This is a genomic window from Pseudomonas sp. JC1203 (genome assembly GCF_056175065.1).
Genome location: NZ_JBWCAM010000013.1, coordinates 1 through 56965 on the forward strand (window position 1 = coordinate 1; position 56965 = coordinate 56965).

Genomic DNA, 56965 nt, shown 5'->3' on the forward strand with positions numbered 1-56965 from the left:
CCTGCGGTAACCGTGGACGCAGCCTGCGGCAGCTGCTACGGGATTGCTTTTGTAGCAGCGGCCGCAGGCCGCGTCACGGGCTACGGGTTCCACGACCCACCCAACGCCGCCTGCAGCTGCACGCTGGTCACCAGCTGCGTCGCCACCAGGCTCAACAGCGTCTGCCGCTCGCTCAGGCTGGTGGCCTGGGTGGTGGCCACGTCCAGGTAGTCGATCACCCCCGCCTCATACTGGTCGCGGCTCACCGACGCCGACTCTTCCGCCGACTGCGCCGAGGCGCGGCGTGCCACCAGTTCCGGTTCCAGGGTACGCAGCTCCACCAGGTAGTCCTCCACCTCGCCCAGACCGGTCAGCACTGTCTGCCGGTAAGTCGCCACCTTGGCGTCGTAGGCAAACTTCGCCTGCTCCACCGCAGCCTTGGTGGCGCCGAAGTCGAGGAGAGTACCGGTCAGGCTCGGGCCAATGGACCAGAAGCGGTTAGGCACCGAGAACAGGTTGCTGATGGTCGAACTCTGGTAGCCACCGCTGGCGCTCAGGGTCAGGTCCGGGTAGTAGGCGGCGGTCGCCACACCCACTGCAGCGTTGGCCGCAGCCATATCGCGTTCGGCTGCGGCGATGTCCGGGCGGCGCTCCAACAGGCGGCTGGGCACACCCATCGGCACGTTGGGCACGTGGTACTGCCAGCCCGAATCCACCGCCAGGGCGAAGTCGGCCGGCGCCTTGCCGATCAGCAACGCAATGGCGTGCTCGTACTGGGCGCGCTGCCACTGCAGGTCAAGCATCGACGCCTGGGCGCTTTGCAGTTGGGTCTTGCCGGTGGCCAGGTCGGCGCGCGAGGAGATCTGCTCGTCGTACTTGTTCTGGATCACCTGCAAATAGCGCTGGTAGCCCTTGATGGTCTCGCCGTACAGGGCGATGCGCTGGTCGAGGATGCGCAGCTGAAAGTAGTCCTGGGCCAGGGTCGACTGGGCGCTGAGGGTGGCGTTGGCCAGGTCCGCGGCGCTGGCCTGGGCGCTGGCGCGGTCCTCTTCGACGGTGCGGCGCAGCTTGCCCCAGATGTCCGCTTCCCAGCTCAGGCTGAGGCTGGCGCTGTGTTCCTTGCTGACCCCGCCGGCGCTGCTGGTGCTGCTGCTCGACGACGAGCCGCTGCCGGTCTCGCTGCGGGTGCTGGACGCCGTGCCGCTGAGGGTGGGGAACAGGTCGGCGCGCGACTCGCGCACCAGCGCCAGGGCCTGGCGGTACTGGGCGGCGTAAAGCGCCACGTTCTGGTTATTGACCTGTACCTGGGCCACCAGCGCATTCAGCTGCGGGTCCTGGTACAGCTCCCACCACGGGCCCTTGGGCAGTTCGTCCTGGGGGCTCGCCGCTTTCCAGCCCTGGGCCTCCTTGAAGGTGGTGGAAATGGGCGCGGTGGGCTTCTTGTAGTCCGGGCCGACCATGCAGCCGCCCAGCAGGGTGCTGGCCAGCAGCACGGCAACGCAGAGACGGGAAGGCAGTGGAGCGTTCATTCATTAACCCTTGTCAGTCAGCCGGGCACGTGGGTGCGGCGGATACGCGTGTGCCAGAAGTGCCGGGTGGCGCGGCTGGCACGGTCGAGGTAGAGGTACACCACCGGGGTGGTGAACAGCGTCAGCAATTGGCTCAGCGCCAGCCCGCCGGCAATGGCCACGCCCAGTGGCTTGCGCAGGTCGGCGTCGCCGCCGCTGCCCAGGGCCAGTGGCAACGCGCCGAAGAAGGCCGCCAGGGTGGTCATCATGATCGGCCGGAAACGCATGCGGCAGGCTTCGATGATCGCCTGTTCGGGCGGCAACTTGCGCTCGCGCTCGGCCACCAGGGCGAAGTCGATCATCATGATGGCGTTTTTCTTGACGATGCCGATCAGCAGCAGGATGCCGATCAGCGCGATCACCGTCAGCTGCATGTTCACCGCCTTCAGCAGCAACAGCGCCCCTACCCCCGCCGACGGCAACGTCGACAGAATGGTCATCGGGTGGATGTAGCTTTCGTACAACACGCCCAGCACGATGTACACCGCCAGCAAGGCCGCCGCGATCAGCCATGGCATGCTCGCCGCCAGCGCCGCGTAGGCCTGGGCGGTGCCGGCAAAACCGGACTGGATATCGCGGGGCAGGCCGACCTTGTCGACGGCGGCGTTGATGGCCGCGGTGGCCTGTTCCAGCGACACGCCGTCCTGCAGGTTGAAGGCAATGGTGCTGGTGGCCGACTGGCCCTGGTGCGCCACCGCCAGCGGCGCGTTGTCGGGGCTGAAGCTGGCGAACGCGGTCAGCGGCACCTGCTGGTTGTCACTGTTGATCACGTACATGCGCTCAAGCATGGTCGAGTCGCTGGTGTACACCGGGTCCAGGCCCATCACCACGTGGTACTGGTTGAGGGTCTTGTATAGGGTGGCCACCTGGCGCTGGCTGTACGAGTTGTTCAGCAGGTTGTCGATGTCACTGACGCTGACGCCCAGGCGGCTGGCCGCCGCACGGTCGATGTGCAGCTTGAGCTCCTGGCCGCCGGTCTGGCTGTCGGAGTCGATGCCGGTCAGCTGGGGCAAGGCGCGCAACGCCGCCTCCACCTTGGGCTCCCACACCCGCAGCAGGTCGAGGTCGTCGGCCTGCAGGCTGAACTGGTAGGTGGCGTTGGCGCTGCGGCCACCTACGCGGATGTCCTCGGCAGGCATCAGGAACAGCTGGATGCCAGCGACCTTGTTGTTGGCCTTGGTCAACCGGTTGGCGATGGCCGCGGCGCTGCTGGTGCGCTGTTTGTAGTCCTTGAGGCGGATGAAGAAGTCACCGGTGTTGCGCGAGCCGGCGCGGCCGCTGCCGGTGGACGACATCACCGCCTCCACGTCGGGGTCGGCCGCCAGGTCATGGGCAATCTGCATCAGGTGCGGCTTGAGCGCCTGGAACGAGATGTTCTGGTCGGCGCGCACGGCGCCCATCAGCACCCCGGTGTCCTGGGCCGGGAAGAAGCCCTTCTGCACCGTGGCGTACAGGTACACGTTGAGGCCCACGGTCAGCAGCAGGCTGAACATGGTCAGCAGGCGGTGGCGCATCACCCAGGCCAGGGCCGCGATGTAGGCGCCCTGCAGGCGAGCCAGCGCACCTTCGATCCACTGGTAGATGCGCGGCTCCCTGGCGTCGTGCGGCGGCTGGCGCAGCAGCATCACGCACAGCACCGGGGTCAGGCTCAGCGACACCAGCATCGACAGGCCCAGGGCAACGCTGAGGGTAACGGCAAACTCGCGGAACAGCCGGCCGACGATGCTGCCCATCAGCAGAATGGGAATGAACACGGCAATCAACGACAGGGTCATGGACAGCACCGTGAAGCCCACCTCGCGGGTGCCCATCAGCGCCGCCCGCAGTGGGCGCATGCCCATCTCCTGGTAGCGGGCGATGTTTTCCAGCACCACGATGGCGTCGTCCACCACGAAACCGGTGCAGATGATCAGCGCCATCAGCGACAGGTTGTCGAGGCTGTAGCCCAGCAGGTACATGATCGAACAGGTGCCGATCAGCGACACCGGCAGCACTACCGCCGGAATCAGCGTGGCGCGCAGGTTGCGCAGGAACACGAAGACCACGGCGATCACCAGCAAGGTAGCGATCAACAGGGTTTCCTCAGTGTCGTGCAGCGAGGCGCTGACCGTGGGGCCACGGTCGATCACCGGGATCAACTGCACGTCACCGGGAATTTCCCGTTGCAGCTCGGGCAGCAGCGCCTTGATGCTGTCGATGGTCTGCAGCATGTTGGCGCCCGCCTGGCGGGTCACGCCCAGGGTCACCGACGGCTGGCCGTTGTAGTAACCGCCGACGAAGACGTCTTCCACCGAGTCATAGACGTTGGCCACGTCGCTCAGGCGCACGGCCGTGCCGTTCTGGTAGGTGATCACCAGTTGCTGGTAATCCACCGCCTTCTCTATCTGGTCGTTGCCGTCGATCACCCAGCTTTGGCCGTCGCCCTGGAGGATGCCCTTGGGCTTGGCCTTGGTGGCGTTGTCGATGGCTTCGCGCACCGTTTCCAGGGAAATGCCGGCGTTGGCCAGCAGGTTGGGCTGGATGTCGATACGCACCGCCGGCAATGCGCCGCCGCGCACCGACACCTCGCCCACGCCGTTCACCTGGGCGATTTTCTGCTGCAGCTTGCTGTAGGCCAGGTCGTAGAGCTCGCCGGGGCTGCGGGTGGACGACGTCAGCGCCAGCATCAGCACCGGCGCCTCCGAGGGGTTCGCCTTGCGGTAGGTGGGCAGCGACGGCATGGAGCTGGGCAGCAGGCTGCGCGAGGCGTTGATGGCGGCCTGCACGTCGCGGGCCGCGCCGTTGATGTCGCGGTCCAGCTCGAACTGCAGAATCAGCGTGGTCGAGCCCTGGCTGCTGGTGGACGTCATCTCGGTGATGCCGGCGATCTGCCCCAGGCTGCGCTCCAGCGGCGTGGCCACCGTGGCGGCCATGGTCTCGGGGCTGGCGCCGGCCAGCGAGGCGCTGACCATGATGGTGGGGAAGTCCACCTGCGGCAGCGGCGCCACCGGCAGCAGCTTGTAGCCCAGGATGCCGGCCAGGGTGATGCTCAGGCTCAGCAGCAAGGTGGCTACCGGTTTGCGGATGAACAGCCGCGACAGGTTCATGCCTGCGCCCTGCCACGGTTGATGCGGGCCTTGGCGCGTTCGCTGAGGCGGTCAAACATCAGGTAGATCACCGGCGTGGTGAACAGCGTCAGCACCTGGCTCAGCAGCAGGCCGCCGACAATCACCAGGCCCAGCGGCCGGCGCAGCTCGGCGCCGGCACCGGTGGCCAGCATCAGCGGCAAGGCGCCGAACAGCGCCGCCAGGGTGGTCATCAGGATGGGCCGCAAGCGCAGCAGCGCCGCCCGGTGAATGGCGTCGCGCGCGTTCAGGCGCTGGTGCTGGCGGCCCTCCAGGGCGAAGTCGATCATCATGATGGCGTTCTTCTTGACGATACCGATCAGCAAAATCACCCCGATCAGGGCGATCAGGCTGAACTCGGTGCCGGTCAGCAGCAGCGCCAGCAAGGCGCCGATGGCCGCCGAGGGCAGCGTCGAGAGAATGGTCACCGGGTGGATGAAGCTCTCGTAAAGCATGCCCAGCACGATGTACATGGTGACCAGCGCCGCCAGGATCAGCCACAGCGTATTGCCGGTGGCGGTCTGGAACGCGTCGGCGGCCCCCTGGTAACGCAGGGTGATGCTGCTGGGCGCGTTGAGTTCGGTCATCACTTCACTGATGGCCTGCTGCGCCTGCTCCAGCGAATAACCGTCGGCCAGGTTGAACGACAGGGTCACGGCCGGGAACTGGTCCAGGCGGCTCAACGACAGCGAGCCGGTGCGCTGGCCGACCTTGGCGATATCGGTCAGGCGCACCATCTGCGCGGCAGTCGTGGTGGTGGACGAACTGGTGGTCGAGGCACTGCTGCCGGTGGTGGTACCGGTGGTCGTGGTGGTGGTGCTGCTGTTGCTGCCGGTGGTGCTGGTAGTGGCAGCGGCCAGGTAGATGTTGTCGAACGCCGCCAGGTTCTGCTGGAACTTGCCGGGCACCTGCAGCACCACACGGTACTGGTTGGACTGGGTGAAGATGGTCGAGATCAAGCGCTGGCCGAAGGCGTTGTACAGCGCCGTGTCGACGTCGGAGGCGGTGATGCCGTAGCGCATGGCGGCGGCACGGTCCAGTTCCACGTAGGCCACCAGGCCCTGGTCCTGCAGGTTGTCGATGACGTCGCGCATTTCCTTGCGGTGCTGCAGCTTCTCCATCAGCTTGGGGATCAGCGCCGAGAGGTTGGCGCTTTCCGAGTCATCCAGGGTGAACTGGTACTGGCTGGGGGTCAGCTGGTCGTCGACGGTGAGGTCCTGGGACGACACCAGGTTCAACTGCAGGCCGGCCACGCTTTTCGCCGACTGCTCCAGGCGGGTGATGACCTGGGTGGCGGTGTCGTCACGGTCTTCGAAAGGCTTGAGTTCAATTTGCAGGCGGCCGTTGTTCAGCGAGCCGTTGTTGCCGTCGACGCCGATGGTGGACGACACCGATTCCACCGCCGGGTCCTGGCGCACCACCTCGACCATGGCCTGTTGCCGCTTGGCCATCTCGCCGAACGATACGTCCTGCGAGGCGCGGGTGAAGCCCTGGATCAGGCCGGTGTCCTGGGTGGGGAAGAAGCCCTTGGGCACCACCAGGTAGAGGAAACCGGTGAGAGCCACGGTGCCCACTGCCACCAGCAGCGTCAGGCGCTGGTGGTCCAGCACCCACACCAGGCCGCGGTCGTAGGCACTCAGCACTTTGTGGTACTGGCGGTCGCCCCATTTCGCGAAGCGGCTCTGGCCACCTTCGGGCACGTGACGCAGCAGGTGCGCGCACAGCATGGGCGTGAGGGTCAGGGAAATGACCATCGACACCAGGATCGCCACCGCCAGGGTAATGGCGAATTCGCGGAACAGGCGCCCTACCACGTCGCCCATGAACAGCAGCGGGATCAGCACGGCGATCAGCGAGAAGGTCAGCGAGATAATCGTGAAGCCGATTTCCTGCGAGCCTTTCAGGGCCGCGGCCATGGGTTCCTCGCCCTCCTCCAGGTGCCGGGAGATGTTCTCCACCACCACGATGGCGTCGTCGATGACGAAGCCGGTGGCGATGGTCAGGGCCATGAGCGTCAGGTTGTTCACGCTGAAGCCGGCCAGGTACATCACGCCGAAGGTGCCGATCAGCGACAGCGGCACGGCCAGGCTGGGGATCAGGGTGGCGGTGAAGTTGCCGAGGAAGGCGAAGGTCACCAGCACCACCAGGCCGATGGACAGCAGCAGCTCGATCTGCACGTCCTTGATGGAGGCGCGGATGGTCTGGGTGCGGTCACTGATGACGGTAAGCTTGACCGAGTCAGGCAGCGCCGACTGCAAGGTGGGCAGCTTCTGCTTGATGCTGTCCACCACCTCGATGACGTTGGCGCCGGGCTGGCGCTGTACGTTGATGACAATGGCCGGCTGGCCGTTGGCGCTGGCGGCCAGGTACTGGTCCTGGGGCGCCTCGGCGGTGGTGGCGACGTCTTTCAGGCGCAGGGCCGCGCCGTTTTCGTAGGCCAGCATCAGCTCGCCGTATTCCACGGCGTCACGCAGCTGGTCGTTGGCGTCGATGGTGATGGAATGCGAAGGGCCGTCGAAACCGCCCTTGGAGCCGTTGACGTTGGCGGCGTTGACCTTGTCGTACACGTCTTCCAGGGTGAGGCCGTGGGCCGCCAGGCTGGTGGGGTTGACCTCGATCTTCACTGCTGGCTGCTGGCCGCCCGCCAGGCTGACCATGCCCACGCCGGAAATTTGCGAGAGCTTGAGCGCCACGCGGGTGTTGATCAAGTCCTGCACACGGGTCAGCGGCAGGCTGTCCGAGGTGGCGGACAGGGTCAGCACCGCGGTGTCCGCCGGGTTGACCTTTTTATAGGTCGGCGGGTTCGGCAGGTCGCTGGGCAGCAGGCTGTCGGCGGCGTTGATGGCGGCCTGCACTTCCTGCTCGGCCACGTCCAGGGACAGGTCCAGCGAGAACTTCAGGGTAATCACCGAAGCGCCGGCAGAGCTGGTGGAATACATTTGCGACAGGCCCGACATCTGCCCCAGCTGGCGTTCCAGCGGCGCGGTGACCGCCGAGGCCAGCACGTTGGAGCTGGCACCGGGGTACAGGGTGCTGACCTGGATGGTGGGGTAATCCACCTCCGGCAAGGCCGAGGTGGACAGCAGCCGATAGGCGAAGATGCCCGCCAGCATCACCGCCAGCATCAGCAGCACGGTGGCGACCGGCCGCTGGATAAACAGTCTGGACGGGTTCATTGGGCTTTGGCGCCCTTGCTCGCTGGCGTGGCGGCCGGCTGGCTGCTGGCGCCGTCGGTGGCGGCCGGTTTCTCTACTTGCACGGTGCTGCCGTCACGCAGGTGGTCGATGCCACGGGTGATTACCTGCTCGCCCTTGGCCACGCCGTCAGTAATGACCGTCTGCTCGCCAAATGCCGGGCCGACCTTGATGGTGCGGCGCTGGGCCTTGCCATCCTTGACCGCGTACAGGAACTCACCATCGCTGCTCAGCTGCACGGCAGCGGACGGCACCACCACGGCGTTGTGCAGGGTGTCGGTGGTCAGCTTCACGTTGACGAACTGGTTGGGGTAGAGCTTCTCGTCCGGGTTGTCGAACAGCGCCTTGAGCTTGATGCTGCCGGTGCCGGTGTCGATCTCGTTGCTGATGAATTTCAGCGTGCCGTTGGCCAGCGGCATGCTGCCCAGCTGGTCCAGGGCCTGCACCTGCAGGACTTCACCCTTGCGCACCTTGGGCAGCAGGGTCGCCAGCTGGGCCTGGGGAATGCTGAAGGTCACGGCGATGGGGTTGGTCTGGGTCACCGTTACAATGCCGGTGGTGCTGCTGGACGCGACGATGTTGCCCGGGTCCACCAGCCGCAGGCCGACGTAGCCGTCGATGGGCGAGACGATTTTGGCGTAGATCAGGTTGAGCTTGGCGGCGTCGATCTGCGCCAGGTCAGCTTTCACCGCCCCCTGGTACTGGCCGACCGTGGCCACCTGGGTGTCCAGGTCCTGCTTGGCGATGGAGTCCTTGGCGAACAGGCGCTGGTAGCGCTCGGCGGTCAGCTGCGCGCTCTTTAGCAGCGCCTGGTTCTGCGCCAGGTCGCCCTGGTACTGGTCCAGGGTGGCCTGGTAGGCACGCGGGTCGATCTGCGCCAGCAGCTGGCCTTTCTTCACGAACTGGCCTTCGGTGAAGTACACCGCCATCAGCTCGCCGTCGACACGGCTGGTGACCGTCACCGAATAGTTGGGGATCACCGTGCCCAGCGCCTGCTGGATCACCGGCACGTCGGCAGTGCCGGCGGTGCCGACCGCGACGCTGACCGTGGCATTGGCGTCCACGCCCGGCCCGCCGTGCCGGCCACCAGGGCCTGCGGCGCGCGCAGCCCCGGCTTCAGGGGTTTCGCTGGACGACGGTGTGTGCCGAACGTAGATAAAGGCCGCACCAATGGCTGCGGCTATCAGGAGCACAAGCACAAGGCGCTTGCGAGAGCGGGCTGCCGGGATCTGGGTCATTGAAAGCTTCTGCGTGGGCAATGGACAAGGGGACAAACGGGCGTCAGGTCTGCTTTGGGCAAATCACTTGGCAGCATAGCCAGTAAATGTGCAGGGAATGTGCAGACACCGCCTGCAGGGCGGGCAGCAGGGTAAGAGCAGTGAGGGGCCGGTAAGTTCATTGAGGCATTTGACCCTGCCCTGCCCCCCATGCCAACCCTGACCGGCGGGCTTTGCCATTTATTTACAAAATGTTGACGAAGAGCCCACGGCCCGCATCGCGACGTTCAGCGGGTTGCACCCTGGACGCCGCCTGCGGCCGCTACATACTGTGGGAGCTGGCTTGCCAGCGCGCTGTTGGGGCCATAAAAGCTCGCTGGCACGCCAGCTCCCACAAGATCGCGATCACACGCGGATCGAGGCTTCCAGGTGCGCCAGGTATGCGTCAAACCGCGCCACCAGATCCAACTGCTCCGGGAACCGCAGCCATTGCAGCTGCAGGCCATCCATCATCGCCAGGCACTCCTGCACCACCCCGGGCAGGTAGACGTCGGCGCGCACCTCGCCCAGTGCCACCAGTTCTTCCAACTGCTCCACCATGCGCGCATGGATGATGCTGTAGCGCCCCTGGAACCAGGCCCAGGCCGGGTGGCCTTCCACCAGGCTCTCGGCGTTGAGCATGCTGAAGGCGCGGATCACCCCAGGCGCCGTGGCGTTGGAGCGGTTGATGGCACTGAGGCTGCCCAACAGCCCGGTCAGCGTCGGCTCGCCGCGCACCTCGTCGGCGATTTTCTGGCTGACCGCATCGCGGCGGTCGAGCACGCCCATCAGCAGCGCGGTCTTGTTGGGAAAGTGGTGCAGCACACCGGCCACGGAAATACCGACGATTTCGGCAATGCGCGCGATCGAGGCGCCGCCGTAGCCTTCCAGCGAGAACATCTGCAGGGCCGCATCCAGCAGCTCTTCGCGGCGCTTCTCGCCCTTGGGCGCGCGGCGCTGGCGCGGCGCAGGTTTGGCAGGTGGGGAATCAGCAGTCATGAACAGCGTCTTTTATTATCCAGGCCCCACCCTAACGTGATCGGCCTGGCCAGGGCAAATCTCAGCCCTTGAGCAGCGGGTACAACGACAGCACCAACATCGCCGCCATGCCCCAGTTGAACAGGCGCAACCAGCGCGGCTGGCTGAGCACCGTGCGCAGGGCGCTGCCGCAACTGACCCACAACGCCACGCTGGGCAGGTTGATAAGCGCGAACAGCGAGGCAATCACGAACACGTTCACCAGGTAACCCTGGGCCGGCGCGTAGGTGGTGATGGCGCCGATAGCCATGATCCAGGCCTTGGGGTTCACCCACTGGAACGCCGCGGCGCCGAGGAAGCTCATGGGTTTGCGCGTGTCTTCGGCCGCTTGCGACGGTGGGCCGGAACGGGCGATTTTCCAGGCCAGGTACAACAGGTAGCTGGCACCCGCCCAGCGCAGCACCGTGTACGCCCACGGCAGCACCTTGAACACCTCCCCCAGGCCCAGGCCAACGGCAATCACCATCACCATGAACCCCAGGCTCACCCCCAGCGCGTGGGGCATGGAGCGGCGGAAACCGAAGTTCACCCCCGAGGCCAACAGCATGGTGTTGTTGGGGCCTGGGGTGATGGACGACACCAGCGCGAACAGGGCAAAGGCGTAGAGCAGGTCGAGGGAGGACAGCATGGAAAGAACTCCGAGGGGCAGGCTGGGAACAGTACGGCATCACCCTGCAGGGAAGCAGATACAGCTAGGGGAAATTGGACCAGTACAATTTCAAAAAACCTAAACAAGCACCGTTACAGATTGCCGTGTGATGGCTCTCCTTAACCATTCACTCAAACCCGATGATGTTTTTCTCAATGGACGCCTGCCCACCCCTACCCCCACCTTGAGCGAAGCTAAAATGGCCAAGGTACCCAATGTGAAGCATCTCGACTGGTATTTGCAGATCAACCTCAAGGCGCGACATTTGCGCCTGCTCGTGGCCATCGACACCTACCGCAATCTCACGCAAGTGGCCGAGGTCACGCATGTAACCGTGCCTGCCGTGTCAAAATCACTGGCGGAACTGGAGCGTGGGCTCGGCCTGGCGTTGTTTTCCCGCACCACTCGGGGCTTGATGCCCACGCCCTACGGTGACTGCCTCATTCGCCATGCGCGCTCACTGCTGGGGATCCTGCACCAGGCCCGCGACGAATTGAAGGCCCTGAGCTCAGGAGCCGAAGGCAAGGTGCGCATCGGCATGCTGCCCGCTTCCGCGTCGGTGCTGGTGCCGCAGGCGTTGAGTTTGCTCAAGCAGCAATCGCCGGGCACCAATGTGACGGTGATCGAAGGCACCACCGAATCGCTGCTGCCCGAGCTGTGGCAGGGCCGCCTCGACCTGGTAGTGGGCCGCTTGCCGCCCCCGGATACGCTTGGCAGCTTCGAGGAACAGGAATTGCTCGAGGAACCGGTGGTGCTGATGACAGGGCGTCACCACCCGCTTGCCCGCAGGAAGACCCTGGAATGGTCGGACCTTTGCGCCTACCCCTGGATCTTGCCGCCACCGGGCTCGATCCTGCGCGACCCGCTGGAGCGGGCGCTCGAAGCGAATGACGTGCCACTGAGCAACAACTATATCGAGACGCTGTCGATTCACGTTGTCCGCGCACACCTTCAAGTGTCGGACTTCATTGCGGTCATGGCCGAATCATTGGCCAATGATGCGGTACAACCTTTCCATAAGCTGCCATTGAGCCTGCCCAGGCTGCTGCGCCCGACCGGCGTGCTGTGGAACCGCAACCGTGGCCTCACACCCAGTGCCGAGCTCATGGTTGCGTGCCTGCAAGGGGCCGCCGAGCAGCTCCTCACAGGCCTTGCCCCCACGCCCTCCCCGCCCAGGGCCAGGCGCACCCGGCCATCAACGGATGCGCGCTGACAGGGTCACTGCAGATCCATCGGCAAAACGCTGTCCGGAATGTTCTGGTAGCAGACGGGGCGCAACCAGCGGCGAATGGACAGCGTGCCGACCGACGTGGCGCCAAAGTTGGTGGACGCCGGGTAAGGACCGCCATGGACCATCGCATCGCACACTTCCACGCCAGTGGGGAAGCCATTGACCAGCACACGCCCGGCCTTGCGTTCAAGGATCGGCAGCAGGTCCTTGGCTATCGCGCAATCGGCCTCATCCATGTGCAGGGTGGCCGTCAGTTGGCCGGTGAGGGACCTGGCGACTTCGCGCATTTCCTCAAGGTTTTCCGCGGTAACGATCATGCCCAGCGGGCCGAAAACCTCTTCGGCGAGCAGGTGGTTGCCCAGCCATTCCCGCGCAGTCACGCAGAACAGGTCTGGCGTGGCGTCACGCTGGTCGCAGGCCGACGCCAGCAGCGAGCGCACACTGGCTTGTGCGGCAATGCGGTCGCGCCCGCCGCGGTAGGCCGCCGCGATGCCGTCGGTGAGCATGGCCTGCGGCGGGGTCTGGGTCAGGGCCGCTCGGGCAGCGTCGGCAAAGTCGACGCCGTCGGCCCCCTGCACCACCACGGCGATGCCAGGGTTGGTGCAGAACTGCCCCGCGCCCATGGTCAGCGAAGCCGCCCACCCTGCCCCTATTTCCCCACTGCGCGCAGCCAGCGCGGCCGGCAGTAAAAACATCGGGTTGACCGACCCCAGCTCGCCGAAGAACGGGATCGGATCGGGGCGCGCCATGCACAGGTCGAACAGCGCACGGCCACCGCCAAGCGAGCCGGTGAAGCCCACGGCACGGATCAACGGGTGCTGCACCAGCGCTTCGCCGACGTCACGCCGCCCACCCTGGACGAGCGAGAACACGCCTGGATGGATGCCACAACGAGTTATCGCGGCGACCACTGCTTGCGCGACGATTTCGCTGGTGCCAGGGTGCGCCGAATGCCCCTTGACCACGACGGGGCAACCCGCAGCCAGCGCTGAAGCGGTGTCGCCCCCGGCCACCGAAAACGCCAGCGGGAAGTTCGAGGCGCCGAAGACCGCGACCGGGCCAATCGGCCGTTGCATCAGGCGCAACCTGGGGCTTGCGGCGGATTGCGGGTGGGTCAGGTCGGTGTCGTTGCGGCGGTCAAGGTAGCCCCCTTGGCGGATATGAGCCGCGAACAGCCGCAGCTGCATCACGGCGCGCCCGCGCTCGCCGATCAGCCGGGCCACCGGCAAGCCGGTTTCCTGGCTGCCGATCTCGGTAATCAGGTCGGCACGCGCCTCGATTTCATCGGCAATAGCCTCCAGGAACACCGCACGCTCTTCGCGAGTGCTGTAGCCGTAGGCGCAGAAAGCCTCTTCGGCAGCACGGCAGGCCTGGTCTACCAGCGCCGGCGTACCTACCGAGAAGGAGTGCGCGGGGCCGTGGGCCGGGGCAGAACTGAACTGCGCTGGCGTTGCAATCTGCGCCCCCGCGATGAAGTGTTGCCCGTGGGGGACGAAAGAAGACACGACGCTCATGGGGCATCCTTTTCAGGTAGGTAAGGGAGCTGGAACGCGCCGAACAGGCGCACCGCGATAGTGTCGGCGCGCCACTTCAGGGTCCATTGAGAAAAGCCACCCCTGGCTTGAGCGAATGGTTAACCCATGGCCGATCCAGCACAGCGCTGCTACGCGGGTGAAAGGTGGCCCAGGCGCGCCGACTGATGCCGGGCCGCCTCTTCCAGGCACTGGATCATCAGCTCGGCACTGGGTGACAGGTCACGGTTGCGGTTCCACAACACGCCCACCGGCCGCACCAGCCGGGGCATTCTCAATGGCAGCACATGCAGGGGCTGCACGGGGTCACTGGCGATCGATACTGCCATGATGGCAATGGAATCAGAGACACGCAGGTGCGCCCGCACAACGTGAATCGACAGCGTCTCGATGTAGTTGCTGCTCAGCGGTACGTCATTGGCTTCCAGCACCCGCTCCAGCGGGTCGCGCAGCAGCGAGCCGGGCGGCGGCAATATCCACGGGTAAGGGCTCAGGTCCGACCATTCCACGGTCTTCTTGCGGGCCAGCGGATGATGCAGGCCGGTCATGAGTACCACCGGCTCTTCCAGCAATTCCTTCTCTTCAAAGCTGCCGAGCGTGCCCGGGGGCGGCATCCGGCCGACCACCAGGTCGAGGCGGCCCTGCCAGAGCTCGGGCAGCAGCGACTCAGTCGTACCCTCGATGATCGTCACATTGGTACTGGACGAGCGTTGCTTGAGGAACTCCAGTGCCTGGGGCAGCAGCACCGAGGCCGAGGCCGGCAGCATGCCGATGCGGATCTTGCCCTCTGCCCCCGAACTCAAGGCCTTGAGCTGGTCGCGGGCGTCATGCAGCACCGTCAACATGGACCGCGCGTGGCGAATCAGGCAGTCGCCATAGGGGGTGGGCATCAAGCCCTGCGCGGTGCGTGAAAACAACGCCAGCCCCAGCCCCCGCTCAAGCTCGGTCAACGACTTAGACACCGCCGGCACGGTCACGTGGGTGACCTCGGCCACCTGGGTCAGGTTGCGGTACGTGTCGATGGCCACCAGCAGGCGCAAATGCCGCGCCTTCAGGTTGACCTGCAGGTACCAGTCGAACTCTGCCATGCGGTGCTCCTCAGTGACTTTACCATTTCGTTAAGCCTAACCCATTTTTACTCAATCGACCGGCACGCCACTCGCGAGCACCATAGGTCCACACGTAGCCGTTTGACAAAAATCACCACTCGGGAAAGATCAATGTCAGTTCACCTAAAGATTGCTATCGCAGACCATCCACACACCGCCGCGCTGCGCAGCGGCGCCATCAAGATCGAAGGCGTGGACGCCGAATTCATCACGGTGAAGCCGCAGATCGCCGCTTTCCGCCGCATGGTCCGCGATGTCGAATTCGATGTCTGTGAAATCGCCCCCACCACCTACATTATCGCTCGCGCCTATGGTGCCCCCTTCGTCGCCCTGCCGATTTTCGTCGTGCGGCGCTTCCACCATTCAGGCCTGCTGGTGCGCCCGGATGCCGGTATCAAGGTACCGAAGGATCTTGAAGGCAAGAAGGTCGGCGTGCGTGCCTACTCGGTGACCACGGGCGTGTGGACCCGCCAGGTGCTGATGGACGAGTTCGGGCTGGATTCGAGCAAGGTCACCTGGGTGGTCGACGACGAAGAGCACGTGACGCAGCTCAAGCTGCCCGCCAACGTCATCCACGCCACCCGCCCACTGGCCGAGATGATGGCTGACGGCGAACTGGCTGCAGGGTTCGGCGGCGCCGCCGGTATCGGCCGCACAGGCAACCCCACCGACGGCTGGAAGGAAGTGGCGGCCGACTACCCCGACCTCTTCCTCAATGCGGCTGAAATCGAAGCCGAATACTACGCACGCACCGGCGTCTACCCCATGCACGGCACCATCGTCGTCAAGGACGCGATTCTTGCCGAGCACCCGTGGGTGGCCAAGGCCATTTACAACGCCTTCGAGCAAGCCAAGCAGGACTACCTGGCCCGCCTGGATAGCGGCGATGCCACCAGCGAGACCGATAAAAAGTATCTCGAACTGCGCCAGGTAGTCGGCCACGACCCGCTGCCCTACGGCATCGAAGCCAACCGCAAGACCATCGAGGCATTGGAGGCCACCGCCTTCGAGCAGGGCCTGACGCCGCGGCGCATGGCCATGGCCGAGCTGTTCGTTGATCCCCAGGCCTGAATATTCCGGAGCAGATGATGATTATTGATTGCCACGGTCATTTCACCACCGTACCCGCTTCGTTCCGCGAATGGCGCGCCAAGCAAATCGAGTTCGCCGACGACCCGCTCAGCGCGCCGCCCCTGGCTAGCGCGCATGTCACCGATGAACAGATCCGCGAGGGTGTCGGCAACGGCCAGTTGCGCCTGCAGCAAGAACGCGGCGGCGACCTCACCCTGTTCTCGCCGATCGCCGGGCTGATGAGCCACCACTTGGGCAACGAGCGCACCAGCCTGGAATGGGCCGAAGTTTCCAACGACCTCGTGCGCCGTGTCTGCGACCTCTACCCCGACAACTTCGTGCCGGTGTGCCAGCTGCCACAGTCGCCGCTGGCGCCGCCGAAGAACTCCATCGCCGAGCTGCGGCGCTGTGTGGAGGAGATGGGCTTCGTGGGCTGCAACCTGAACCCTGACCCCAGCGGCGGCTACTGGACCGGCACGCCGATCACCGACCGCGAGTGGTACCCGCTTTACGAGGCAATGTGCGACCTGGACGTACCGGCCATGGTCCACGTCGCCGCCTCGTGCAACCCCTGCCACCACGGCACGGGTGCGCACTACCTGAATGCCGACACCTCGGTGTTCATGCAACTGCTGCAAAGCGACCTGTTCAAGGACTTCCCCACCCTGCGCCTGGTCATCCCCCATGGCGGCGGCGCCGTGCCCTACCACTGGGGTCGCTACCGCGGCATGTCGCTGGAGATGGCCAAGCGCCCGCTCGAAGGCCTGCTGGATAACGTTTTCTTCGACACCTGCGTCTACCACCACCCAGGCGTCGAGTTGCTGACCAAGGTCGTGCCCACCAGCAATGTGCTGTTCGGCTCGGAAATGGTCGGCGCCGTACGCGGCCGGGACCCGGACACCGATCACTACTTCGACGACACCAAGCGCTACCTGGATGCCTGCACCGCGCTGACCGATGCCGACCGCCACGCCATCTTTGAAGGCAACGTGCGCCGCGTCTACCCGCGTCTCGACAAGCATCTGAAGGCCAAAGGCAAATAAGGCAGGGGCAGAGCATGAACATTATCGACATCCACCCGCACATCATCTCGGACGACGAGAAGCGCTACCCGCCCGCACCGCTGTTCGGCAAGCGTTCGGACTGGTCGCAAGAGCGCCCGAACACCGTCGAGGCACTGGTGCAGGCCATGGACCAAGCCGGCGTCGCCAAGGCCGCCATCGTCCACTCCTCGACCACCTACGGCTTCGACAACAGCTACGTCGTCGACGGCTGCAACCAGTACAAGGATCGGCTCGCCGCCGTTGGCTCGGTGGACATGCTGGCCGACGACGTGCCCGCCGCGATCAAGGCCTGGGTCGACAAGGGCCTCGCCGGCCTGCGCATTTTCACCGGTGGCTCGACCAAGGACTTCGACCCCAGCGAGCTGGATAACCCCAAGTCGTTCAAGGCCTGGGAAATGCTCGCCGAGCTGAACCTGCCGATGTGCATCCAGACCGGCCCCACCGGCTTGCCTTACGTGCGCATGCTGGCCGAGAAATTCCCCGGGGTGAACATCATCCTCGACCACCTCGGCCGCCCCGACGTGCTCGACGGCCCGCCCTACGCCAACGCCGCCAGCCTGTTCGCGCTGGCCGACCTGCCCAACATCTACCTGAAGCTGACGCCGCGCATCTTCGGCGACGTGGAAAAGGACCAGGCCAGTGCCGAGACCTTCTTCCCCCTGGTCGTCAAGGCGTTCGGTGCACAGCGCATGGCCTGGGGCTCCAACTTCCCCACCTCGCCCGGCACCCTCGAAGAAATTTTGGCGACGGCCCGCAAGGGCCTGGCCTGCCTCACCGACGAAGACCGCCACTGGATCTTCGGCAAGACCGCGCAAGCGCTGTACCCGGCATTGCGCTGAGTCCGCCCCCCCTTTCATGAGGAAGTGAACATGAGCAATACACGTCTCAACAGCATTATCCGCGCCTTCGAATCCGGCAACCCGGCCTACATGGCCTTTGCCAAGCTGGACAAGCAGACCGCCATAGAAATGAGCGATTCCCCGTACGACGGCATCGTCTACGAGATGGAACACAACCCGTACGATGTCAGCGCCCTGGGCGACTCATTGCAATACATGCTGAGCCGCAAGCAGATCGCCGAATCGGGCTCGGTGGCGCCACGGGTGACGCCGATCGCGCGCATCCCGGCCAACGGCATCGAGATGAACCAGACCTTCGCCAAGCAGGTGCTGGACCGCGGCTGCTATGGCGTGATCTGGCCGCACGTGGCCACCGTCGAGCAGGCCTACAACGCTGTGGCCTCCTGCCGTTATGCCCGCCCCAAAGGCGCCGCGCTGTACGAGCCCAAGGGCGTACGCGGCGACGGCCCGGCCAACGCCGCGCGCTATTGGGGCCTCAACATGGCCGAGTACTACGACAAGGCCGACGTCTGGCCCCTGGCGCCACGGGGTGAAATCCTGGTGGGCCTGATGTGCGAAAGCACCCAGGCCATCGACAACCTGGATGACATTCTCGCCAACGTACCCGGTATCGGTTTCATCCTGATCGGCGAAGGCGACCTCAGCCAGGAACTGGGCTTCCCACGCCAGTACGAGCACCCGGAAGTGCAGGACGCCATGCGCCGCATCGTCGAGACCTGCCGCAAGCACGACGTCATCGTCGGCAACCCGCATGTGACGGCCAACAACCATCGGCGCCTGCTGGACGAGGGCTACCGCGTGCTGCTGTCGGCGCCCAAACGCTCCTACGGCGTGGTTGGCCAGGCGCGCGAACTGGCGGGGTACTGATAGATGAACGGCGCAGAAAGTCTCGTCGCGACCCTGGTCGACCAGGACGTGGACATATGCTTTGCCAACCCGGGCACCTCGGAGATGCATTTCCTTGCAGCGCTGGGGGGCAACCCGCGGATGCGCAGCGTGCTGTGCCTGTTCGAAGGTGTCGCCACCGGCGCTGCCGATGGCTGGTACCGCATGAAAGACACGCCCGCCTCCACACTCCTGCACCTGGGGCCTGGCCTGGCCAACGGCCTGGCGAACATCCACAACGCCAAGCGCGCCTCGTCGGGCATGGTCAATATCATCGGCGAGCATTCCGCGTCTCATCTCAAGTACGACCCGCCGTTGACCTCCGACATTGAAGGCCTGGCGCGCCCGCTGAGCCACTGGGTACACCGCGTGGGGTCGGCCGACTCCATCGCCTGGGACACCGCCCAGGCGGTGGCCAAGGCCAGCGAGCATCCCGGGCAGATCGCCACCTTGATCCTGCCTGGCGACGCTTCGTGGCAGCAGGCCAGCGCCGCCCCCGTGCTACCGCCGCCCGTGGCAGCCCGGCGCAAGGCACCGAGCGCCGAGCGCGTCGAGCACGTCGCGCGCGTGCTGCGCTCGGGTGAACCGACGCTGATCATCCTCGCCAACAAGGCAACACGTGGCGGCGCGCTGGAGAAGGCCGGGCGTGTAGCCGCGGCCACCGGGGCGCAATTGGGCTCGCAGTTCTTCACCGCGCGTATCGAGCGCGGCGCGGGTTTCGTGCCCATCTCGCGCATTCCCTACGCCGTGCCCCAGGCGATGGCCTTCCTCAGGGACTTCAAGCACATCATCACGGTCGAGACGCGCGAGCCCGTGGCGTTCTTCGCCTACCCGGACAAGCCAAGCCTGCTCAAGGCCGAGGGCACCATGGTGCATGAACTCGTCGAAGCCGACGAGGACAGCGAACTGGCCTTCGACATGTTGCTGCAGGCGCTGGGGGCCAGCAGTGTGGCCGCGATTCTGCAGCCACGTATCCAGACTGCGGTGCCCAGCGGCGCACTCAACCCCACCAGCATTGCCCACGCACTGGCAGCGGCCATGCCCGAGCATTGCATCCTGGTGGACGAGTCGCTGACCACTGGCCGCGAGTCCATCGGGCTGACCATCGGCGCGCAGCCGCACGACCTCATCAACAACATGGGCGGCTCCATCGGCTACGCCACCCCCGTGGCCACCGGCGCGGCATTGGCCTGCCCGGACCGCCGGGTGTTCTGCATGGTCGGCGATGGCAGCGCCATGTACACCATCCAGTCGCTGTGGACCCAGGCGCGCGAAAACCTCAACGTCACCACGATCATCTTCGCCAACAACAGCTACGCCATCCTCAAGGCCGAGTACGCCAACATGGGTGCCGGCACGCCCGGGGAACGCGCGCTATCGATGATCGACATCGACCGCCCCAGCATCGATTGGCAGGCCATGGCGAAAAGCATGGGTGTACCCAGCGTCGCCGTGGACACCGCCGAGGGTTTCTATAAGGCCATGGCCAATTCCGCCCGCGAGCCCGGCCCCTGCCTGATCGAAGTCAAACTCTGAACCCGTCGCACATTCGAAGGAGCTTCCCATGGCGCTGACCCTGCGCACCAACCTGGCTGATTATCCGGTCACCAAGGCGATGAAGGATGGACGGGTGACGTCCGACCTCGTCACGCTCGACTATTGCGGCCCTACCCCTGCACACAACGGCTTCAAGGCCATGGTGCGCGAGAACCAGTTCGATGCCGGTGAACTGGCCATCGTCACCTTCCTGCAGGCCAAGGCCTACGGCAAACCCTACGTCCTGCTGCCTGCGCCGATTTCGGGGCGCTTCCAGCACCACTGTGCCGGCTTCAACCTTGAACTGGGGCACCTTGACCCTAAGGACATCGAAGGCAAGCGCGTGGGCGTGCGCACCTATTCGCAGACTACCGCGCTATGGATACGCGGCGTGTTGCGCCATGAGTACGGCGTCAACCTCGACAAGGTCACCTGGATGACGCTCGGCGACGGCCACCTGGCTGAATACCGTGACCCGGCAAACTGCGTGCGCCTGCCGGCAGGCTCCAATATCCCGCAGATGATGCTCGATGGCGAACTCGACGCGGCGCTGCTCGGCGAAGACATGCCCAAGGATCCGCGGGTACGCACCTTGGTACCCGATGCGCATAACGCCGCCAAGGCCTGGTACGAACGCGAAGGTTTCGTGCCCATCAACCATATGTTCGCCATTCACCAGGACATCTCCAGGCAACACCCCGAAGTGGTGAAGGAAATCTACCGCATGATCGCCGAGAGCCGCGCGCTCACAGAAGGCGGTGTGCCCGCAGTGTTCCCGCCACTGGGGCTTGAAGCCAACCGCAAGGGGCTGAAGACCGCGATCGACTGGGCATTCGACCAGAAGATCATTCCGCGCGCCATGTCGGTTGACGAACTGTTCGACGACGTGACCGGCAACCTGGGCTAAACGCCGCCCAGCGAACCCCCCATCGCTAGACCCCAGCGTAGTGCCGGATGGCTGCGCCCCCTAACGCCTTGGTCAAGGGCACGCGGGGGCGCAGTCATCGGCATGCCTTTTGTTCAGCACCCCAGCCTGGCGCCATGCCAAGGGAAGCAGAAATGACCGTAGTAACTGACCGTGCTGTACACCTCAATCCAAGCCGCGCCTGGCTGGTTGAAAAAGCGATTGAGCGTGGTGAGGGCCAACTGGCCGACTCCGGCGCCCTGGTCGTGACCACGGGCGAGCGCACCGGGCGTTCGCCGCAGGACCGTTTCATCGTCGAGGAACCGGGCACCCGCGATGCAATCGACTGGGGCAAGGTCAACCGCCCTTTCGATGCAGACAGGTTTGATGCCCTGTGGGCGCGAGTCCAGGACTACCTGGCCGGTTGCGAGCAGTTTGTCTCGACGGTTCATGTAGGCGCCGATCAGGACCATTACCTGCCCGTGATCATGACCACGCAGACGGCCTGGCAGCAGCTCTTTGGGCAAAACCTGTTCATTCGCCCGCAGGCCTACAACCCCAAGGGCAAGGACGAGTGGCAGATCCTCAACGTCGCAGGCTTCCACTGCGTTCCCGAGCGCGACGGCACCCGGAGCGAAGGCTGCGTGATCCTCAACTTTGCCCAGCGCAAAGTGCTGATCGCCGGCATGCAGTACGCCGGCGAAATGAAGAAGGCCATGTTCTCGGTGCAGAACTTCCTGCTGCCGCACAATGAAGTGCTGCCGATGCATTGCTCTGCCAACGTGGGTGACGATGGCAGCACCACCCTGTTCTTCGGGTTGTCCGGCACCGGCAAGACCACGCTGTCCGCAGACCCGGAACGCTACCTGATTGGTGACGACGAGCACGGCTGGGGCGAAGGCGTGGTGTTCAACCTGGAAGGTGGGTGCTACGCGAAAACCATCAACCTGAGCCAGAAGAACGAACCGATCATCTGGGAGGCGATACGTTTTGGCGCCCTGGTCGAGAACGTCGTACTGAGTGAAACCCGCACCGCCGATTACGCCGATACCCGCCTGACCGAGAACGGCCGGTGCGCCTATCCGCTGGAGCACGTGGAAAAACGTACCAGGGACAACCTGGCGGGCGAACCGCAGGCGATCATTTTCCTGACCTGCGACCTGTCCGGCGTGCTGCCGCCTGTATCCATGCTGAGCAAGGACGCAGCGGCGTACCACTACCTGTCGGGCTATACGGCGCTGGTAGGGTCTACCGAAATGGGTTCAGGCGGCGGTATCAAGGCGACGTTCTCCACCTGTTTTGGCGCAGCGTTTCTGCCCCGCCCAGCGCGTGAATACGCCGACCTGCTGATTAAGCGCATTGAAGCGTTCGGCTCGCAGGTGTACCTGGTCAACACGGGCTGGACCGGCGGCCCCTACGGCACTGGCGAGCGCTTCAGCATCCCGACGACGCGCCAAATCATCGCCGCCATTCAAAGTGGTGCCCTCGCAGACGTCGAGACTGAGCACCTGCCGGGCCTGAACCTGGCGGTGCCCAAGGCGGTTCCAGGTGTCGAGACCCGGCTGCTGAACCCGCGCAACACCTGGGCGGACAAGCAGGCCTACGACGCCACCGCCAGGCAGCTGGCGGGGCAGTTCATCGACAATTTCACCCAGTTCAGCGGGGTTGATCAGCGTATCGTTGCGGCGGGACCAAGCCGGTAAAGTGGGCAAACACCGGTTCCGGGATGCTCGCCTCGAAACCGCTCGGGGTGAGCTTGCCGGTTTGATCATCGATTCTGAAGGAGGTCACGTTGTTGGATTTCTGGTTGACCACGACCAACCAATGACCGGCAGGGCCGATAGACAATTCCCAGGGGTATTTACCGCCCGAGCTGATCCGTTGAATAGGCTCAAGGCATGAGCCTTGGTCGATGCGGTAAACCACCAGCGTATCCGTGCTGCGGTCGGCGACATAGAGGAATTTGTCGTTGCGACCAATCTGCATCGACGATGCGCTTTTCGGCCCGGTGAAGCCTTCCGGGAAGGTATCGACCGAGGCGCCGTAACTGATGGTTTTCGTTCCTGGCTCCCAGGTCAGGCAACGCACCTGTGCCGAAAGCTCGGAAAGCAGGAACCCGTGCCTGCCATCCTGTTGAAACTCGATCCCTCGCGGTCCGGTGCCCGGTGCCATTTGAACAAACGGCGTGGCGCCTTGGGTCAACTGATGACCCTTGCCGTTCAACTGGTAGATAAAAACCCTGTCAGCGCCAAGGTCAGGCACCAGCAGGTCGTGGGTTTTGTTCACTAACGTGATGCTGTGCGCATGTGCCTGTGTTTGCCGGGGGGATGGCCCGCTGCCAAAGTCCGCAAGTACCGAGCTGGCCGGCTGAACTTTACCGTCGGCTGCAAGCGGTAAAACCGCCACCTGGCCGCCCCCGTAATTGGCCACGACAAGGCTGTTGTGAAATTTATCGTAGACCATATTGGTCGGGCCACTTCCGCCCGACCCGGCGCGGTTGAGTTCAGTCAATGCACCGGACTGTCGGTCCATACTGAAGGCGACAACCTGGCCATTGGACTCGCCATTGTTTCCAACTTCGCTGACGCTGTATAAATACTGACTGCCAGGGTCTTGAACAAACCAGGTGGGGCGAACCACTTTTGCCGCTTTTTGCACATTTGAAAAGCTGCCGTCTTCAAGATTGAAGACAGCGTTGTAAATGTAATCGCCGTGGGTTCCAAAGTACACCCATGCTGCACGACTGCTTACAGGACCGGCAGCAGCCAAAGAACCACAGAGCGCAAAGCCAAACAATCCGAGCATTGTATTTTTCAGCACATCCATCGCCATGACCTTAGTCCCCTACTCGTCATTATTGTTATAACTCGAAGCACATCAGCTATCGGCCGTATCGGTAACTACGCCTGGCCACTGTTCAAGGTTGGGCTGTTGATGAGTAAGGTGGCTTCTTCGGGCCCATTGACCTTCGGTGCCCACGCGCGCCTCATCAGAACAATCGTGCTGATGACGCCCAGGAATAGAAAAACGAATATCGCCAACATTGGCAGCGTGTAACTGTGACCGATATGCAAAAGCCAGCCCGACAGGCTGGCGGAGACGCCGCCCGCCAGGCTCGTCGCAACTTGTTGAAGCCCGGTGTTCAAGCCGGTGGCCTGCTTGGGGATCAGCGTCAGCTTCACCAGGGCCAGGTTATTCGTGGTGACCAACCCAACCAGCGTCAGGGAAAGCACGTTCCAGAACAGGGCCATCGGTACGGTCGACGCGTAAGCGCCGAACAACACTGTCATGCCACCGGCGAAGCCGGCCACCATGAAGGATTTGCGCACCCTGACCGCGTCGTGCCCGCGCAGAATCAATCGGTCTGCCGCCCACCCGCTCAGCCCGGCGCCCACCGCCACGCCACAAAAGCTCAGTGCCGTATAAAGGCCCGCCTGGTTTAACGACAAGCCACGTTGTTCGACCAGGTAGGCAGGCATCCATGTCATGCAGAAGAAAACAAAATAGGCGTAACAGAAGTTCGTGATCAGCCCGCCCCACACCACCGGGCTCACCAGCAGGTTGCGCAGCGGCACCGTTGCCGCGTATTGCTTTCTTTCTGCCAACTGGGCGCGGTCCGGGAAGTCGTTCCGAACCATCAACAGCCAGGGCACCAGCCACACCAGCCCGGCCAGCCCCGTGACGATGAACATGACGTTCCAGGAGGTGGCGGCGATAAGCCAGGCCGCCAGGGGCGCGCCCATTGCCGGCCCCATCTTGCCGCCAATTGCATAGATGGCCAGCGCAGAGCCCTTCCGGGTTTCCTCGAAGCTGTTGGCTATGTATCGATAGGTCGCGGGCACCACCACTGCTTCGGCTGCACCGATGATGACGCGCACCACCAGCAGCGCGCCGAGTGAAGCCACCAGGCCGGTGGCCGCCGCTGCCAGGCACCAGAGAAAAAAGCAGACTGCGTACGGCCACTTGACCCCATAGCGGTCCACCAGCCAGCCCATGGGGAGTTGTAAAATGCCGTACGCCCAGAAGACCGATGAACCTAACCAGCCCCTCTCGACCTGCGTCAGCGTAAATTCCTTGATGAATTGAGGGTCTGCTATGGCGGCCGACATGCTGGATCGGTCGGTCCACGCGATCATCAATCCGAATGCGAGCAGGACGACTACGCCCCAACGGTTTTCGAGGCGTCTCCCTTTCTGGATAATTTCCACTGTTTCCTCTCGGACCTGTTTTTTTATTGTTGTCAGTCAAGACTTCCGTCGCATCCTCGAATTTCACTGCCTGGCTGCTGGGACGTTCGTTGAGGATCATCAACCGGGCCCGGTTCGCGGTCCAGTGAGTTTTGCGGCACTTGAGTTAACCAAATGGTAGACACGGCAAGCGTCCACTTTTCGGCGCGTCGCAGGGCGCCTGACGCCATCCAAACCATTGGTGAGAGAGGGTTTACTTTCTGCGCAAGGCTGTGATTTGCTAATTGGCATGCACCGGGTCAACACGTTGGCCTGTGCCAAGGAGACGTTATGACGCACAGTTCGAAAACAAAATATCGACACGAGTCAAACACCAAAGTCACGCTTGAAACGGTACCCAAGGTGCGCTTGTATGTGGAGCGTCGCGAGGAACAGGAGCATTGGTTCGTCAACATTGGGCACGTCACCGAGCGGGGCCGCTGGCGAACCGAACCTCATGCGCATCCGGGGTACGGCCAGATCATCTTTGTGCGCAGCGGCCAGGGGGTGATGAATCTGGAAGGTTCGAGCGTGCCGTTCGAGGGGCCGTGTGTACTGTTGCTGCCCACCGAATGTGTGCATGGCCTGGATTATGAAAACGACGTGGACCGGTGGGTCGTGACCATCGAGGTGTCTTACCTGACCCAGCTCTACGCCCGCCTGCACGAGTTCATTCAGTTGTGGTCCCTGCCCCGCATGATCACGTTGCCGTCAACGACCGGCACGGCAAGCGAACTCTTTGTCCTGATCACGCGGCTGGCCCAGGAACTGGAATCCAGGCTGTTCGGTCATGTGGTGGGCGCCGAAGCGCTGTTGACCCAGATTTTCCTGCTGCTGGTTCGGCGAGCCCGCCTCGACCAGCCTGACGATGGTGGTGCCTCCCGCAATGAGACGTGCCTGGCGGAACGCTACCGGGAACTCATCGATCAGCATTACTGGCAGAACCTGCCGTTGCAGGACTACGCGTCGATGATGGGCGTGTCCGTGGCGCAACTGCGCGCGGCTTGCGTAGCTGCCACCGGGCACAGCCCGACGAAAATGATTCACGCGCGCATCATCACCGAGGCGAAACGAAATCTGATTTTTGGCGAGAAACCCATCGAACAGATAGCCTTTGGGCTGGGCTTCTCGGATGCTGCGTACTTCACCCGCTTCTTCCGCCGGGAGGTGGGTGAGGCACCCAGCCAATTCCGGCTGACTACCCGAGAACAGTCTCAACCGGCCAGATAAGCCACGTCGCACGTTTCTTCCTACCTATGAGGTATGGCGCCAGCCTGTTGCGCGGGCTGCGTGCGCCTGCCTTTCGCAGCGTCCCGCAAAAAATGCCAGCGAATCTCACTTTTGTGTAAAGGCATACGCCTGGGCACCCCATAACATCCCTCCAAGCACATAAAAGATAACCAGTGCGGTTTCATCAGTTAGTTGCGTTCGGTGCGACCGAATCAAGCGTGGAAAACAACCACGGCTGGCCGATGAACATAAGTCCAATGAAACGTGTTCTATAAAAACAACAAAATCTATACGGATGAAAACATGAAAAAAACATCTAAACCGTTGCCCAGATTATTGCTCGGCACGGCGATGCTCTGTTGCTTCAGCGAGTTGGGTCACGCGCAAGAGGTGCTTGATGCGCCCACAACTTCCGCTCCGCCGGATGCCCAAACAACCCAACAAACGCCAGCCAATTCCAACGCGCCACATGCTTTTCCAGACCTCGCAAAGTTGGACGAACAGGTCGGTAAGCCGCCGGTATCGTGGAATGACACATTTATTGGCTACCGCGTAGGCAACAACTTCCACTTCCCGGGCGTTGCCGACAAGATCAAGCAGAATATTGGTTACCTGACGACCACCGGCGGCTTCAGGTATGGCAGCTACGCGTTCAACGTTGATTACCGCGTGTCGGACTCGGCGAACCCGGAAGTTGGCGGCCCCAACAGCGGGGGTGCGCAGGAGGTGTATAGCGTCGGTCGGGTCACGGCGAGCGCCAGCAAGATCTTCGGCAAGCCGATGGGTGTTGGCGTGATTCGCGACTTCGGCCTTACGGGTGGGTATGAGTTCGGCACGAAAAACGATGCCTACGCCCAGCGCGCCCGCATGCTCGTGCTGGGTGGCACCGTCGAGTTCGCCCTGCCGCGCGGCTTCTGGAACCTGACCCTGGGTGCCCGCACCGAAAGCAACCATAACGGCATTGTCGGCGTGGACGTGGACTACGACACCGCCTGGCACGTCGAGAGTTCGTGGCTCTACCCATTCCGCCTAGGCTCGGTGCCCATGATATTCCGTGGTTTTTTCAGCAGCACCGGCCCTAAAGGCAAAGACGGGTTTGGCGTCAAGACCACGACCGAATACCTCACCCGTGCTGCGCTGTTGGCAGACGTCGGCTCATTCGCCGGCCACCCGCGGACGGTCTATGCGGGCGTCGGTTATGAATACTGGAAGAACATGTTCGGCACGCCAAGCGACGAGGCGGTCAACACCAGGACGTCGACGCCGATGTTGCAGGTTGAAGTTCATTTCTGATTGGTTGCTGCGGTAGGCGGTGTTGTGGCGCCTGTGACACGGCCTACTGGCCGCGACGTACGATTCGCGTAGCAGCTGCCGAAGGCTGCGTCCGGCGGCGGCCCTGCGTTGCTCCAGGACGCGGCCTGCGGCCGCTGCTACAGGTGCGGTATTTCCGTAGCCGCTGCCGCCAGGCTGCGCTGGCCCCTATGTGCACTGAAGATCTCCAGCGAGGATAAAGGCCTGCGCAGCCTGCGGCAGCGGCTACAGATTCGCGTAGCAGCTGCCGAAGGCTGCGTCCGGCTGTGGCCCTGCATTGCGCCAGGACGCGGCCTGGGGCCGCTGCTACGGGTGCGGTATTTCCGTAGCCGCTGCCGCCAGGCTGCGCTGGTCCCTGAGTACACTGAAGATCTCCAGCGAGGGTGAAGGCTGCGTCCGGCGGCAGCCCTGCGTTGCTCCGGGACGCGGCCTGGGGCCGCTGCTACGGGTGCGTCGCGTTGCCAGCCTTGTGTGAAGAAACAAAAAAACGCCGTGCTTTCGCACGGCGTCTTCATTACCTCCCAGCAAAAACGTGCTTACTGATTCGGCACGTACAGCGGCATCGAATCTTCCCACAATGTATCGGTAATCGCGTGCTGACGGGAGCCATCGGCATTCATCACCCAGTTTTGCCCATCAGGCTGGAACGTGTTGTCGTACAGCGCGAGTTCATCGCGAAAACCATACACACCCGAGCTATAGGCAATACGCCCGTCGTACAGCCACACGGCGTGCCCCTGGTTCGCACCCGGTGTGGTCAGGCGGGTTACGGCCGTGCCATCGGGTTTGATGGTGTACACGTCATAGTGGAACTTGTTCGGATCGGTTGGGTTGATTTCCTTGCGCGTGAAGACAATTTTGCTGCCGTCGGGCGACCAGCCCGGCAGGTTGTCGGCCTCGGTCGTCAGCACCGTCGTCTGGCGCGTGTCCACGTCCAGAATCCACAGGCCTTGAACCTTCGGGCTCCACACGCGATACACGATCTTCTTGCCGTCCGGCGAGTAGCTCGGGAAACCCGCATTGATCGAACCATCCGTAAGGATTTCCGGCTTGCCGTCCATGCTGCCATCGGCCTTGATACGCGCAATGCGACCCGGGCCCATGCCACGCGTGAAGAACCAGTCGCCAATGCCGAAGGCCACCCACTCGCGATTCGGCGACCACGTCGGCTGGAACGCCCCTGCCAGGCCCTTCTGAATCATGTCTGCAGGCAAGCCGCTGTTAGTTGGGTCGTAGATACGCTGATAACCGGTGAAATCCGGATTGAGGGTGGCAATCGACGAGCCCATGGCTTTTTCCGTGTACACCAACTTCTTGCGGTCGGCCGACAATTGCGGGAACACGTCGATATACCGGTAGTTCCACGCGGGGTCGAAACTGAACAGCGGCGTGCCATTGGGATGCGCCGGCCGCAGGGTGATCTTTTCGTAGACTACCTTGGTGCCGTCCGCTGAATAGTGCGGCGAGCGAATGCCGGTATTGACGGTGGAGCGCGACGTACCTGCGGTGGTGTAGATACCTTCGGTTTCGCCACCCTTCACGTGATAAGCGACGTTGGTCGCCGAGATATATTGCGGGAACACTTTCAGGCCTGGCGTCGACGTCAGCGCGGTGCGCGACAGCGTGGCCAGATCAACCGACTCGATTTGCGAGCTGACCTTGTTGATCAACTCCGGGCGATGCGCGCCCCAGGTGGATTCCACCGGCGTTTCATAAAACGCGACGCGTTTGCCATCGGGCGACCAGGTCGGCGAACCTTCGTCGAAGCCGGGGTTGCTGGCAATCTTCTTCCAGCCCGAGCCATCGGGGTGAATGATGTAGATGCTGCTTTCCTGCGTGCGCTCCCAACCCACCGGCAGGTTATGACCGCGCCAGTCCGAGCCGATATCGGAAGACAGTGCAATCCACTTGCCATCTGGCGACCACGTCGGGCGGAAGAAGCTGTGGGGCTTGCCCGGATCGAACGTGATGGCGCCGGTGACGTTCTTCAACGCGCCGGTCGTGATGTTCAGCGTCCAGATGTTGGTGGTGCCAAACGCGTCCTTGCCGCGACGCGACGAGACGAAGGCGATGACGTGGGGATCGGTCGGCGAAAAGACCGCCGCGTCGTCAATGGCGATGTGATCGGTGAGCCTTTTCAGCTCGGTGCCGTCGGCTTTCACGCGGTACAGATTGGCTTCGCCGAGGCCGTCACGCTCGGAGGTAAAGACGACCCACTGGCCATCCTTCGAGAAAGACGCGTGGTAATCAAAACCCGGTGTGGGCAGCAGCTTGTGCTCGTCGGTGCCGTCGGCATTCGCCACATACAGCTCGGAAGTCACCGGGCCCAGGCGGTTCAGCAATGCCGTGCCTTGCGTGACTGTCGCAGCCTGTACGCTGGATGAAATGAAAATCCAGGTGCCCCAGACGGCTGAATAAGCCATGAGCTTTTTTAGCGGGGAGTTCAGATACACAGCTAATGTCTCCGTTATTATGCTTGGCTGAGCGGTAGGTTCACCCTCCGCTCAACTGCCTCCTGCGTCGCTATCCAGACAACGCGTTGTGTGTTCCTTGCTGCGACGTCTTGCGTGCCACCCCTTCTCAGCGGTCGGGCTGCCAGTACATGAAGCCCATGCCCTCGCCCGTTCCCGCAGGCGTTCGCCAGCAGGGCACGTAATCCACCAGGGTCATCTGCGCGCCGGTCTCTTGCACGGCCTTCATCACGCTCACGTACAACTTGATCTCCGAGGTGCCCGACTGGTAGGAACGCTCGTCCACCGAGGCCAGCCCTTCGTAGTCGTACTCGGACAGCATTTTCATGATGCGCCGGTCGAACTCTTCGTCGTTGACGAAGTGCGACAGCCCGCCAGAAGCAAAGATGCCCACCCGGACGTTCTCGGGCCACGCGTTGATGGCGTCGCGCAATACCCGGCCAAACTCGATGCAGCGCGACATGGACGGCTGGGTCGGCGGGTAGAAGCAGTTCATGATGATCGGCACATGCGGCGGTGGGTTGTCCGACATGATCTGGTGGTAGACAAAACTGTAGGCATGCGGCACTACCGGGTACTCCGGCAGCGGCTTCATCCACACGTTATCGGGCCATGCAAACAGGTCGGTGAGGTCGAAGTCCTCGCCCTGGAAATACTTGATCAGATACGCCGCCAGCCCCGGGTGGCACTGGTGGGTGACAGGGTGATCGGGGGCGTAGACCGAACGCTGCGGCGGACCGTTATGCACCTCCGCGCCGCTGTAGATGGCGATGGATGGCGAGAAATCAGTGAAGATTTCCTTCTGGTCCTTGCCCAGGATAATGGCCACGTCGATGTTCGCATCGCGGTAAGCCTGCGCCATCACGTCCAGCGCCTCGCGGCAGCGGGCGGCGCGCCCGGTACGTTCCTCCAGCGTGAGGTAGGGCTCGAAAGCCGCCTCGCGGTGCGCTTCCAGTTCAGGGTAGGTCCAGGTGCGATTGCGGTACCACAGCTCGGGGTTGCTGCGATCGCGCTCGCCATTGTTCAACCAGTCCTCGGGGGCCTGCCCAAGCATGCCGCTGTGCGGCACTGCCATTCCGAATACAATTTTTGCCATGAAAATCAGTTCCCCACTTTTTTGTTCTGGCCAGCCATGGCCGCTCTTGGATTCGCCAACGATGCTGCGTGCTAGGCGCTGTGCAGCTGCCCACGTGGCTCGCTGATTTTGGGTGCCCATTCGGGGCGATACAGGACGATGGTGGCGAACGCGCCGACCAGCAGAAACGCCAGGATCACTTTCATCGGCAGGTCGTAGCTGCCACTGGACTGCAATAGCCAACCCGAAAGACCGGCCGCCACCCCGCCGGCAAGGCTTGTCGCGAGTTGCTGCACGCCAGTCACCAACCCGACCATCTGCCTGGGGATCAACGTCATGCGCGACAACACCAGGTTATTGGCCGTGGTCAAGCCCAGGCACGAGAGGGAGAAGGTGTTCCAGAACAGGGCCATGTTCTGGCTGGGCGCGTAGGCGCCGAGCAACACGGTGCAGGCAAGGGTGAAACCTGCGATCACGAAGACCTTGCGTACCCGCACCGCGTCATAGCCCCGGGCAATGATCCGGTCCGCTGCCCAGCCCGCCAGCACCGCGACCACGGCGATACCGGCGAAGCTTGCGAACGTGAACAGCCCCGAACTGGATATCGACAGGCCTCGTTGCTCGACCAGGTAGGCGGGCATCCACGTCATGCAGTAGAAAGCGAAGTAGCCATAGCAGAAGTTGGTGATCAGCCCGCCCCATATCACCGGGCTGCTCAGGATGCCGTGCAGGCTCACTGACCGCGCCTGGCCCTGGGTTTTGGACAGTTCGTCCCTGGACGGCAAGTCATTGTTGACGGTCAACAACCAGGGGACAAGCCACAGCAGGCCGACCATGCCCGTGGCGATGAACATCACTTGCCACGAATAACTCACAATCAACAACGCGGCTATCGGGGCACCAATGGCGGGGCCCAGCTTGTTGCCCATGGCCAGCAGGCCGGCAGCGAGGCCGTGGCGGCTCTCATCAAAGTTATTGCGTATCCAGCGGAAACTCGCGGGAATCACGATAGCCTCGGACGCGCCGATCAGTAGCCGCAGCGCGATCAGGCTTTCCAGTGCATGGACCACGCCCAGCAACATGGTAAAAATGCACCACGCCCCGAAGGACACTGCATAGGGCCATTTCACGCCATAGCGATCGGCCACCCAGCCCATCGGCACCTGGAACAGGCCGTATGACCAGAAGAAGGCCGAGTTGAGCCAGCCACGGTCCAGGCTGGTCAATTGGAAGTGCTGAATGAAGGCGGGATCCGCCAGCGCGGAAGAAATGCTGGTGCGGTCGACGTAGGAAATCAGGACGCCCAGCGCAAGCAGTGCAAGCACGGCCCAGCGGGATCTACTTGTCAGGATTCGCATTGTTTTTATTAACCTGTGAGCGACTGTGTCCACCCCCTGTGCGCTGTAGCACGCCTTTTGGAGGTGCCTTAGCCCGGCTTATGCAGGGCGGGATGGCTTGCATTATTTCCCGAATCGATATGCATGGCCCTACACAAAAGTCATTTTCACCGGTACTTTTTCGTCTGCCCGCGCGTCGCCCACCTCCCCGGCACCATTCGGCCCAAGGCAATTGGTGCACAGTTTGAAACATATGTTTACATATGACTTACACAACTTTCGCCCTGTCGACATTTCCTTGCCGCGCTCATAACAAAATTTTCACGCAACCCACGCGATAGTTTCATTCATTGAATGACTTCCTCTACAGGCCCCTCCCCGCCGAGGTATTCCTGCGCCGCACGACACCTATATGGCGCGCGCCAAACATAGATGCACGCGATGTATCAAGGAGACAACATGAGCATCCCAACCGATACAATTCCAGCTGGGCCGCGTTTCAGCATTGCCATGGTCAACTACAAGACCTGCGAGATGACCCGTGCCTGCCTGGAACTGCTGCGCGAGCAGCTGAAAGGCCTGGATGTGCCGGTGTGGGTGGTGGACAACAACTCCGCCGATGACAGTACCGAATACTTGCGCGGGCTGGATTGGATCAACTTGCTGGAGCGTGTACAACCCGCCGGCGAAGCTGGCCACATTGCCCACGGCAGGGCCCTGGACTTGATTCTGGAGCGCATCGACACTGATTATATTCTGCTTATGCATACTGACACTTTTATATACAAACCCGAAGTATTCAGTTTAATGCTTGATATGATTGGTAAAAATTCCAATACCGCAGCAGTGGGCTGTTTCGAACAAATTGACCGTGGCCTGGTGCGCACGGCATGGCGCTTCAGTTCGCGCTATTGCAAACATCAATACCGCCGCGCAGCACGAGCGCTGGGCCTGTCGGCCCGTGAGCCCAAGCCCTGGAAGGAAACCCACCTCAAGAGCTTCTGCACCCTGTGGAATGCGAAAGCCATGAAGCACCGCGGCCTGCACTTCTGCATGGACGACCGGGTGCCGGGCTACACCTTGCAGGACCGCATGGTGGCTTCGGGTTTCTCCATCGCCACCCTCTCCGCGCGCCGTCTGTTCAAATACCTCGACCACATCCAGTCCGGCACCGTGGCCGCCCGCGGCACCTATGGCAAGGGCCACCGCCGCACGCGCATGTATGACCATGCCCTGGCACGCCTGCACAAGGCGGTCGGCGCCTGATTTAAATCAGGCCGACTTTTTCTCGACTGGGGCGGGCATCAATTTCACCCGTCCCGGGGCAACGGCTGCGCTATAGTGTCGCACTTTCCCAGCCTGCCCTTTTCGAGGATGTCCCTGTGGCCTCAATGCTCACTTTGCGCGCCATGTTGAAACCGGTTTCAGTTCTAGCCCTGTCGCTGCTCGCTGCCCAGTCGGTGAGTGCCGCCGACTGGGTGGTATCGTCCAACGACGGCAAGTACCAGCGGGTGCAAGGCCGCGACACCTACCCCGACAGCGTCAAGCCCGACACCCTGACAGTGCTGGACGCCAGCGTATTCCCGCCCAAGGTAAACCAGACAGTGGAAGTCGAAAACGGCATCCAGGGCCCACCCCAGGCCGCAGCCATCAGCCCCGATGGCAGCCTGGCGCTGGTGGCCGCGCCCACGCGCTACGACCACGCTGCCAAGCAACTGCAGATGGACACCTTCCTGCAAGTAGTGGACCTGGCCGCCAAGCCGGCCAACGTCAGCAAGATTGAACTGGGCAGCCACCCGCAGGCCGTGGCCTTCGACCGCAGCGGCAAATGGGCGGTGGTCACCTGCGTGGACGGCGGCGTGCGCCCGCTGCGCATCGATGGCCACCAGGTGACCGTGCTCGACAGCATCGCCGTGGGCAGCAAGCGCCTGGCCGGCGCGGCCTTCACCCACGACGGCCAGCATGTGCTGGTATCGCTGCGCGATGAACAAGGCGTGGCGGTGTTGAACCTGGTGGACGGCAAGTGGGCCGACAGTGGCGACCGCATCAGCACCGGCGTGGCGCCGTACACCATCGATGTGTCCAGCGACGGCCATTGGGCGGTGGTCAGCAATGTCGGCCTGGCCGGCCTGCCCAACTACAAGGGGCGCCTGGCGGGTGATGAAGACAGCGTGACCCTGGTCGACGTGTCGAAGGTGCCGTTCCGCGCAGTGCAGCACATCAACGTGCCGTCGCTGCCTGAAGGCGTGGCGATTTCCCCTGACGGCAAATGGATCGTGGCGCAGTCCATCGACGGCTCCAACCTGACCCCGGACAACCCCGGCGTACGTGCCCATGGCCGGGTGACGCTGTTTGCCCTGCGCAACGGCAAGGCGGAAAAGGTCAATGACGTGGCCGACGGCAACTCGTCCCAGGGCGTGGTGTTCAGCGCCGACAGCAAGCATGTGATCGTGCAGTTCAACGTCGAACACCAGTTGGGCCTGTACAGCATAGAAAACGGCAAGCTGGTGGACAGCAAGCAGCGCATCGAACTGAGCGGCGGGCCATCGTCGCTGCGCAGCGCCCCGCGCTGACCCCACCTTCACACTCCCCGTAGCAGCGGCCGCAGGCCGCGTCCTTTCAGCCACACCGCGGTGGCATTGGACGCAGCCTGCGGCAGCTGCTACGGGGTGGCCAACCTCCCACCTTACGGTCCCCCGCGCGTCTGCGTAGCAGCGGCCGTAGGCCGCGTCCTTTCAGCTACACCGCGGTGGCATTGGACGCAGCCTGCGGCAGCTGCTACGGGGGTGGCCAATCCCCACTTTACGGTCCCCCCCCGCGTCTGCGTAGCAGCGGCCGCAGGCCGCGTCCTGTCAGCCACAATGCGGTGGTGCCGGACGCAGCCTGCGGCAGCTGCTACGGGGGGTGGCCAATCTCCCACCTTACGGTCCCCCGCGCGTCTGCGTAGCAGCGGCCGCAGGCCGCGTCCTGTCAGCCACACTGCGGTGGTGCCGGACGCAGCATGCGGCAGCTGCTACGGGGGGTGGCCAATCTCCCACCTTACGTTCGCCCGCACGTCGGCGTAGCAGCAACTGTCTTTGTGGGAGCTGGCTTGCCACCGAGCGTTTATGGCCCCAACAGCTCGCTGGCAAGCCAGCTCCCACAGGATGTAGCAGCAACTGCCTTGAAACGGCGTCGTCTCCATCGCGATCGACGAGGTACACGGAGTCCCGCAGGCCGCGTCCTGTCAGCCACACCGCGGTGGTGCCGGACGCAGCCTGCGGCAGCTGCTACGGGGGGGTGGTTAATCGCGTGCCACGCAGCGGGCGCGGCGTTCGTCCACGCGGCGGGCGAACCAGGCGGTGGTGAGGTGGCGGGTGATCTTCGGGCTTTCCAGGGTAATGCCCGGCAGAATCGCCCGTGGCACCGGCTTGCCGGCCACCTGGTCGGCCAGCTCGAATACCCGCTGGTACACCCGCGTGTCCTCGAATTCCAGCTGCTCGCCCTTGTCCAGCGCGCTGCGAATGGCGCTGTCGCTCATGCCCAGGCGCTTGCCCAGCGAGCGCACCGCAAGCTCGGTGGCCCCGGCGCTGAGCGAGCCGTAATCGATCAGGTCGCCGTCCAGCGCCAGGCGCGCTTTCACCAGGCGGTTCAACGCCGCCTGGAACGCCGCGTTGCGGCTGGCGTAGTGGCCCGCGTTGAAGTCGGCGAAGCGGTACAACGGCTCGGGGTAATGCACCGGGTAACCCAACAAGTGCGCGGTGCCGAAATACACCCCGCCACGGCGGCTGAATACCTCGCGCCGCACCGTGCCCTGTAGCGGGTACGGGTAGCCGCGCGCGTTGCGTTCGGCAAAGTCGACGCTGACCTGCATAGGCCCTGCAGTGTGCACCGGGTTGAACGTGCCGAACAGTTGCCGCCCCAACGGCACCATGCCGATGAAATCGTCGAACACATCACTCAGCTCGCGCTCCGAACGCACGCTGGCAATACGCTGGGCGTAGGTCTTGCCGGTGGGGGATTTGATCGCCAGCGCCGCGTCCACCAGGAAGCCCGGCACATGAAGACGCGCCGCGCGCCGGTCGATCTCGGCGCGGGCGATGCCACCCAGGCCGGGCACTTGCGGGTCGGCCTGGAAGTTGGATTCCTGCTCGATGACGGCGATCACCGAACACAGGTTCTGCGTGCTGGGTTCCAGCGCCTGGGCTTGGAACGCCGTCTGAATGTCCGCCGCCCAGGCCTGACGCTGGCTGGCCGAAGGCGGCAGCAGGCGCGCGACCTTGGCGCGCACCTGCTCGGGGGTGAGGCTGGGCTGCTGCAACTGATGGCTACAGGCGGCCAGCGCCAGCAACCCCATCAGCAGTAAAACGTGTTTCAGCTGGCTCAATCCTCACCTCGGTTTCAGGGTTTATTCATCAGCATAGGCCTGCGGCTCGGTGGCGGTGGTGTCGATACGCGCGCCCATGGCCTGTTCGAACTGCGCCAGCGGCATCAGCGCCTTGCCGTCCGGGCCGCTGAACTGCACCCGGTACGGCGCGTCGTGGCTCAAGCCACGCAACTGGTCGAGGCTCTGCGCCAGGTACGCAAGGCTCACGTAGCGTTGGCCGTCGCGCGGGTCCAGCCAGCGTTCGAACAGTAGCGTGCCGCCGGGCGCCGCATCGTTTTGCGGGTACTCGGCAATCTTCCAGTCGAAGCCCAGCAGCGTGCGCAACTGCGCGATATTGCTGTCATGCCCCACGTACGCCAACCACGACGCCGGTGGCGGGCCACCGGCCACCGGCTGGTCGGCCTGCGCCAGCGCCAGCAGCACCTGGTGCAGCAATTGCGAGGCGCCGCGCCTGGCAATGTACGGCAGGTGCTGAGTCAGAGCGTATTTGGCACTGCGCAGTTCCATCAACCCCGCCACTTGCGCCGCATTGCTGGCGTGACCGAACGCCACCTGGGGCAGCGGCATGCCTTCGGCGTATTCCATGCGAATGGTCTCGGCCATGGCCGCGCCCACGCTCAGCGGGCCGCTGAGCTTCACCGCACTGCCCTTCTCTTTCAGGCCCCAGGCCTGCTCGCTCAGCCCACAGGCTTTGCCCTTGGCGCAACTGGCCGGCACGCCCACCACTTGCTGCATGCGCATCAGCGCCGCGCTGTAACGGCCGTGCGCGGCCTGCGGGCTGCCGCCCATGGCGGCGAGCATGGCCTGCTCGGCCTGCTGGCGGTCCAGCGCACCCAGGCCATTTTCACTGGCATGGAACAGCCGGTCCTGGCTGGCGCGGCCGTGGTGCACCGGCACCTGGCAGCCGGGGAACATGCCGTCCAGCAGCGCCTCGCCAGTGGCGCGGGTGCGCGCCGCCGGGCTGGCCAGCAGGTACACCTGGCCAGCGCCGGGGCAGCCGTCGGCGGCCAGCAGGCCCTTGCCCTTCAGGTAGCTGCGTTGCCACTGGCCCAGCAGCACCGTGGCGGCGCGGCCATGCTCGGTGAGTTGGCCATCGGCCACCGCGAACCTCGGCCAGGGTTTGGCGGACGCTGCGTTCAGCGCCGCCGTGTCGGTGGCCGGGCGGATGCCGTGGCGCATCACCAGCACTACTTTGTCCAGGCGCAGGCCGCGGGTGTCCAGGGTATCGGCGTGGGCCAAGGTGCTGGCGGCAAGCGCCAGGGCCAGGCCCAACAGGCGCATCGGTTTAGAAGTCATAACGGGCATTCACGCTCAGGGTCCGTGGCGAACCGGGTTGCAGGTAGTTTTCCTGGTACCAGGTCCAGTATTTCTTGTTGGCAAGGTTGGTGACGTTGGCACCGAAGGTCAGCGCGTGGCCGCCCGCCAGCTTCATGCGGTAGCCACCGCCGGCGTCGAACAGGTTGTAGGCGTCCAGGGTGTTGACGTTGCCCGAGTCCACCGCCATGGGGCCAATGCGCTGGGCACCGGCGCGCACGAACAGGCCGGGTACCGCGCCAATGCGGTAGGTAGCCTGGGCGGCGGCCTGGTAGTGGGCGGCGCCGGCGGCGCGGTTGCCGTCCACATCGCCTGCGTCCATGTACTCGGAGTCCAGGGACATGATGCTGCCTTCCAGCGTCAGGCTGTCGATGGGGTCGACGCTGGCGTTCAGCTCCAGGCCCTGGTAGCGAATGGTGCCGCTCTGCACGTATTCGTTGAGGCTGTTGGTGTACTCGGCGCCGCGGTCGATGCGGAAGGCGGCGGCGGTGGCACTCCAGTTGCGGCGCTGCACCTTCATGCCGATTTCATACTGCTTGCTGCGCAGCGGGCCCAGGGTGCTGTCTTCGTTGACCGTGCCGGTGGGCGCGGTGCCGCCCGCTTCCAGCGACTCGACGTAGCTGACATAGGCGGTCAGGTCCTTGATGGGCTTGTACATCAACGCCACGGTTGGGGTGGCCGGGCGCGCCTTGTAGCGCACCGCGTCGCTGGTGGCCGAGTCGTGGGTTTCCTCGCGGAAGGTTTCGTTGCGCAGGCCCACCAGCAACGACCACTGCTCGCCCAGGCCGATGGTGTCGCTGGCGAAGACCGCGCTCTCCTTGATCTGGTCGTCGCCGTAGGTGCCGCCGCTGTAGTCGATGTCGTAGACCGAGAAAATCGTCGGGTCGTAGAGGTTGCCCTTGCCCACGGTGGTCTTCGGCGTGTTCACCGATTTGCGCGAATCAAGCTCGGAATAGCTGCTGCCCAGCACCACGTCATGGCTGAACCAGCCGGTGTCGAACTTGCCCTCCAGGGTGCCCATGGCATCGTTGTATTCATAGCCGTGGTATTCGGAAGTGACCTTGTCGGAGTAGTTGCCGCTGTTGCTGCTGATCTGGTACTGGTCCTTCACGTAGCGGCGGTCCGAATCGCTATAGCGGTACGCCAGCTTGCCCTGCCAGTTGGGGTTGAACTGGTAGGTGGCCGACAGCGTCGACAGGCTGTAGTCGACATCGGTGTAGGAGCCGTTGCTGTACAGGCGCTTGCTGCCGTCGATGGCCTTGGGCAACGAGTACGAGGGGCTGACCACAATGTCGGTGCCGCCCGAGGTGGTGCGTTGCTGGTACAGGGTGTCGAAATTGATGGTCAGGTCATCGGTCAGCTTGGCATCCAATGCCAGGCCCACCGCCGTGCGGTTCACCGCCGAGCCGCCGCTGGCCGCGTCGCCCTCCTCGTGCACCAGGTTCAGGCGGTAGCCGAAGCGCGGGTCGTCCAGGCGCCCGCCCACGTCCACGTGTTCCTTGTAGACGTTGTCGGACTGGTAGCCGGCATCGACGCTGAAAATGGTCTTGTCGGTAGGCCGCTTGGTCACGTAGTTGACGATACCGCCGGGGCTGCCGAAGCCGTACATGAAGCCCGACAGGCCCTTGAGCACCTCGACGCTGTCGAACATCTCCAGCGGCATTTCCACGCCGCGGTTGATGTTGGCCATGCCGTCCACCTTGTAGCCGTTCAGGTCATCCAGGGGCAGGCCACGCACGGCCAGGGTGGCCGGGTGCGTGCCGTAGCTGGAGCTGATGGAGGTCACCGAGGCGTCGTACTTCACCGCCTCGGAGAGGATGCCGGCCTGGCGCTGCTGGATCTCTTCGCTGCTGACGCTCTTGAGCGAGAACGGTGTGTCGATGGCCGCCTTGCTGCCCAGGGCGCCGCTGGACATCTGCTTGTGCAGGTCGGGCTTCTTCGCCTTGGCAGCCTTGACGGTGACCTGGGGCAAGGTCGCCAGCACGCTGTCGTCAATGACCGGGGCCGGGTCGGCCGCCCAGATCGACGGGGCCAGGGCGAAGGCGGCAAGGCCGGCGCCCGTGCGCAGGGACAACAGGTAAAACGGGTGGTTGCGACGCATGACGGTACCGAAAAATGAGCGCACGAAGCCGCCTGCCCGGGTGTGGGCAGGGGCGATCGCAGCGGTGGGTTAAGGGGTGACGGCCTGGGTGACGAAGCCGATTTTTTCCAGGCCGCCCGACTGCGCGGCCGCCATCACTTGCACGACTTTCTCGTAGGGCGTGTCACGCTGGGCGCGCAGGTGCAGTTCGGGCACCGGCTGGCGCGCGGCGGCTTCGGCGATCAACGCCGGCAGCTCGCTGTCGCTGATGTCGCGGTCGTCCCAGTGCAGGTGGCCGCTGTTGTCCAGGGCCAGGTCCACCGCCACCGGCGGCTTGTTGTCCTGCTGGGCGGCAGCGTGCGGCAGGTCGATCTTGACGCTGTGCTGGATGGCCGGCACGGTGATGATGAAAATCACCAGCAGCACCAGCATCACGTCCACCAGCGGCGTGGTGTTGATTTCCGGGTTGAAGCTGTCGTCTTCCAGTTCGTCCTGCAGTCCGCCAGCCATCACACGTACTCCGCGCGGGCCCGGGGCATGGCCCGCTGTGGCGACTGGCCCTGGGGCGTGGCGCGGGCGCCGATCACCAGCAGATCATGCAGCTCGAAGGCAAACTTGCCCAGCTCGCCCAGGGTCTGTTTGTTGGTGCGCACCAGCAGGTTGTAGGCCAGGGTGGCGGGGATGGCCACGGCCAGGCCCAGGGCGGTCATGATCAGCGTTTCGCCCACGGGGCCGGCCACTTTGTCGATGCTGGCATCGCCGGTCAGGCCGATCTTCATCAGCGCGTGGTAAATACCCCACACGGTGCCCAGCAGGCCCACGAACGGTGCGCTGGAGCCCACGGTGGCGAGAATCGCCATGCCGCCCTGCAAACGCGCACCTACGCCAAGCGTGGCCTGGCGCAGCGCGCGGCTCAGCCAGTCGCTGAAGGCCGGCGGGTTCATGCCGCTGTCCAGCGCCTCGCGGTGCTGGGTGGCGGCGCTGACACCGGCGTGGGTCAGCGCTGCGTAGGAGGCTTCGCCGCTCAGCTGGCGCAGGCCGTCGCTGAGGGTCGGCGCGGCCCAGAAGGCGGCCAGCAGGCGCGGCGTGCGCAACCGCGACAGGGCCAGGCGCACCAGCTTGTCGGCAATCACGTACCAGGACGCCAGCGACATGGCCAGCAGCATCAACGCCACGCCACGGGTGACGGCGTCGGCCTGCCCCCACAGCATGTCCAGCCCTAACGAAGTGTTTTCCATGGTCTTGCTCTCCAGGTCATCAATTGGATAAAACGCGCCCGAGCGCCGTCCTGGCAGGACCGCCAACGGGGTGAAATTCAGAGTTGAAAGGGGTGACGCGGTCAGCTGTCGAGCTGGAACCGCAGCGGCACGATCACGTACACCGACATGGCCCGGCCGTCCTCGCGGTACGGCTTGAACAGCGCCGCCCGGGCGGCTGCCCTGCCCGCCTCGTCGAGGCTGCCGAAGCCTGAGGAACGCAGCACATCGATGTGCCCCGGCTTGCCGCTTTCATCCACCAGCACACGCAGCACCACGGTGCCTTCGTTGCCGTCCTCGCGGTCACGGTCGGGGTACTGCGGCTCGGGGGCGCGCAGGTATTCCACGCCATGGGTGATGGTTTTCGGCGGTGCCGGTGGCGGCACGGGTGCCGCGGCCACGGCAGGCGCTGCCGCCGGGGCTGCCACCGCCGTGCTGGCTACCGCCGGCGCCGGCGTTGGCGCGGGCGCAGCCACATGCCGTGGTGCCGGGGCCTTGGCCACAGGCTTGGGCACCGGCCGCGCCACGGGGGTGGGCGGCGGTGGCGGCGGCGTCACCGGTGCGGCGGGTGGTTGTGGCGCAGCCGCCGGGGCTGGCGCGGGTTCGTTGATCACCGACGCATAAATAGTGCGCGGCTGGCTGACGGCAAGCGGCGTGGGCGCCTGACGGGCAAACCAGCTCAGCGCCAGCACGTGCACGGCCACCACGGCGGCCACCTTGACGGCGCGAGCCGGTAGCTTGGTGGGCACCGTGGGTAACGGCATGGGGGTGCTGATTGCGGTGTGCATCGTCGTGGTTCTCCCACCCTGGCGGGTGTGCCAGGGACTGCTGTCCATTTGCGCTGCGGCGGGCCGCGGGGTGTCTGGCCCGGGGCGCCGTTTGTGGGGGCAGATGGTAGGTAGTGCATATGACAGGTGGGTTACGGCAGGGAGAAGTAATTGGTAATGTTTCGCTTACATATCCCCAGGGGGTAATACGCAGCAAAGCTGCCACGCTCGTGATCTGCTTGTGATCTGCTTGTGATCTGGCTTGTGATCTTGATCTGGCTCTTGATCTTGATTGTATGCCCCGTAAAGCGCCCGGGCCGACTGGAGGCGTCGATCAACGGGCTGCCCGTAGGGCCGAGGCCGCAGGCCGAAGAGACGGTAACCCGCAGGCTTCTATAGCGGGTGCCGTCTGCCCGTTGAGCGATGCCGGAAGGAGGGGACCCGTAGCGCAGCGTAGGGCCCAAGCAGGGGCAAGCGTTTTTTGCTTACTTTTTTTGGCGTCTGAAAAAAAGTGAGTCGGCGTAAGGCCGAAACGGTCGGTGGTCGCACCGCGAAAATGGATATATTCGAAATCGCCGAAGCGGGAAACCAAATCCGCTACGCCGTGGACCGCTCGGCCAACACCTCCAGTCGGCCCTGGCGCTTTATGGGGCACACAATCAAGATCAAGAGCCGCACGGGATCAAGGTCAAGGTCAACAGCGGTTCGCGGCGTGCTCACGCTTTACTGGCATGCACGCCATCGGCAAACTGCACTTTTTTTGCCCCGGAACCCCACCATGGCCCACCCCAACCAGCCCCTGCAAATAACTCGCTTCCAGCCTACCGACGAACCCGCCGTAATCAACGTCATCCTACCCATCCAGCAAACCGAATTCGGCATCCCCATCACCGCCGCCGACCAGCCGGACCTGCGCGCCATCAGCGAGTTCTACCAACAGGGCAACGGTGATTTCTGGGTCGCCAGGGCCGGCGAAGCAGTGGTGGGCACCATCGGCCTGAAGGACATCGGCGAAGGCCGCGCCGCCCTGCGCAAGATGTTCGTCGCGCAAGCCTATCGCGGCGCCGCGTACGGCACCGCCTCACGCCTGCTCACTACGCTGCTGGAGGCTGCCCGTGCACGCGGCGTGCAGCAGATCCTGCTGGGCACCACCGCACAGTTCCTCGCCGCGCACCGCTTCTACGAAAAACACGGCTTCCACGAAGTGCCCAAGCACACCCTGCCCGCCTCGTTCCCGCTGATGGCCGTGGACAGCAAGTTCTACGCCCTCGACCTCTGACAATCACCCATACCGGCTGCGACGCGGTGGGCCTTGGGGCATACAGTCAAGCGCCGCTGACGATGGCGACGCTGGCGCTGCAGCCCAGGCGCGTTGCGCCCGCCTCGATCAGCGCCAGTGCCGTGGCACTGTCACGCACCCCGCCCGACGCCTTGATGCCAATGCCCGGCCCGACGATGCGCCGCATCAAGGCCACGTCCGTCACGGTCGCCCCGGCCTTGCTGAAGCCGGTGGAGGTCTTGACGAACGCCACGCCCAGGTCGCGGCAGATTTCGCAGGCGCGGATTTTCTGGATGTCGTCGAGCAGGCAGGTTTCCAGGATGACTTTCAGCGGCACCGTCCCGCACGCGTGCAGCACCTGGGCGATATCCTCGCGCACATGGTCAAACAGGCCTTCCTTGAGCCAGCCGATGTTCAACACCATGTCGATTTCGCCGGCACCGGCAGCAATGGCGCATTCGGTTTCGAAGGCCTTGGCCTGGCTGACGCACGCGCCCAGCGGAAAGCCCACCACGGCGCACACTTTCACCCCGCTGCCGCGCAGGCGCTGCGCCGCGTGGTAGACCTGCGTGGGATTCACGCACACCGCGTGGAAGCCATGCTGGCGCGCCTCCTGGCACAGCAGGGTGACCTGGGCACTGGAGGCATCGGCCGCCAGCAGTGTGTGGTCGATCATGGCGGCCAGGGCGGCACAATCCAGCTTGCTCATCACGGGTGCTCCTGCGGGTAATTAGCGTGCCAGCGCGAAACTAACACACCCTGGCCCCGCCCATCACCCGTGGGACGCGGCCGGAGGCCGCTGCTACGCTAGATTGGCGGCCTCAGAGGGTTGTTCGATGGCCCCATACCGCCAGCAGCAATGGCGATGGCCGGGGGCAAACACACAACCGCTCACGCTGGTCAGCATGATCACGGTCAACAGCACGGCAAGGCGGCGGGTCATGATGGTATTCCTCTGGTTGGGGCAAGCGCCCATGGCGGGCGGTTACTGTTTTGAACGCCGGACGGGGGTGAAATCCGTCGCCGAAAAAAATTTCATTTTCGTGCGACGGATTGCGCCGGCACGGCCGTTAAACCCATCAGCAGCGTTCACTGTGGAACGCGCCTGAAGGAGTTGTCATGAGACTTGCCCGACCTCTGGCCAAACTACGCTATGTCTTGATCATCCCGTTTGCCCTGGCCTCGCTGATGAGCGTGCCGGCGTTCGCCGAAACCGAGATCATCATTCGCCAGGCACCACCGCCACCGCGCGCCGAAATGTTCCCCCGTGAACGCCCCGGCTACGCCTGGGACCAGGGCCACTGGCGCTGGGCCGGCAACCACTACGAGTGGATACCGGGGCACTGGCAACCGGTGATGCGCGGCGGCCACTGGATTCCCGGCCACTGGGCGCAGCGCGGCCCGGGCTGGCGTTGGGTGGATGGCCACTGGGCCCGCTGAGGCCTTCTTTGAGTTGACGCCCCGCCCACTCACCGAGACGCGCGATTGAACGAAACTGACCCGGACGTGGAGTTGCTGGCCCGCATCGGCAACAACGAACCGGCGGCCGTCAACGAGATGGTAACGCGCAAACTGCCGCGGCTGCTGGCGCTGGCCAGCCGCCTGCTGGGCGATGCCGACGAAGCCCGCGACGTGGCCCAGGAAAGCTTCCTGCGCATCTGGAAGCAGGCCGCCCGATGGCGCCCCGGGCAGGCGCGGTTTGACACCTGGCTGCACCGGGTAGCGTTGAACCTGTGCCACGACCGCCTGCGCCGCCGCAAGGCGCAGCCGCTCGACGATGACACGCTGGCGGAGCTGGCCGACCCGGCCGGCACGCCCGAGGACCAACTGCACGCCAACGACCGCAGCGAACGCATGGCCGCCGCCCTTGCCGCCCTGCCGGAACGCCAGCGCGAGGCCATCGTGCTGCAGTATTACCAGGAACTGTCGAACATCGAGGCAGCGGCGCTGATGGACATCAGTGTCGAGGCATTGGAAAGCCTGCTATCGCGAGCCCGGCGCAACCTGCGCAACCAACTCGCCGAAACGGTTGGCCCGGGGAGGGACACATGATGACGCCCGAACGTTTTGCTTACCTGGCCGATGCCTACGGCGCCGACCTGCGCCGCTGGCCTGCCGCCGAGCGCCAGCCGGCGCAGGCACTGCTGGACAGCGGTGATGCCTGCGCCCGCGCCAGCCTGGCCCAGGCGCAGGGCCTGGACAGCCTGCTGGACAGCCACCACCTGCCGGCGCCCCACCCCGCCCTGGGTGCGCGCATCGCCGCGTCAGCCAACCTGCCGGTGCGGCGCCCGCTGTTCAGCGGCCATCACACCCTGTGGTCGCGGCTGGGGCTGTTGGGCGTGGGCGTGGCCGGCATCGCCGCGGGCATGCTTGCCGTATCGTTGAGCCTGGCCACGGGCAACGGCGCCGAGGCCTTGCCGAGCATTTTCGACCAGAACGATGCCGAGATCGTCTACACCATCAGCACCGAGGACAGCGAACAATGAGTGACGCCCGTAGCCCGTTGAAGCCCTGGCTGACCGCCTCGCTGGTGCTGAATATTTTCCTCATTGGCGGCGTCGCCGGTGGCCTCTACCAATGGCTGGCGCACCCCGCGCCCGTGGTCGGCCCGGTGGTGCAGCACGGCCTGCGCCAGGTGATGGTGCAACTGCCCGTGCAGCGCCGCCACGAACTGCGCCGCCTGCTGCGCGAGACCCGCGAGCAAAGCCAGCCGCTGATTGTGGCTGGCCGCCAGGCGCGCCAGGACGTGATGCAACAACTGCGCGCGCCCACCCTGGACCGCGACGCCCTGGTGGCCGACCTGGGCCGCGCCCGCGACGCCGACCTGGCCCTGCGCGCCCGGGTGGAAACCAGCCTGGCCGACTTCGCCGCAACGCTGCCTGCGGACGAACGCGAACAGTTGGCGAAGTCCATGTACCTGCGTGGCCAGGGCAAGGCCAACAAGCCGCAACCATGAGGCGACGGATTTTCCCGTCGCCGGCGTTAAACAACTGTCTTGTGGGAGCTGGCTTGCCAGCGAGCTTTTATGGCCCCACCAGCTCGCTGGCAAGCCAGCTCCCACAGGATGTAGCAGCGGCGGGGTATCAGGCCGACCGTGCCTGTGCCCGGACGCCGCCTGCGGCAGCTGCTACGGGGGTGCCGGGTTCTTTCAGGAGGATGAAATAGGCCAGCGCCGAGCAGGTCGCCACCACCGCGCTGATCACGAACGCCGACGAGAACGAGCCGCTCTGCTGCACGCTGAAACCGGTGAGAATCGGCGCAATGGAACCAGCCAGGTAACCGCCGAAGTTCTGGATGGAACCGAACGACGCCACCCGCTCCGACGGCACGATGGTGTTGACGATCATCCACGCCGTGGCGCTGGAGATGTTGATGAAGAACAGCGCCGCGCACAGCAGGGCCACGCACGCCGCCAGGTTGCTGGCGAAGGCGACGATCAGGGTGAACAGCGCCCCGCCCAGCAGGCCGGTGATGATCACCAGCTTGCGGCTGGCCAGCACCTTCATGCCGCGCGCCACCAGGGCGTCGCAGGCCTTGCCCGCCACCACCGTGCCGGCGGCACCGAACAGGTAGGCCAACGACACCACCCACGCCGTGCGGTACAGGTCCAGCCCGTGGGCTTTTTCGAAGTAGCCGGGCATCCAGGTCAGGTGCACCCAGATCATGTAGATCACGCCCATGAAGCCCAGGAAAGCGCCCCAGGTATTGCGGTCGCGCAGCAGCGCCGACCAGCGCAGCTTGGGCGCGACCTTCGCCACCACTGGCTGTGGCTCGGCACGGCCGGTCTCGGCCATGTACTGCGCCTTGCTCTTGTAGAAGGTGAACCAGCACGCCGCCAGCACCAGGCCGATGATGCCGGTCAGCACGAACATGCCGCGCCAGCCCAGGTGCACCATGAACAACGTCAGCAGCGGCGGCGCCAGGCACGGGCCGATGCAGGTGGCCGACCACACCCAGCCGGTGGCGGTGCCGCGCTCCTGAGTGTCGAACCACTCCGACAGTGCCTTGGCCGCCGAGGGGAACACCGGCGCCTCGCCGATGCCCAGCAGCACACGCATGCCCAGCAGGTTGCCGAAGCCGCTGAACAGGCCGAACGCGGCCTGCGCCAGCGACCACACAATCAGTGAGCCGCCCAGCGCCAGCTTGCTGCCCAGGCGGTCGATCAGCGCGCCCATGGGCAACTGGGAAAACGCATAGGCCAGGGAAAACGCCGACAGCAGGAAGCCCATCTGCGTGGGGCTGATGGCCAGGTCGTGCTGGATGGAGGTGTTGGCGATGGACAGCGCGCTGCGGTCCAGGTAGTTGACCACGCCGATCATGAACAGAAAAACGATGGTCAGCGTCTTGAAGCTTTTTATTGTTTTCATGACACGCCTCTTTGAGCGGTTGACGCCTGCATGCCGGGGGCACGGGCGTCGTTGCACTCTAGTCAGCGTGATGGGGTTTGCCCAATGACAACATTCCATTGAACGATAACCTGGGGTTATTGGCGCCCCATTACCGCCACCTCACCCCTGCCCGTCATCGGCGGCGCAGGCGTTGTCGTCACGCGGTGCGCGGCCGAAAAAAGCCTTGTAGGCGCGACTGAACGCGGCTTCCGATTCATAGCCCACGGCAAAGCCAACCTCCCCCACCCGGTGCCGGCCCTGCAGCAGCATGGTTTTCGCCAGCGCCAGGCGCCACTCGTTCTGGTAGCGCAACGGTGGCCGCCCCACAAGTGCGTTGAAACGCTCGCAGAAATTGGAGCGCGACATGCCGGCAATCGCTGCCAGCGCAGCGATGCTCGACGGCTGGCCGGGCGCTTCGTGAATGGCTTTCAACGCCCGCGCCACGCGGGGGTCGGACAAGGCCTTGAGCCAGCCCGCAGCCGCGCCTTGTTGCACCCACGTGCGCAGGATGCGAATGACCACCAGGTCGATGAGCCGCGACACCATCAATGCCCCGCCCGGTTGCGTGTCGTTGGCTTCCAGCAACATGAAATGCAGGATGCCTTCCGACCACGCCGCAGCGTCGGCATGGCTGAGGTGAATCAGCCACGGCAGGCTGAACACCATGGCTTCGAAGCTGCTGGCGTCGAACCAGAACCGGCAGACCACGACCTCGGCACGCCTTTCGCCCGCCGTGATGTCCAGCCCCGACAGCGCGTGCGGCAACAGCAGGATGTCGCCCTGCCGTACTGTTTTTGCGGGCTGATCGCCGTGGCGAATGTGCAACTCACCGTCGCGCAGCATGCACACATGGGCGCTTTTTTCATCCAGCACCAACGCGTCCCCCGCCTGCAGCACGGCCGAATAGACGCGGTCCCCTGTCAGGCGAATTTTCGCCAGCACCTGGGACAGCAAGTCCGCCGCAGCAAAACCTTTCAACTGCATTTCCGGATGAATGATCAAGCTTTCAAGGGAATCCGTCATGTCTGCTGGGCCATGCCATGGTTAATCTGAGCCACAAGCATATCGCTTTTCAGGCGACATCGGCACACGGCCGCCACGCAGGCGACTGTGCCTTTCATCCAACTTCACGGAAGCTATTCACATGTTCGGCATTTCCCCCCTTGGCTGGCTTCACACCCTCGGCAGCCTGCCGGCGATTCCGCTGGCCGCCTACATGTTCTGGCGCCATGGGCGCATCGTGCCGCGCTCGACCCCAGGGCTGCTGTACCTGGTGTCGATGGTGATCGGTGCCTGCACCGTGTTCCTGGTGGCCCACCAACCGGTCAGCAACATCATCGGCGCGGTGACCCTGGTGGTGCTGCTGACGGGTTATGCCGCGGGGCGCCTACCATGGCTGGGGCGCGCGGGGGTTTACCTGGAAACCATCCTGCTGAGCCTGACGGCGTTCTTGCTGATGGTGCCCACCGTGTCCGAAACCTTGCGCCGTGTGCCGGACGGCCACCCCATCGTGACCGACCCGCACGCACCGCTGCTGGTGGGTGTGCAAGGCGGCCTGCTGGTGCTGCTGATCATCGGCGTCAGCGTGCAGGTGCTCTATTTGCGCAGGGCAGGCAGGACGACTGCGCAACCGGCCTGCGGGTGAAGCCCAGGTCATAGAGCGACATTTGCAGCAAGACTGAGCCCCTCAACCCGCTGCCGCCGCCGTCTCGATCAGCTTCGCCACCGCGCCGGGGTGCGAGACCATCACCACGTGGGAGCCGCCCTTTACCACCTCCACCGCCTTGGCCGCCGCGCGCTTGGCCATGAACGCCATGGCCTGGGGCGGGATGTTCTTGTCGTGGTCGCCGTAGATGTACCACGACGGAATGTGCTTCCAGGCAGCCGCGTCGGTCTTCTCGTCAAGCGCGCCTTGGGCCAGCGGGCGCTGGGTGGCGGCCATCAGCGCGGCCTGGGCGGCGGGCACGTCGGCGGCAAACTGGTCGTGGAATTTGCCCTGCTGGATGTACAGGTCCTTGCCGCCGTCGGCCAGGCTGACCGGTGGCGCCAGGGTTGGGCCCAGGGTGCTGCCGGGGAACTGGCCCACTAGCTGCGCCACGCTTTCGCCGGCGTCGGGGGCGAAGGCGCTGACATACACCAGCGCCTTGACGTTGGCCTGCTGGTCGGCGGCGCTGGTGATCACGTTGCCGCCGTAGGAATGGCCCACCAGCACCACCGGCGCGTGAATGCTGCTGACCAGGTTGGCCACGGCGGCCGCGTCGTTCTTCACCCCGCGCAGGGGGTTGGCGGCGGCCACTACGGGGTAGCCGTCGTGTTCGAGGATTTTCACCACGCCGTTCCAGCTGGAGGCATCGGCGAAGGCGCCATGCACCAGGACGATGGTGGGTTTGGCCGGTTCGGCGAAGGCCGACAGGCAGACGGAACAGGCCAGTGCAGCGATGACTTTTTTCATGGGTGACTCCGTATTGAAGTGATTCACAGGTGCCTTGGACGCGGCCTTTGGCCGCTGCTACGCGGGTTGCCCGTAGCAGCTGCCGAAGGCTGCGTCCAAGGCGGTCACGGGGCAAAACGGGTAAACACCAGATCATGGTCCTGCACCTTGGCCTGGTGGCAGGCATAACAGGTCTGGTGCTGCGCCGCGTCCGCCGGCTGGCCGTTGATGAAGCGGCCGAAACCCCAGCCACCGGTGGCGGCATAGCGTTTCGAATCCTTGACCATCACCTGCACCGTGGTGGCCGCGCCGGGGATGGACGCTGGCTCGAACTCCGGCGACTGCACATGCTTCCAGGCCAGCTTGACCAGCACCGTGCCGTCGGGGAACGGCTGGGTGCCAGCTTCGTAAGCCTTGATGGCGGTGTCGTTGCCCAGCACCGCACGCAGTTCGTTCAATGGCGCGGCCTCCTGCGCCGGGGCTACCAATTCCCACTTGCGGTAGCCATCAGGCAGCGCCACGCCGTAGATCGGCGACAGCGGGCCTGCGGCCAGGGCCGCGCCACTGGCGGCCAGGGCGCAGCCCATCACGAGTGACTTGAATTTCATGACGCCTCCGTGCGCTTACAGATGATCAGCGTCGACGATGGCCTGGGCAAACGCCTGGGGCGCCTCTTGCGGCAGGTTGTGGCCAATGCCGCCGCTGATCAGGCGGAAGTCATACTTGCCGGTGTAGCGCTTGGCGTAGGCCTCGGCGGGTGGGTGCGGGGCGCCGTTGGCGTCGCCTTCCAGGGTGATGGTGGGCACGCTGATGGCCGGCGAAGTAGCGAGTTTCTGCTCCACGGTGGCGTAGCGCGCCTCGCCCTTCACCAAGCCCAGGCGCCAGCGGTAGTTGAAGATCGACACCGGCACGTGGTCGGGGTTTTGCAGGGCGGCGGCGCTGCGGTCGTAGGTGGCGTCGTCGAAGTTCCACTTCGGCGAGGCCAGCTTCCAGATCAGCTTGGCGAAGTCGTGGGTATTCTTTTCATAGCCCAGGCGGCCACGCTCGGTGGCGAAATAGAACTGGTACCACCATTGCAGTTCGGCGGCCGGTGGCAGCGGCGCCTTGCCGGCTTCCTGGCCACCGATCAGGTAGCCACTCACCGCCACCAGTGCCTTGACGCGTTCGGGCCACAGCGCGGCGACGATGTCGGCGGTGCGCGCGCCCCAGTCGTAGCCGCCCAGCACCGCCTGCTTGATGTGCAGGGCGTCCATGAAGTCGATCAGGTCCTGGGCCAGGGCGGCGGGTTCGCCGTTGCGCGAAGTCTTGGCCGACAGGAAGTGGGTGTCGCCGTAGCCACGGGCGTACGGGATCAGCACGCGGTAGCCCTTGCCCGCCAGCGCCGGCGCCACGTCGGCGTAGCTGTGAATGTCGTACGGCCAGCCGTGCAGCAAAATCACCACCGGGCCATCGGCCGGCCCCACCTCGGCGTAGGCCACGTCCAGCAGCCCGGCCTTCACGTGTTTCAACGCGCCGAACGAGGTGTGGCTGCCCACGGCGATGGGCGCGATCTGGTTGGCGGCGGTTTCGGCGGCGTTGGCGTTGGCCCAGGCGCCGAGTTGCAGCACGGCGGCCAGCACGGAGACAGCGAACGGTTTGGACAGAGTCTTGTACATGGTGGAGCTCCTTGGCGTGGTGTTCTCGATGGCGCTATTTGGCCCGCCACATGTGTTCGCCATGTTTCGCCAGCGGGCGGCAAAAGCCGGGTTATGTATCGGGCCCAGCTCCAGATACAAACAGATACATTAGCCCCTGCTCGCCTTGCTAGACTGGCCACCACTCCCCTGATGCAAGGACGCCGCCATGGACTCCCGCGCCGACCACGTATTGATCGTCGACGATGATCGTGACATCCGCGAGCTGGTGGGCAACTACCTGAAAAAGAACGGTTTTCGGGTGACCCTGGCCGCCGATGGGCGGACCATGCGCAGCTTCCTGGAAGCCGGCCAGGTGGACCTGATCGTGCTGGACATCATGCTGCCCGGCGACGATGGCCTGGTGCTGTGCCGCGAGCTGCGCGCCGGCAAGCACCGCTACATTCCCGTGTTGATGCTGACTGCCCGCGACGACGACACCGACCGCATCATTGGCCTGGAAATGGGCGCCGACGACTACCTGGTGAAGCCGTTCGTGGCCCGCGAGCTGCTGGCGCGCATCAACGCCGTGCTGCGCCGCACGCGCATGCTGCCGCCCAACCTTGTGGTCAGCGAACAATCGCGGCAACTGGCCTTCGGTGTGTGGCGCCTGGACACCACGGCGCGGCACCTGCTGGCCGCCGACGATTCGGTGGTGGCCCTGAGCGGCGCCGAATACCGCATGCTGCGGGTGTTCCTCGACCACCCGCAGCGGGTGCTGAGCCGCGACCAGCTGCTGAACCTGACCCAGGGCCGCGACGTCGACCTGTTCGACCGTTCCATCGACCTGATGGTCAGCCGCCTGCGCCAGCGCCTGCTGGACGATGCCCGCGACCCGGCCTACATCAAGACCGTGCGCAACGAAGGCTACGTGTTCAGCTTCCCGGTGCAACTGCTCGGGGACGCGCCGTGAAGTACCAGCTGCGCTGGCCGCGCACCCTCGCCTCGCGCCTGTCGCTGATTTTCCTTACCAGCCTGGTGCTGGCCCAGGGCCTGGCCGTGGCGCTGCAGGCGTACGAGCGCTACAGCAGCGCCAAGACCCTGATGCTGGGCAACTTCGAGCGCGACGTCGCCACCTCGGTGGCCATCCTCGACCGCCTGCCAGCGGCGGAACGTCCGGCCTGGCTCAAGCGCCTGGAGCGCCCCAACTACCGCTACCAGCTGGACGAAGGCGTGCCCGGCCAGGCCATGGACAGCGCCAGCGAACCCACCTCGGTGCAGTCCATGCGCATGACCCTGGCGCCCGACTACGCCCTGAGTTTTCGCGACATTCCCGACAGCCGCCCACACTACCAGGCCCACCTGCGGCTCAAGGACGGCCAGCCGCTGACCATCGACGTGCGCCCCTCGGTCAGCCCGGTGTCGCCGTGGTTGCCGGTGACCCTTGCCGGCCAACTGGCCTTGTTGCTGGCAGCCACCTGGCTGGCGGTGCGCACCGCTATCCGCCCGTTGACGCGCCTGGCGAAGGCAGTGGACAACCTCGACCTCAAGCAGCACCCCGTGCACCTGGATGAACAGGGGCCCACCGAGGTGGCCTACGCCGCCATCGCTTTCAACAGCATGCAGGGCCGCATCGCCGCCTACGTCAAAGAGCGCGTACAACTGCTGGCCGCCATCTCCCACGACCTGCAAACCCCCATCACCCGCATGAAACTGCGCGTGGAGTTCATGGACGACAGCCCCGACAAGCACAAGCTGTGGAACGACCTGGGCGAGATTCAACACCTGGTCAAGGAAGGCGTGGCCTACGCCCGCAGCACCGAGCCGTCCAGCGAAGCCAGCTGCCGCCTGCAACTGACGCCCTTCCTGGAAAGCCTGGTGGGCGACTACCACGACACCGGCAAGGACGTGCAACTGGCGGCCGAAGGCAACCTGCTGCTGGACACCCGCCCCCAGGCGCTGCGCCGGCTGCTGACCAACCTGATCGACAACGCGCTGAAATTCGCCGGCGCAGCCCAAGTGCAGGTGGTGACGGAGGGCGGCTGCACCCTGCGCGTGCTGGACCGTGGCCCGGGCATTCCCGAAGAGGCGTTGGCGCAGGTGCTGCAGCCGTTCTACCGGCTGGAAAGCTCGCGCAACCGCGACACGGGTGGGACCGGCTTGGGGTTGGCGATTGCGGTGCAGTTGGCCGAGAGCCTTGGGGGGACGTTGCGGTTGTATAACCGTGAGGGTGGGGGGTTGTGTGCGGAGGTGATGTTGGGCCTCAACTCGGCCACGTAGCCGCTGCCGCCAGGCTGCGCTGGCCCCCTGCCTCACTGGAGATTTTCAGGGTTCACGCAGCCTGCGGCAGCGGCTACAAGCGCTTGCCGGTCACCTGCCCACCGTTGAACCTGTCGCTGGAAGAAGGTTGCGCGGTGCTTGAGGATGGTTGAGGGGCGCTCGATTTCCCCAACCCTACACACCTCAAGCCAGCCACCTGGCGGCCCAGATACCCTCACAGAAACATCTCCAAACAATTCCCCCGAAAACCGCAAACCTCATTGTTGATAATGAATATCATTTGAAATAGCATGCGCGGCTTTCCAGCCCCTTCGTAGAGCCCCATCCCCCGTGAATGCGCGCGCTGACACACTCAGCCTGTACCTGACCCACCGTCCGGCCTTGATCGACTACGCCGCGCACATCACCGGCTGCCGCGCCCGTGCCGAAGACGTGGTGCAGGACGCCTGGCTGCGCTTCGGCGACCGCCTGGATGACTCGCTGGCCATTCACAACCCGGTGGCCTACCTGTACCGCGTGGTGCGCAACCTGGCCTACGACCTCACCCGGCGCCTGGCCACCGAACGCCGCCAGCCCGACGGCCACGACGCCTTGGACGGCCTGGAAGCCAAGGACGCCGGCCCCGAGCGCCAGGTGGCCGGCCAGCATGAACTGCAAGCGCTGAGCGATGCCTTGGCCGAACTGCCCGAGCGCACGCGCCTGGCCTTCGAGATGCACCGCCTGGGCGGTTTCACCCTGCAGCAGATCGCCGAAACCCTGGGGGTATCCACGGCCCTGGTGCACCAATTGGTGCATGACGCACTGGCCCATTGCATGGAGCGTCTGGAGCGCTGATGAATACCCCCGACCATAGCCGCGGTACACGGGATATGCGACCCTTGCCCCTTTTGCCTGCCACGGAAGCCCCCTGCCCCATGACCGACAAGGACCCGGCCAGCCACCTGCGCGACACCGCCCTGCACTGGCTGATGCGCGTACAGCAAGCGCCCGACGATGTGGCCGTGCACAGTGCCTTGCAGCAGTGGCTGGAAGCCGACCCGGCGCACGCCGCCGCGTACCAGAAGGCCCAGCGCGTCTGGCAATTGACCGGCCAGTTGCTGCCCTCGACCACGGCGCAGTGGCCGCAGCCCATCGCCGAAGTGGTAACGCTCAAGCCACGACGACGCTGGCCCCAGGTGCTAGCTGCCGGCCTGGCGGCGTGCCTGGTGGTGGCCTTGGCCCCGCGCCTGTGGCTGAACCTGCAGGCCGACTACCGCACAGGCGTGGCCGAGCAACAGCGCGTGCCATTGCCGGACGGCAGCGTGGTGCGCCTGGACGCTGGCAGTGCCATCAAGGTGGCCTTGGGCGAGCACCGCCGCGACGTGACCCTGCTGCGTGGGCAGGCGTTTTTCGAAGTGGCGCCGGATGCAGCGCGGCCGTTCCATGTGCAGGCAGCGGGCCTTGACGTGCGCGTGACCGGCACGGCGTTCAACGTTGAACTGCAGCCAGACGGGCAACGGGTGGCAGTGGACCATGGCTCGGTGCAGGTCACCGACAGCCGCCAACAGCTACTGAGCCCGGGCCTGACCGCCGGGCAGACCCTGCGCGTGGACGAGCGCAGCCATGCCGTTACCCTCGCCCACGTGCCGGTCAGCCAGGTGGCGCCGTGGCGCGATGGGCAACTGATCGTCGACAACCAGCGGCTGGGGGACGTGATCCGCACGCTTGAGCGGTATGTGCCCGGGCGGATTGTGCTCAATGATGCCGGGCTTGGGGACCTGCGAATCACCGGGCTGTACAACCTGCGCGAGCCTGGGCTGGCGTTGCAGGCGATGCTGGGTGCGCATGGGGGGCATGTTCGAAAGGTGGGTGGGTATCTATGGATCGTGTCGCGCTAAGCCCCCCTCCCTGATTTTATTTTCATCTTTTTCTGAAAATCGTTTGCGCTGTCGCGTCATTGGCCTCGTACATCAACTGCGATCAATTCGCATTCAAGATTGGCACGGGGAATCACCATGGCACAGCTGCACCACAGGCGCGAACTCAACCGTCTGCGCATCCTCGGATTTTGCGCCGCATTCAGCGCCTTGCCGTTGAACGCCGCCGAGCTGGACAACCGCCGCGACAGCGAACTGCAAGCCAGCCGTGGCTTTGACATCCCCGCCCAACCGCTGGCCAGCGCGCTGATCAGCTTCGGCCAGCAAAGCGGGCTGCAGGTCAGCATCGACTCGCTGCTGCTGGCCGACCACAGCTCGCGCGCCGTCAGCGGTAACCTCAGCAACGCCGAAGCCCTGGACCGCCTGCTCAGTGGCAGCGGCATCGGCTGGGACTACGTCTACGGCAGCATCATCCTGCGCCGCGCCGAAGCGCTGCAAGGCGCCAACCAGCCGGTCGAGATCGGCAACACCGTGGTGCTGGGCAACCCCGAAAGCAACGGTTACCTGGGCGAAACAGTGATCGGCGAACAGGCCATCCACGCCTTTCCCGGCGCCAACGGCGACATCACCACCCTGCTGCGCATGCACCCCTCCGTGCAGTTCAACAACAGCCAGCAAAGCTCCAACACCCCCGGGGAGATCGCC

49 protein-coding genes (1 of these 49 cut by a window edge) are annotated in these 56965 nt (G+C 64.5%); 23 read left to right on the forward strand and 26 right to left on the reverse strand.

What is annotated here, in order from left to right; translation table 11 throughout:
• Nucleotides 1-80: 80 nt before the first annotated feature.
• The 6 genes from AC0SZ7_RS19270 to AC0SZ7_RS19295 form a co-directional block, all read right to left on the reverse strand.
• The gene (locus tag AC0SZ7_RS19270) at nt 81-1508 is read right to left on the reverse strand and encodes an efflux transporter outer membrane subunit (protein WP_475505878.1); all 1428 of its coding nucleotides are present in this window, start codon (nt 1506-1508) and stop codon (nt 81-83) included.
• Between the two features lie 17 nt (nt 1509-1525).
• Complete coding sequence (locus AC0SZ7_RS19275) at nt 1526-4633, reverse strand: efflux RND transporter permease subunit (protein WP_475505879.1); 3108 nt, start codon at nt 4631-4633, stop codon at nt 1526-1528.
• Complete coding sequence (locus AC0SZ7_RS19280; RefSeq protein ID WP_475505880.1) at nt 4630-7827, reverse strand: efflux RND transporter permease subunit; 3198 nt, start codon at nt 7825-7827, stop codon at nt 4630-4632. The genes AC0SZ7_RS19275 and AC0SZ7_RS19280 overlap by 4 nt, the downstream gene beginning before the upstream one ends.
• Nucleotides 7824-9083 (reverse strand): efflux RND transporter periplasmic adaptor subunit, encoded by a 1260-nt coding sequence (locus AC0SZ7_RS19285; protein ID WP_475505881.1) that lies wholly within the window; start codon nt 9081-9083, stop codon nt 7824-7826. The genes AC0SZ7_RS19280 and AC0SZ7_RS19285 overlap by 4 nt, the downstream gene beginning before the upstream one ends.
• A 384-nt stretch (nt 9084-9467) precedes the next feature.
• Entirely contained in the window at nt 9468-10100 is a 633-nt protein-coding gene (locus AC0SZ7_RS19290) for a TetR/AcrR family transcriptional regulator (RefSeq protein ID WP_475505882.1), read from the reverse strand.
• 61 nt (nt 10101-10161) lie between these two features.
• Nucleotides 10162-10767: a LysE family translocator gene (locus AC0SZ7_RS19295; RefSeq protein WP_475505883.1), complete on the reverse strand. Its 606-nt coding sequence runs from the start codon at nt 10765-10767 to the stop codon at nt 10162-10164.
• A gap of 220 nt (nt 10768-10987) precedes the next feature.
• Between AC0SZ7_RS19295 and AC0SZ7_RS19300 the strand changes: the two genes are divergently transcribed.
• On the forward strand, nt 10988-12001 hold the full coding sequence (locus tag AC0SZ7_RS19300) for a LysR substrate-binding domain-containing protein (RefSeq protein WP_475505884.1): 1014 nt from the start codon (nt 10988-10990) through the stop codon (nt 11999-12001).
• Between the two features lie 5 nt (nt 12002-12006).
• On the opposite strand, the gene AC0SZ7_RS19305 is transcribed toward AC0SZ7_RS19300, so the two are convergent.
• Together AC0SZ7_RS19305 and AC0SZ7_RS19310 are read right to left on the reverse strand one after the other, a co-directional pair.
• Complete coding sequence (locus tag AC0SZ7_RS19305; protein WP_475505885.1) at nt 12007-13533, reverse strand: aldehyde dehydrogenase (NADP(+)); 1527 nt, start codon at nt 13531-13533, stop codon at nt 12007-12009.
• 149 nt (nt 13534-13682) lie between these two features.
• Nucleotides 13683-14639, reverse strand: coding sequence for a LysR substrate-binding domain-containing protein (locus AC0SZ7_RS19310; protein ID WP_475505886.1), 957 nt, complete (start codon nt 14637-14639; stop codon nt 13683-13685).
• A 132-nt stretch (nt 14640-14771) separates the two neighbouring features.
• Here AC0SZ7_RS19310 and AC0SZ7_RS19315 point away from each other — a divergent pair, with 132 nt between their 5' ends.
• From AC0SZ7_RS19315 to AC0SZ7_RS19345, 7 genes are all read left to right on the forward strand, one after another.
• On the forward strand, nt 14772-15731 hold the full coding sequence (locus tag AC0SZ7_RS19315; RefSeq protein WP_475505887.1) for an ABC transporter substrate-binding protein: 960 nt from the start codon (nt 14772-14774) through the stop codon (nt 15729-15731).
• Nucleotides 15732-15748: 17 nt separating this feature from the next.
• Entirely contained in the window at nt 15749-16774 is a 1026-nt protein-coding gene (locus tag AC0SZ7_RS19320) for an amidohydrolase family protein (RefSeq protein WP_475505888.1), read from the forward strand.
• Between the two features lie 14 nt (nt 16775-16788).
• On the forward strand, nt 16789-17634 hold the full coding sequence (locus AC0SZ7_RS19325) for an amidohydrolase family protein (protein ID WP_475505889.1): 846 nt from the start codon (nt 16789-16791) through the stop codon (nt 17632-17634).
• A 30-nt stretch (nt 17635-17664) separates the two neighbouring features.
• Nucleotides 17665-18522, forward strand: a complete 858-nt coding sequence (locus tag AC0SZ7_RS19330; protein WP_475505890.1) for an HpcH/HpaI aldolase family protein — start codon at nt 17665-17667, stop codon at nt 18520-18522.
• 3 nt (nt 18523-18525) lie between these two features.
• Nucleotides 18526-20076 carry an acetolactate synthase large subunit gene (locus tag AC0SZ7_RS19335; RefSeq protein ID WP_475505891.1) on the forward strand — a complete coding sequence of 517 codons (1551 nt, stop codon included), beginning with the start codon at nt 18526-18528 and terminating at the stop codon, nt 20074-20076.
• A 28-nt stretch (nt 20077-20104) separates the two neighbouring features.
• On the forward strand, nt 20105-20983 hold the full coding sequence (locus AC0SZ7_RS19340; RefSeq protein ID WP_475505892.1) for a substrate-binding domain-containing protein: 879 nt from the start codon (nt 20105-20107) through the stop codon (nt 20981-20983).
• 152 nt (nt 20984-21135) lie between these two features.
• A complete protein-coding gene (locus AC0SZ7_RS19345; protein ID WP_475505893.1) occupies nt 21136-22683 on the forward strand; it encodes a phosphoenolpyruvate carboxykinase in 1548 nt (515 codons plus the stop codon).
• Here AC0SZ7_RS19345 and AC0SZ7_RS19350 read toward each other — a convergent pair.
• Both AC0SZ7_RS19350 and AC0SZ7_RS19355 read right to left on the reverse strand, forming a co-directional pair.
• The gene (locus AC0SZ7_RS19350) at nt 22637-23812 is read right to left on the reverse strand and encodes a lactonase family protein (RefSeq protein WP_475505894.1); all 1176 of its coding nucleotides are present in this window, start codon (nt 23810-23812) and stop codon (nt 22637-22639) included. The two genes, AC0SZ7_RS19345 and AC0SZ7_RS19350, sit on opposite strands and share 47 nt — an antisense overlap.
• 68 nt (nt 23813-23880) lie before the next feature.
• The gene (locus AC0SZ7_RS19355; protein WP_475505895.1) at nt 23881-25188 is read right to left on the reverse strand and encodes an MFS transporter; all 1308 of its coding nucleotides are present in this window, start codon (nt 25186-25188) and stop codon (nt 23881-23883) included.
• 309 nt (nt 25189-25497) lie between these two features.
• On the opposite strand from AC0SZ7_RS19355, the gene AC0SZ7_RS19360 reads away from it, so the two are divergent.
• Together AC0SZ7_RS19360 and AC0SZ7_RS19365 are read left to right on the forward strand one after the other, a co-directional pair.
• A complete protein-coding gene (locus AC0SZ7_RS19360; protein ID WP_475505896.1) occupies nt 25498-26436 on the forward strand; it encodes a helix-turn-helix domain-containing protein in 939 nt (312 codons plus the stop codon).
• Between the two features lie 264 nt (nt 26437-26700).
• The gene (locus AC0SZ7_RS19365) at nt 26701-27729 is read left to right on the forward strand and encodes a hypothetical protein (RefSeq protein WP_475505897.1); all 1029 of its coding nucleotides are present in this window, start codon (nt 26701-26703) and stop codon (nt 27727-27729) included.
• A 554-nt stretch (nt 27730-28283) separates the two neighbouring features.
• On the opposite strand, the gene AC0SZ7_RS19370 is transcribed toward AC0SZ7_RS19365, so the two are convergent.
• From AC0SZ7_RS19370 to AC0SZ7_RS19380, 3 genes are all read right to left on the reverse strand, one after another.
• Complete coding sequence (locus AC0SZ7_RS19370; protein ID WP_475505898.1) at nt 28284-30200, reverse strand: hypothetical protein; 1917 nt, start codon at nt 30198-30200, stop codon at nt 28284-28286.
• Between the two features lie 127 nt (nt 30201-30327).
• Entirely contained in the window at nt 30328-31314 is a 987-nt protein-coding gene (locus tag AC0SZ7_RS19375; protein ID WP_475505899.1) for a DODA-type extradiol aromatic ring-opening family dioxygenase, read from the reverse strand.
• Between the two features lie 71 nt (nt 31315-31385).
• Nucleotides 31386-32684 (reverse strand): MFS transporter, encoded by a 1299-nt coding sequence (locus tag AC0SZ7_RS19380; RefSeq protein ID WP_475505900.1) that lies wholly within the window; start codon nt 32682-32684, stop codon nt 31386-31388.
• 405 nt (nt 32685-33089) lie between these two features.
• On the opposite strand from AC0SZ7_RS19380, the gene AC0SZ7_RS19385 reads away from it, so the two are divergent.
• Nucleotides 33090-33896, forward strand: coding sequence for a glycosyltransferase (locus AC0SZ7_RS19385; RefSeq protein WP_475505901.1), 807 nt, complete (start codon nt 33090-33092; stop codon nt 33894-33896).
• A gap of 125 nt (nt 33897-34021) precedes the next feature.
• Nucleotides 34022-35203 carry a YncE family protein gene (locus AC0SZ7_RS19390; RefSeq protein ID WP_475505902.1) on the forward strand — a complete coding sequence of 394 codons (1182 nt, stop codon included), beginning with the start codon at nt 34022-34024 and terminating at the stop codon, nt 35201-35203.
• Between the two features lie 710 nt (nt 35204-35913).
• On the opposite strand, the gene AC0SZ7_RS19395 is transcribed toward AC0SZ7_RS19390, so the two are convergent.
• The 6 genes from AC0SZ7_RS19395 to AC0SZ7_RS19420 form a co-directional block, all read right to left on the reverse strand.
• Complete coding sequence (locus AC0SZ7_RS19395; protein ID WP_475506055.1) at nt 35914-36966, reverse strand: DUF1615 domain-containing protein; 1053 nt, start codon at nt 36964-36966, stop codon at nt 35914-35916.
• Between the two features lie 51 nt (nt 36967-37017).
• Nucleotides 37018-38292 carry a histidine-type phosphatase gene (locus AC0SZ7_RS19400; RefSeq protein ID WP_475505903.1) on the reverse strand — a complete coding sequence of 425 codons (1275 nt, stop codon included), beginning with the start codon at nt 38290-38292 and terminating at the stop codon, nt 37018-37020.
• On the reverse strand, nt 38282-40411 hold the full coding sequence (locus AC0SZ7_RS19405; RefSeq protein WP_475505904.1) for a TonB-dependent receptor: 2130 nt from the start codon (nt 40409-40411) through the stop codon (nt 38282-38284). Before AC0SZ7_RS19405 ends, AC0SZ7_RS19400 begins: the two co-directional genes overlap by 11 nt.
• Before the next feature lie 69 nt (nt 40412-40480).
• A complete protein-coding gene (locus AC0SZ7_RS19410) occupies nt 40481-40900 on the reverse strand; it encodes an ExbD/TolR family protein (RefSeq protein WP_475505905.1) in 420 nt (139 codons plus the stop codon).
• Nucleotides 40900-41628 carry a MotA/TolQ/ExbB proton channel family protein gene (locus AC0SZ7_RS19415; protein ID WP_475505906.1) on the reverse strand — a complete coding sequence of 243 codons (729 nt, stop codon included), beginning with the start codon at nt 41626-41628 and terminating at the stop codon, nt 40900-40902. Before AC0SZ7_RS19415 ends, AC0SZ7_RS19410 begins: the two co-directional genes overlap by 1 nt.
• 101 nt (nt 41629-41729) lie before the next feature.
• Nucleotides 41730-42434 (reverse strand): energy transducer TonB, encoded by a 705-nt coding sequence (locus tag AC0SZ7_RS19420; RefSeq protein WP_475505907.1) that lies wholly within the window; start codon nt 42432-42434, stop codon nt 41730-41732.
• Between the two features lie 757 nt (nt 42435-43191).
• Between AC0SZ7_RS19420 and AC0SZ7_RS19425 the strand changes: the two genes are divergently transcribed.
• Nucleotides 43192-43692: a GNAT family N-acetyltransferase gene (locus AC0SZ7_RS19425; RefSeq protein ID WP_475505908.1), complete on the forward strand. Its 501-nt coding sequence runs from the start codon at nt 43192-43194 to the stop codon at nt 43690-43692.
• A 46-nt stretch (nt 43693-43738) separates the two neighbouring features.
• Here the strand turns inward: AC0SZ7_RS19425 and deoC are convergent, their stop codons facing one another.
• On the reverse strand, nt 43739-44401 hold the full coding sequence (gene deoC / locus AC0SZ7_RS19430) for a deoxyribose-phosphate aldolase (RefSeq protein WP_475505909.1): 663 nt from the start codon (nt 44399-44401) through the stop codon (nt 43739-43741).
• A gap of 93 nt (nt 44402-44494) precedes the next feature.
• Nucleotides 44495-44635 (reverse strand): hypothetical protein, encoded by a 141-nt coding sequence (locus AC0SZ7_RS19435; protein ID WP_475505910.1) that lies wholly within the window; start codon nt 44633-44635, stop codon nt 44495-44497.
• A gap of 176 nt (nt 44636-44811) precedes the next feature.
• On the opposite strand from AC0SZ7_RS19435, the gene AC0SZ7_RS19440 reads away from it, so the two are divergent.
• From AC0SZ7_RS19440 to AC0SZ7_RS19455, 4 genes are read left to right on the forward strand one after another with little or no spacing between them, the layout of a single operon-like run.
• Nucleotides 44812-45132: a YXWGXW repeat-containing protein gene (locus AC0SZ7_RS19440; protein WP_475505911.1), complete on the forward strand. Its 321-nt coding sequence runs from the start codon at nt 44812-44814 to the stop codon at nt 45130-45132.
• A 45-nt stretch (nt 45133-45177) separates the two neighbouring features.
• A complete protein-coding gene (locus AC0SZ7_RS19445) occupies nt 45178-45744 on the forward strand; it encodes an RNA polymerase sigma factor (RefSeq protein ID WP_475505912.1) in 567 nt (188 codons plus the stop codon).
• The gene (locus AC0SZ7_RS19450; protein WP_475506056.1) at nt 45744-46178 is read left to right on the forward strand and encodes a hypothetical protein; all 435 of its coding nucleotides are present in this window, start codon (nt 45744-45746) and stop codon (nt 46176-46178) included. The genes AC0SZ7_RS19445 and AC0SZ7_RS19450 overlap by 1 nt, the downstream gene beginning before the upstream one ends.
• Nucleotides 46175-46648, forward strand: a complete 474-nt coding sequence (locus tag AC0SZ7_RS19455; protein ID WP_475505913.1) for a periplasmic heavy metal sensor — start codon at nt 46175-46177, stop codon at nt 46646-46648. The genes AC0SZ7_RS19450 and AC0SZ7_RS19455 overlap by 4 nt, the downstream gene beginning before the upstream one ends.
• Before the next feature lie 127 nt (nt 46649-46775).
• On the opposite strand, the gene AC0SZ7_RS19460 is transcribed toward AC0SZ7_RS19455, so the two are convergent.
• Complete coding sequence (locus AC0SZ7_RS19460; protein ID WP_475505914.1) at nt 46776-48059, reverse strand: MFS transporter; 1284 nt, start codon at nt 48057-48059, stop codon at nt 46776-46778.
• 141 nt (nt 48060-48200) lie between these two features.
• Nucleotides 48201-49103: an AraC family transcriptional regulator gene (locus AC0SZ7_RS19465; protein WP_475505915.1), complete on the reverse strand. Its 903-nt coding sequence runs from the start codon at nt 49101-49103 to the stop codon at nt 48201-48203.
• A gap of 121 nt (nt 49104-49224) precedes the next feature.
• On the opposite strand from AC0SZ7_RS19465, the gene AC0SZ7_RS19470 reads away from it, so the two are divergent.
• A complete protein-coding gene (locus tag AC0SZ7_RS19470) occupies nt 49225-49725 on the forward strand; it encodes a hypothetical protein (protein WP_475505916.1) in 501 nt (166 codons plus the stop codon).
• A gap of 42 nt (nt 49726-49767) precedes the next feature.
• Here AC0SZ7_RS19470 and AC0SZ7_RS19475 read toward each other — a convergent pair whose 3' ends face one another.
• The 3 genes from AC0SZ7_RS19475 to AC0SZ7_RS19485 form a co-directional block, all read right to left on the reverse strand.
• The gene (locus tag AC0SZ7_RS19475) at nt 49768-50532 is read right to left on the reverse strand and encodes an alpha/beta fold hydrolase (protein ID WP_475505917.1); all 765 of its coding nucleotides are present in this window, start codon (nt 50530-50532) and stop codon (nt 49768-49770) included.
• A gap of 104 nt (nt 50533-50636) precedes the next feature.
• Complete coding sequence (locus tag AC0SZ7_RS19480) at nt 50637-51119, reverse strand: cytochrome P460 family protein (protein WP_475505918.1); 483 nt, start codon at nt 51117-51119, stop codon at nt 50637-50639.
• 15 nt (nt 51120-51134) lie between these two features.
• Nucleotides 51135-52166: an alpha/beta fold hydrolase gene (locus AC0SZ7_RS19485; RefSeq protein ID WP_475505919.1), complete on the reverse strand. Its 1032-nt coding sequence runs from the start codon at nt 52164-52166 to the stop codon at nt 51135-51137.
• A gap of 187 nt (nt 52167-52353) precedes the next feature.
• Between AC0SZ7_RS19485 and AC0SZ7_RS19490 the strand changes: the two genes are divergently transcribed.
• From AC0SZ7_RS19490 to AC0SZ7_RS19510, 5 genes are all read left to right on the forward strand, one after another.
• Nucleotides 52354-53097 (forward strand): response regulator, encoded by a 744-nt coding sequence (locus tag AC0SZ7_RS19490; RefSeq protein WP_475505920.1) that lies wholly within the window; start codon nt 52354-52356, stop codon nt 53095-53097.
• On the forward strand, nt 53094-54404 hold the full coding sequence (locus AC0SZ7_RS19495) for a sensor histidine kinase (protein ID WP_475505921.1): 1311 nt from the start codon (nt 53094-53096) through the stop codon (nt 54402-54404). The genes AC0SZ7_RS19490 and AC0SZ7_RS19495 overlap by 4 nt, the downstream gene beginning before the upstream one ends.
• 330 nt (nt 54405-54734) lie before the next feature.
• Entirely contained in the window at nt 54735-55238 is a 504-nt protein-coding gene (locus AC0SZ7_RS19500; protein ID WP_475505922.1) for a sigma-70 family RNA polymerase sigma factor, read from the forward strand.
• Between the two features lie 80 nt (nt 55239-55318).
• Nucleotides 55319-56281: a FecR family protein gene (locus AC0SZ7_RS19505; RefSeq protein WP_475505923.1), complete on the forward strand. Its 963-nt coding sequence runs from the start codon at nt 55319-55321 to the stop codon at nt 56279-56281.
• A gap of 117 nt (nt 56282-56398) precedes the next feature.
• On the forward strand, nt 56399-56965 hold the 5' portion of the coding sequence (locus tag AC0SZ7_RS19510; protein ID WP_475505924.1) for a TonB-dependent receptor plug domain-containing protein. The gene runs 2235 nt beyond the window's last position; the window shows 567 of its 2802 coding nt (coding positions 1-567); it begins with the start codon at nt 56399-56401; its stop codon lies beyond the right edge, outside the window.

What these genes read in the sequence shown, in the direction of transcription:
- AC0SZ7_RS19460 (WP_475505914.1), bottom strand. Translation starts at nt 48,059, where the DNA reads ATGAAAACAATAAAAAGCTTCAAGACGCTGACCATCGTTTTTCTGTTC.
- AC0SZ7_RS19415 (WP_475505906.1), bottom strand. Translation starts at nt 41,628, where the DNA reads ATGGAAAACACTTCGTTAGGGCTGGACATGCTGTGGGGGCAGGCCGAC.
- AC0SZ7_RS19435 (WP_475505910.1), bottom strand. Translation starts at nt 44,635, where the DNA reads ATGACCCGCCGCCTTGCCGTGCTGTTGACCGTGATCATGCTGACCAGC.
- AC0SZ7_RS19400 (WP_475505903.1), bottom strand. Translation starts at nt 38,292, where the DNA reads ATGACTTCTAAACCGATGCGCCTGTTGGGCCTGGCCCTGGCGCTTGCC.
- AC0SZ7_RS19375 (WP_475505899.1), bottom strand. Translation starts at nt 31,314, where the DNA reads ATGGCAAAAATTGTATTCGGAATGGCAGTGCCGCACAGCGGCATGCTT.
- AC0SZ7_RS19305 (WP_475505885.1), bottom strand. Translation starts at nt 13,533, where the DNA reads ATGAGCGTCGTGTCTTCTTTCGTCCCCCACGGGCAACACTTCATCGCG.
- AC0SZ7_RS19295 (WP_475505883.1), bottom strand. Translation starts at nt 10,767, where the DNA reads ATGCTGTCCTCCCTCGACCTGCTCTACGCCTTTGCCCTGTTCGCGCTG.
- AC0SZ7_RS19465 (WP_475505915.1), bottom strand. Translation starts at nt 49,103, where the DNA reads ATGACGGATTCCCTTGAAAGCTTGATCATTCATCCGGAAATGCAGTTG.
- AC0SZ7_RS19455 (WP_475505913.1), top strand. Translation starts at nt 46,175, where the DNA reads ATGAGTGACGCCCGTAGCCCGTTGAAGCCCTGGCTGACCGCCTCGCTG.
- AC0SZ7_RS19320 (WP_475505888.1), top strand. Translation starts at nt 15,749, where the DNA reads ATGATTATTGATTGCCACGGTCATTTCACCACCGTACCCGCTTCGTTC.
- AC0SZ7_RS19360 (WP_475505896.1), top strand. Translation starts at nt 25,498, where the DNA reads ATGACGCACAGTTCGAAAACAAAATATCGACACGAGTCAAACACCAAA.
- AC0SZ7_RS19270 (WP_475505878.1), bottom strand. Translation starts at nt 1,508, where the DNA reads ATGAACGCTCCACTGCCTTCCCGTCTCTGCGTTGCCGTGCTGCTGGCC.
- AC0SZ7_RS19385 (WP_475505901.1), top strand. Translation starts at nt 33,090, where the DNA reads ATGAGCATCCCAACCGATACAATTCCAGCTGGGCCGCGTTTCAGCATT.
- AC0SZ7_RS19350 (WP_475505894.1), bottom strand. Translation starts at nt 23,812, where the DNA reads ATGGCGATGGATGTGCTGAAAAATACAATGCTCGGATTGTTTGGCTTT.
- AC0SZ7_RS19345 (WP_475505893.1), top strand. Translation starts at nt 21,136, where the DNA reads ATGACCGTAGTAACTGACCGTGCTGTACACCTCAATCCAAGCCGCGCC.
- deoC (WP_475505909.1), bottom strand. Translation starts at nt 44,401, where the DNA reads ATGAGCAAGCTGGATTGTGCCGCCCTGGCCGCCATGATCGACCACACA.
- AC0SZ7_RS19405 (WP_475505904.1), bottom strand. Translation starts at nt 40,411, where the DNA reads ATGCGTCGCAACCACCCGTTTTACCTGTTGTCCCTGCGCACGGGCGCC.
- AC0SZ7_RS19315 (WP_475505887.1), top strand. Translation starts at nt 14,772, where the DNA reads ATGTCAGTTCACCTAAAGATTGCTATCGCAGACCATCCACACACCGCC.
- AC0SZ7_RS19335 (WP_475505891.1), top strand. Translation starts at nt 18,526, where the DNA reads ATGAACGGCGCAGAAAGTCTCGTCGCGACCCTGGTCGACCAGGACGTG.
- AC0SZ7_RS19450 (WP_475506056.1), top strand. Translation starts at nt 45,744, where the DNA reads ATGACGCCCGAACGTTTTGCTTACCTGGCCGATGCCTACGGCGCCGAC.
- AC0SZ7_RS19410 (WP_475505905.1), bottom strand. Translation starts at nt 40,900, where the DNA reads ATGGCTGGCGGACTGCAGGACGAACTGGAAGACGACAGCTTCAACCCG.
- AC0SZ7_RS19280 (WP_475505880.1), bottom strand. Translation starts at nt 7,827, where the DNA reads ATGAACCCGTCCAGACTGTTTATCCAGCGGCCGGTCGCCACCGTGCTG.
- AC0SZ7_RS19395 (WP_475506055.1), bottom strand. Translation starts at nt 36,966, where the DNA reads ATGGGGTTGCTGGCGCTGGCCGCCTGTAGCCATCAGTTGCAGCAGCCC.
- AC0SZ7_RS19310 (WP_475505886.1), bottom strand. Translation starts at nt 14,639, where the DNA reads ATGGCAGAGTTCGACTGGTACCTGCAGGTCAACCTGAAGGCGCGGCAT.
- AC0SZ7_RS19390 (WP_475505902.1), top strand. Translation starts at nt 34,022, where the DNA reads ATGCTCACTTTGCGCGCCATGTTGAAACCGGTTTCAGTTCTAGCCCTG.
- AC0SZ7_RS19490 (WP_475505920.1), top strand. Translation starts at nt 52,354, where the DNA reads ATGGACTCCCGCGCCGACCACGTATTGATCGTCGACGATGATCGTGAC.
- AC0SZ7_RS19505 (WP_475505923.1), top strand. Translation starts at nt 55,319, where the DNA reads ATGACCGACAAGGACCCGGCCAGCCACCTGCGCGACACCGCCCTGCAC.
- AC0SZ7_RS19340 (WP_475505892.1), top strand. Translation starts at nt 20,105, where the DNA reads ATGGCGCTGACCCTGCGCACCAACCTGGCTGATTATCCGGTCACCAAG.
- AC0SZ7_RS19325 (WP_475505889.1), top strand. Translation starts at nt 16,789, where the DNA reads ATGAACATTATCGACATCCACCCGCACATCATCTCGGACGACGAGAAG.
- AC0SZ7_RS19300 (WP_475505884.1), top strand. Translation starts at nt 10,988, where the DNA reads ATGGCCAAGGTACCCAATGTGAAGCATCTCGACTGGTATTTGCAGATC.
- AC0SZ7_RS19470 (WP_475505916.1), top strand. Translation starts at nt 49,225, where the DNA reads ATGTTCGGCATTTCCCCCCTTGGCTGGCTTCACACCCTCGGCAGCCTG.
- AC0SZ7_RS19425 (WP_475505908.1), top strand. Translation starts at nt 43,192, where the DNA reads ATGGCCCACCCCAACCAGCCCCTGCAAATAACTCGCTTCCAGCCTACC.
- AC0SZ7_RS19420 (WP_475505907.1), bottom strand. Translation starts at nt 42,434, where the DNA reads ATGCACACCGCAATCAGCACCCCCATGCCGTTACCCACGGTGCCCACC.
- AC0SZ7_RS19480 (WP_475505918.1), bottom strand. Translation starts at nt 51,119, where the DNA reads ATGAAATTCAAGTCACTCGTGATGGGCTGCGCCCTGGCCGCCAGTGGC.
- AC0SZ7_RS19290 (WP_475505882.1), bottom strand. Translation starts at nt 10,100, where the DNA reads ATGACTGCTGATTCCCCACCTGCCAAACCTGCGCCGCGCCAGCGCCGC.
- AC0SZ7_RS19475 (WP_475505917.1), bottom strand. Translation starts at nt 50,532, where the DNA reads ATGAAAAAAGTCATCGCTGCACTGGCCTGTTCCGTCTGCCTGTCGGCC.
- AC0SZ7_RS19330 (WP_475505890.1), top strand. Translation starts at nt 17,665, where the DNA reads ATGAGCAATACACGTCTCAACAGCATTATCCGCGCCTTCGAATCCGGC.
- AC0SZ7_RS19275 (WP_475505879.1), bottom strand. Translation starts at nt 4,633, where the DNA reads ATGAACCTGTCGCGGCTGTTCATCCGCAAACCGGTAGCCACCTTGCTG.
- AC0SZ7_RS19485 (WP_475505919.1), bottom strand. Translation starts at nt 52,166, where the DNA reads ATGTACAAGACTCTGTCCAAACCGTTCGCTGTCTCCGTGCTGGCCGCC.
- AC0SZ7_RS19440 (WP_475505911.1), top strand. Translation starts at nt 44,812, where the DNA reads ATGAGACTTGCCCGACCTCTGGCCAAACTACGCTATGTCTTGATCATC.
- AC0SZ7_RS19285 (WP_475505881.1), bottom strand. Translation starts at nt 9,083, where the DNA reads ATGACCCAGATCCCGGCAGCCCGCTCTCGCAAGCGCCTTGTGCTTGTG.